General features: G+C 71.5%; 48 protein-coding genes (1 of these 48 cut by a window edge). 28 read left to right on the forward strand and 20 right to left on the reverse strand.

Going from position 1 to position 52,970, the window contains the following annotated elements:
* The 3 genes in view from ACFYY8_RS39595 to ACFYY8_RS39605 are tightly spaced (at most 8 nt apart) and all read right to left on the reverse strand, a layout consistent with a single transcriptional unit that may run on beyond the window.
* Positions 1–178, reverse strand: the start of a protein-coding gene (locus tag ACFYY8_RS39595; protein WP_390050250.1) for a hemerythrin domain-containing protein. 290 nt of this gene lie to the left of the window's left edge; the window shows 178 of its 468 coding nt (coding positions 1–178); the start codon lies at positions 176–178; the stop codon falls past the left edge of the window.
* A gap of 8 nt (positions 179–186) precedes the next feature.
* Positions 187–405, reverse strand: coding sequence for a hypothetical protein (locus ACFYY8_RS39600; RefSeq protein ID WP_390050251.1), 219 nt, complete (start codon positions 403–405; stop codon positions 187–189).
* Positions 406–410: 5 nt separating this feature from the next.
* Complete coding sequence (locus ACFYY8_RS39605; protein ID WP_390050252.1) at positions 411–989, reverse strand: PadR family transcriptional regulator; 579 nt, start codon at positions 987–989, stop codon at positions 411–413.
* 338 nt (positions 990–1,327) lie between these two features.
* Between ACFYY8_RS39605 and ACFYY8_RS39610 the strand changes: the two genes are divergently transcribed.
* From ACFYY8_RS39610 to ACFYY8_RS39620, 3 genes are all read left to right on the forward strand, one after another.
* Positions 1,328–2,446: a serine hydrolase domain-containing protein gene (locus tag ACFYY8_RS39610; protein WP_390050253.1), complete on the forward strand. Its 1,119-nt coding sequence runs from the start codon at positions 1,328–1,330 to the stop codon at positions 2,444–2,446.
* 209 nt (positions 2,447–2,655) lie between these two features.
* A complete protein-coding gene (locus ACFYY8_RS39615; protein WP_390050254.1) occupies positions 2,656–4,443 on the forward strand; it encodes an ABC transporter ATP-binding protein in 1,788 nt (595 codons plus the stop codon).
* Positions 4,440–6,155, forward strand: a complete 1,716-nt coding sequence (locus ACFYY8_RS39620; RefSeq protein ID WP_390050255.1) for an ABC transporter ATP-binding protein — start codon at positions 4,440–4,442, stop codon at positions 6,153–6,155. The genes ACFYY8_RS39615 and ACFYY8_RS39620 overlap by 4 nt, the downstream gene beginning before the upstream one ends.
* A gap of 56 nt (positions 6,156–6,211) precedes the next feature.
* Here the strand turns inward: ACFYY8_RS39620 and ACFYY8_RS39625 are convergent, their stop codons facing one another.
* Entirely contained in the window at positions 6,212–7,681 is a 1,470-nt protein-coding gene (locus ACFYY8_RS39625; RefSeq protein ID WP_390050256.1) for a hypothetical protein, read from the reverse strand.
* 208 nt (positions 7,682–7,889) lie between these two features.
* Here ACFYY8_RS39625 and ACFYY8_RS39630 point away from each other — a divergent pair, with 208 nt between their 5' ends.
* Together ACFYY8_RS39630 and ACFYY8_RS39635 are read left to right on the forward strand one after the other, a co-directional pair.
* Positions 7,890–8,552 (forward strand): response regulator transcription factor, encoded by a 663-nt coding sequence (locus ACFYY8_RS39630; RefSeq protein ID WP_390050257.1) that lies wholly within the window; start codon positions 7,890–7,892, stop codon positions 8,550–8,552.
* Positions 8,549–9,664 carry a sensor histidine kinase gene (locus ACFYY8_RS39635; RefSeq protein ID WP_390050258.1) on the forward strand — a complete coding sequence of 372 codons (1,116 nt, stop codon included), beginning with the start codon at positions 8,549–8,551 and terminating at the stop codon, positions 9,662–9,664. The genes ACFYY8_RS39630 and ACFYY8_RS39635 overlap by 4 nt, the downstream gene beginning before the upstream one ends.
* A 30-nt stretch (positions 9,665–9,694) precedes the next feature.
* Here the strand turns inward: ACFYY8_RS39635 and ACFYY8_RS39640 are convergent, their stop codons facing one another.
* The gene (locus ACFYY8_RS39640) at positions 9,695–10,528 is read right to left on the reverse strand and encodes an alpha/beta fold hydrolase (protein ID WP_390050259.1); all 834 of its coding nucleotides are present in this window, start codon (positions 10,526–10,528) and stop codon (positions 9,695–9,697) included.
* A gap of 86 nt (positions 10,529–10,614) precedes the next feature.
* Here ACFYY8_RS39640 and ACFYY8_RS39645 point away from each other — a divergent pair, with 86 nt between their 5' ends.
* The 4 genes from ACFYY8_RS39645 to ACFYY8_RS39660 all read left to right on the forward strand — a co-directional run bounded on the left by ACFYY8_RS39645 (position 10,615) and on the right by ACFYY8_RS39660 (position 16,296).
* A complete protein-coding gene (locus ACFYY8_RS39645; RefSeq protein ID WP_390050260.1) occupies positions 10,615–11,343 on the forward strand; it encodes a TetR/AcrR family transcriptional regulator C-terminal domain-containing protein in 729 nt (242 codons plus the stop codon).
* A 183-nt stretch (positions 11,344–11,526) separates the two neighbouring features.
* Positions 11,527–14,157 carry a BTAD domain-containing putative transcriptional regulator gene (locus ACFYY8_RS39650; protein WP_390050261.1) on the forward strand — a complete coding sequence of 877 codons (2,631 nt, stop codon included), beginning with the start codon at positions 11,527–11,529 and terminating at the stop codon, positions 14,155–14,157.
* Between the two features lie 65 nt (positions 14,158–14,222).
* The gene (locus tag ACFYY8_RS39655; protein ID WP_390050262.1) at positions 14,223–14,390 is read left to right on the forward strand and encodes a hypothetical protein; all 168 of its coding nucleotides are present in this window, start codon (positions 14,223–14,225) and stop codon (positions 14,388–14,390) included.
* A gap of 22 nt (positions 14,391–14,412) precedes the next feature.
* Positions 14,413–16,296: a protein kinase gene (locus ACFYY8_RS39660; protein ID WP_390050263.1), complete on the forward strand. Its 1,884-nt coding sequence runs from the start codon at positions 14,413–14,415 to the stop codon at positions 16,294–16,296.
* A 209-nt stretch (positions 16,297–16,505) separates the two neighbouring features.
* On the opposite strand, the gene ACFYY8_RS39665 is transcribed toward ACFYY8_RS39660, so the two are convergent.
* The gene (locus ACFYY8_RS39665; RefSeq protein WP_390050264.1) at positions 16,506–17,234 is read right to left on the reverse strand and encodes a TetR/AcrR family transcriptional regulator; all 729 of its coding nucleotides are present in this window, start codon (positions 17,232–17,234) and stop codon (positions 16,506–16,508) included.
* 156 nt (positions 17,235–17,390) lie between these two features.
* Here ACFYY8_RS39665 and ACFYY8_RS39670 point away from each other — a divergent pair, with 156 nt between their 5' ends.
* The 4 genes from ACFYY8_RS39670 (at position 17,391) to ACFYY8_RS39685 (ending at position 20,516) form a co-directional block, all read left to right on the forward strand.
* A complete protein-coding gene (locus ACFYY8_RS39670; protein ID WP_390050265.1) occupies positions 17,391–18,902 on the forward strand; it encodes an FAD-dependent oxidoreductase in 1,512 nt (503 codons plus the stop codon).
* A gap of 140 nt (positions 18,903–19,042) precedes the next feature.
* On the forward strand, positions 19,043–19,393 hold the full coding sequence (locus tag ACFYY8_RS39675) for an ArsR/SmtB family transcription factor (RefSeq protein ID WP_390050266.1): 351 nt from the start codon (positions 19,043–19,045) through the stop codon (positions 19,391–19,393).
* A complete protein-coding gene (locus ACFYY8_RS39680; protein ID WP_390050267.1) occupies positions 19,390–19,896 on the forward strand; it encodes an SRPBCC family protein in 507 nt (168 codons plus the stop codon). Before ACFYY8_RS39675 ends, ACFYY8_RS39680 begins: the two co-directional genes overlap by 4 nt.
* Positions 19,896–20,516, forward strand: coding sequence for a dihydrofolate reductase family protein (locus ACFYY8_RS39685; protein ID WP_390050268.1), 621 nt, complete (start codon positions 19,896–19,898; stop codon positions 20,514–20,516). Before ACFYY8_RS39680 ends, ACFYY8_RS39685 begins: the two co-directional genes overlap by 1 nt.
* Positions 20,517–20,551: 35 nt before the next feature.
* Here the strand turns inward: ACFYY8_RS39685 and ACFYY8_RS39690 are convergent, their stop codons facing one another.
* A complete protein-coding gene (locus ACFYY8_RS39690) occupies positions 20,552–21,364 on the reverse strand; it encodes a hypothetical protein (RefSeq protein WP_390050269.1) in 813 nt (270 codons plus the stop codon).
* 240 nt (positions 21,365–21,604) lie between these two features.
* Between ACFYY8_RS39690 and ACFYY8_RS39695 the strand changes: the two genes are divergently transcribed.
* A complete protein-coding gene (locus ACFYY8_RS39695) occupies positions 21,605–22,192 on the forward strand; it encodes a MarR family winged helix-turn-helix transcriptional regulator (protein ID WP_390050270.1) in 588 nt (195 codons plus the stop codon).
* Positions 22,193–22,294: 102 nt separating this feature from the next.
* On the opposite strand, the gene ACFYY8_RS39700 is transcribed toward ACFYY8_RS39695, so the two are convergent.
* Positions 22,295–23,110 (reverse strand): alpha/beta fold hydrolase, encoded by an 816-nt coding sequence (locus ACFYY8_RS39700; protein ID WP_390050271.1) that lies wholly within the window; start codon positions 23,108–23,110, stop codon positions 22,295–22,297.
* A gap of 112 nt (positions 23,111–23,222) precedes the next feature.
* On the opposite strand from ACFYY8_RS39700, the gene ACFYY8_RS39705 reads away from it, so the two are divergent.
* Complete coding sequence (locus ACFYY8_RS39705; protein WP_390050272.1) at positions 23,223–23,651, forward strand: MarR family transcriptional regulator; 429 nt, start codon at positions 23,223–23,225, stop codon at positions 23,649–23,651.
* Positions 23,652–23,810: 159 nt separating this feature from the next.
* On the opposite strand, the gene ACFYY8_RS39710 is transcribed toward ACFYY8_RS39705, so the two are convergent.
* Positions 23,811–24,905, reverse strand: a complete 1,095-nt coding sequence (locus ACFYY8_RS39710) for a hypothetical protein (protein ID WP_390050273.1) — start codon at positions 24,903–24,905, stop codon at positions 23,811–23,813.
* Positions 24,906–25,563: 658 nt separating this feature from the next.
* On the opposite strand from ACFYY8_RS39710, the gene ACFYY8_RS39715 reads away from it, so the two are divergent.
* From ACFYY8_RS39715 to ACFYY8_RS39725, 3 genes are all read left to right on the forward strand, one after another.
* Positions 25,564–27,513, forward strand: a complete 1,950-nt coding sequence (locus ACFYY8_RS39715; RefSeq protein ID WP_390050274.1) for a Xaa-Pro dipeptidyl-peptidase — start codon at positions 25,564–25,566, stop codon at positions 27,511–27,513.
* Between the two features lie 73 nt (positions 27,514–27,586).
* Positions 27,587–28,180 carry a TetR/AcrR family transcriptional regulator gene (locus tag ACFYY8_RS39720; RefSeq protein ID WP_390050275.1) on the forward strand — a complete coding sequence of 198 codons (594 nt, stop codon included), beginning with the start codon at positions 27,587–27,589 and terminating at the stop codon, positions 28,178–28,180.
* Positions 28,181–28,235: 55 nt separating this feature from the next.
* Complete coding sequence (locus tag ACFYY8_RS39725; protein WP_390050276.1) at positions 28,236–29,426, forward strand: MFS transporter; 1,191 nt, start codon at positions 28,236–28,238, stop codon at positions 29,424–29,426.
* A 145-nt stretch (positions 29,427–29,571) separates the two neighbouring features.
* Here the strand turns inward: ACFYY8_RS39725 and ACFYY8_RS39730 are convergent, their stop codons facing one another.
* The 3 genes from ACFYY8_RS39730 to ACFYY8_RS39740 all read right to left on the reverse strand — a co-directional run bounded on the left by ACFYY8_RS39730 (position 29,572) and on the right by ACFYY8_RS39740 (position 32,185).
* Positions 29,572–30,402, reverse strand: coding sequence for a polysaccharide deacetylase family protein (locus tag ACFYY8_RS39730; RefSeq protein ID WP_390050277.1), 831 nt, complete (start codon positions 30,400–30,402; stop codon positions 29,572–29,574).
* Between the two features lie 114 nt (positions 30,403–30,516).
* On the reverse strand, positions 30,517–31,665 hold the full coding sequence (locus tag ACFYY8_RS39735; protein WP_390050278.1) for an NAD(P)/FAD-dependent oxidoreductase: 1,149 nt from the start codon (positions 31,663–31,665) through the stop codon (positions 30,517–30,519).
* Between the two features lie 145 nt (positions 31,666–31,810).
* Positions 31,811–32,185, reverse strand: a complete 375-nt coding sequence (locus ACFYY8_RS39740) for a hypothetical protein (protein ID WP_390050279.1) — start codon at positions 32,183–32,185, stop codon at positions 31,811–31,813.
* Positions 32,186–32,761: 576 nt separating this feature from the next.
* Between ACFYY8_RS39740 and ACFYY8_RS39745 the strand changes: the two genes are divergently transcribed.
* From ACFYY8_RS39745 to ACFYY8_RS39765, 5 genes are all read left to right on the forward strand, one after another.
* A complete protein-coding gene (locus tag ACFYY8_RS39745) occupies positions 32,762–33,043 on the forward strand; it encodes a metal-sensitive transcriptional regulator (protein WP_352013316.1) in 282 nt (93 codons plus the stop codon).
* Between the two features lie 35 nt (positions 33,044–33,078).
* Positions 33,079–33,291 (forward strand): heavy-metal-associated domain-containing protein, encoded by a 213-nt coding sequence (locus tag ACFYY8_RS39750; protein ID WP_390050280.1) that lies wholly within the window; start codon positions 33,079–33,081, stop codon positions 33,289–33,291.
* Positions 33,288–34,220 carry a hypothetical protein gene (locus tag ACFYY8_RS39755; protein ID WP_390050281.1) on the forward strand — a complete coding sequence of 311 codons (933 nt, stop codon included), beginning with the start codon at positions 33,288–33,290 and terminating at the stop codon, positions 34,218–34,220. The genes ACFYY8_RS39750 and ACFYY8_RS39755 overlap by 4 nt, the downstream gene beginning before the upstream one ends.
* 36 nt (positions 34,221–34,256) lie before the next feature.
* Positions 34,257–36,521: a heavy metal translocating P-type ATPase gene (locus ACFYY8_RS39760; protein WP_390050282.1), complete on the forward strand. Its 2,265-nt coding sequence runs from the start codon at positions 34,257–34,259 to the stop codon at positions 36,519–36,521.
* A 72-nt stretch (positions 36,522–36,593) separates the two neighbouring features.
* Positions 36,594–37,433 carry an LLM class F420-dependent oxidoreductase gene (locus ACFYY8_RS39765; protein ID WP_390050283.1) on the forward strand — a complete coding sequence of 280 codons (840 nt, stop codon included), beginning with the start codon at positions 36,594–36,596 and terminating at the stop codon, positions 37,431–37,433.
* A gap of 96 nt (positions 37,434–37,529) precedes the next feature.
* Here ACFYY8_RS39765 and ACFYY8_RS39770 read toward each other — a convergent pair whose 3' ends face one another.
* Complete coding sequence (locus ACFYY8_RS39770; RefSeq protein WP_352013311.1) at positions 37,530–37,802, reverse strand: GlsB/YeaQ/YmgE family stress response membrane protein; 273 nt, start codon at positions 37,800–37,802, stop codon at positions 37,530–37,532.
* A 191-nt stretch (positions 37,803–37,993) separates the two neighbouring features.
* On the opposite strand from ACFYY8_RS39770, the gene ACFYY8_RS39775 reads away from it, so the two are divergent.
* Entirely contained in the window at positions 37,994–38,461 is a 468-nt protein-coding gene (locus ACFYY8_RS39775) for a MarR family winged helix-turn-helix transcriptional regulator (RefSeq protein WP_390050284.1), read from the forward strand.
* A 28-nt stretch (positions 38,462–38,489) separates the two neighbouring features.
* Here the strand turns inward: ACFYY8_RS39775 and ACFYY8_RS39780 are convergent, their stop codons facing one another.
* The 5 genes from ACFYY8_RS39780 to ACFYY8_RS39800 all read right to left on the reverse strand — a co-directional run bounded on the left by ACFYY8_RS39780 (position 38,490) and on the right by ACFYY8_RS39800 (position 45,481).
* Positions 38,490–39,119 (reverse strand): LysE family translocator, encoded by a 630-nt coding sequence (locus ACFYY8_RS39780; RefSeq protein WP_390050285.1) that lies wholly within the window; start codon positions 39,117–39,119, stop codon positions 38,490–38,492.
* 43 nt (positions 39,120–39,162) lie between these two features.
* A complete protein-coding gene (locus ACFYY8_RS39785; RefSeq protein WP_390050286.1) occupies positions 39,163–39,819 on the reverse strand; it encodes a LysE family translocator in 657 nt (218 codons plus the stop codon).
* Positions 39,820–39,885: 66 nt separating this feature from the next.
* Positions 39,886–40,626: a GNAT family N-acetyltransferase gene (locus ACFYY8_RS39790; protein WP_390050287.1), complete on the reverse strand. Its 741-nt coding sequence runs from the start codon at positions 40,624–40,626 to the stop codon at positions 39,886–39,888.
* A gap of 44 nt (positions 40,627–40,670) precedes the next feature.
* On the reverse strand, positions 40,671–42,101 hold the full coding sequence (purB, locus tag ACFYY8_RS39795) for an adenylosuccinate lyase (RefSeq protein WP_390050288.1): 1,431 nt from the start codon (positions 42,099–42,101) through the stop codon (positions 40,671–40,673).
* A 110-nt stretch (positions 42,102–42,211) separates the two neighbouring features.
* Positions 42,212–45,481: an efflux RND transporter permease subunit gene (locus tag ACFYY8_RS39800; RefSeq protein ID WP_390050289.1), complete on the reverse strand. Its 3,270-nt coding sequence runs from the start codon at positions 45,479–45,481 to the stop codon at positions 42,212–42,214.
* Positions 45,482–45,605: 124 nt separating this feature from the next.
* On the opposite strand from ACFYY8_RS39800, the gene ACFYY8_RS39805 reads away from it, so the two are divergent.
* From ACFYY8_RS39805 to ACFYY8_RS39815, 3 genes are all read left to right on the forward strand, one after another.
* Positions 45,606–46,073, forward strand: a complete 468-nt coding sequence (locus tag ACFYY8_RS39805; RefSeq protein WP_390050290.1) for a MarR family winged helix-turn-helix transcriptional regulator — start codon at positions 45,606–45,608, stop codon at positions 46,071–46,073.
* A 41-nt stretch (positions 46,074–46,114) separates the two neighbouring features.
* Positions 46,115–47,230 (forward strand): MFS transporter, encoded by a 1,116-nt coding sequence (locus ACFYY8_RS39810; RefSeq protein WP_390050291.1) that lies wholly within the window; start codon positions 46,115–46,117, stop codon positions 47,228–47,230.
* Between the two features lie 423 nt (positions 47,231–47,653).
* Entirely contained in the window at positions 47,654–50,323 is a 2,670-nt protein-coding gene (locus tag ACFYY8_RS39815) for a S8 family serine peptidase (RefSeq protein WP_390050292.1), read from the forward strand.
* 81 nt (positions 50,324–50,404) lie between these two features.
* Here the strand turns inward: ACFYY8_RS39815 and ACFYY8_RS39820 are convergent, their stop codons facing one another.
* The gene (locus tag ACFYY8_RS39820; RefSeq protein ID WP_390050293.1) at positions 50,405–50,812 is read right to left on the reverse strand and encodes a VOC family protein; all 408 of its coding nucleotides are present in this window, start codon (positions 50,810–50,812) and stop codon (positions 50,405–50,407) included.
* Entirely contained in the window at positions 50,809–51,663 is an 855-nt protein-coding gene (locus ACFYY8_RS39825; protein ID WP_390050294.1) for a helix-turn-helix domain-containing protein, read from the reverse strand. Before ACFYY8_RS39825 ends, ACFYY8_RS39820 begins: the two co-directional genes overlap by 4 nt.
* Positions 51,664–51,769: 106 nt before the next feature.
* On the opposite strand from ACFYY8_RS39825, the gene ACFYY8_RS39830 reads away from it, so the two are divergent.
* Positions 51,770–52,807, forward strand: a complete 1,038-nt coding sequence (locus ACFYY8_RS39830) for a hypothetical protein (RefSeq protein WP_390050295.1) — start codon at positions 51,770–51,772, stop codon at positions 52,805–52,807.
* Positions 52,808–52,970 lie beyond the last annotated feature (163 nt).

A 52,970-nucleotide genomic window follows, 5' to 3' on the forward strand; every position in this document is an offset into this window, starting at 1 on the left:
GGTGATGACTGCCCAGGGCGGAGCAGAAGGTGTAGCAGAAGTCGCGGAGCTCGGGTTTGAGGCTCTGGGCGCGTTCGCCGGAACGGATGGCCCTGCGGGCGTCCTCCAGCGCCTTTTCCAGGCGGTGGTGGACGTCCTGCAACTCCCGATGCCAGGCGAAGATGCGTTTGCGCAGCATGACGGCGCTCAGCGGAAGTCGTCGGTGCGCTCGTCGGCCCACCGCGCGAAGCTCCGGACGGACGGCCCGGTGAGCGAACATCGCCGGACCGCGTGTCCGCCCCTGAACGCGATCGCGGCGAGGCCGGCCTCGTGGACGGGAGCGGTCGCCGCGCCCGGGTACGGGGCACGGACCGCGCCCTGGTGCCGGATGAGGTGCCGCCCCACCGGACCGGTCGCTCCGGTCACCGGAGTCATTCTGGCCGTCCTTCCGTTGTCGGCGCCTGGCCGCAGTCGTTCGCGGCGAGCAGTTTCGGCAGTTGCTCCAGCAGGCTCTCGTGCCAGGCGATCTCGGCCCGCAGGCGTGCCGTGGTGTGGTCGAAGGTCATCGGCTCCAGCCCGCGCAGGTACGGCTCGGCCTGTTCGCGCTGGTGCCGCCAGGCCGTCAGCCGGGCGACCAGCGCGTCACGCCGGTCGCCGATCAGTGCCCGCAGTTTCTCCTCGGTGAGGTCGTCGGCGTAGTGCAGCGCGAGATCCACCGGGTCGGGCCGCAGCCGTACCTCGCGCAGTGTCCGGTCGCGCAACGCGATGAACTCTTCGCGCCCGGCCGCGGTGAGCGCGTACACCGTCCGCGCCGGGCCCGCCGCCTGCTCGGTGCGGACCACCTCGATCGCGCCCTCGGCGACCAGCCGGTGCAGCGCCCCGTACAGGGACCCCGCCTTGATGTCGGTCCACAGTTCGGTGCGGTCCAGTTGCGCCTGCCTGCGGATCTGATGCCCGTGCATCGGACCGCGCAGCAGGGCGCCGAGCACGAACATGCGTGTGTCGCTCACCCGGCTACTCAAACACGAGTAGTCTCAGCTAGTCAAACGCGAGTAGTCGTGCCCGCTCAGGTCCCCGGAGTCAGCCGCGAAGCCGGGCCACCACGGCCACATCCGCGACAGGAGCCGACCGGCCGCCACATCGTCGGCGCCGCCGACTCCTCCGGCCTGCCATTTCGCCCCTCCCACCAGCCTCGGCCCAACCCATGCACTTGATGTTGCACGCACCGCGTGCATAATGAGTGCACGAGTGTGCCGACCGGCCGGGCGGCGGTCGGCCGACGTGCCGTGTTCCGCGAGCCGCCAGGCCGGTGCGGAGCTCATCCGAGGAAGACGAAAGGGCGAATGTCGTGAGGAACCTGCTGGATCCCGCAAAGCTGAACACCGCCATCGAGAACATCCACCGAGCCGGGGTTCCGGGCTTGTTCGCCGAGGTACGCGCCGAGGACCAGGTCTGGCGCGGCGCCGCCGGGGTCGCCGACCTCGCCACCGGCCGCCCTGTCACCGCCGACATGCGGCACCGCGTCGGCAGCATCACCAAGACCTTCGTCGCCGCCGCGGTCCTGCAGCAGGTCGAGAGCGGTCGGATAGGACTCGACGCACCGATCGGGCGCTACCTGCCGAACCTGGTCCCGGGCGAACGAGGTGATGCGATCACGGTCCGGATGCTGATCAACCACACCAGCGGCCTCGCCGAATACCTCCCCTACGCCTACCCCTCCCTCAGGCCGTTCCCCGCCCTCGCGGACACCAGGCCCCAAAGCTTGGACGACCACCGGTTCACCCGGTTCGATCCCGCCGAACTGATCGAGATGGGGGTCACCGCACCCGCGTTCAGCGCCCCGGGCGGCACGCCGGGGCTGTACTCCAACACCAACTACCTGCTCCTCGGTCAACTCCTGGAACGGGTGACCGGCATCACGGCCGAGAAGTACATCACCCAGAACGTCATCGAGCGCGCCGGGCTCCAGGACACCGGGTTTCCCGACGGGCCGCACCTCAGCGGGCCGCACTCGCAGATGTACGAGGCATGGTTCGGCATGATCGACCCGCCGCGGGACTTCAGCGTCTTTGACATGTCATATGCGGGTGTGGCGGGTTCGCTGGTGTCGACCGTGGCGGATCTCAACCGCTTCTTCGGTCTGCTGTTCGACGGCAAGATCGTCAGCCGGTCGTCGCTGGCACAGATGCAACGCACCGTCACGGTCATTTCCCAGGAGGGCAGGACGATCGAGTACGGCCTCGGGATGTATCCGATGGAAGCGCCCGGCGGCGCCACCTTCTGGGGCAACGGCGGCACGGTCTGGGGCGCCGGAACGATCTCCATGACCAGCGCCGACTCCAGGCGGCAGATGTCCGTCGCGATCAACCTGCAGAGGTGGAGCAGGCTCGACTCCTCGGGCAAACCGCAGCCCCACGCCATCGACGACGCGCTCGCCGCCCTGTACGGCCTGGCGCTGGACGGCTGACCGGGCCGGAGAAACCGCAGCACGTTCCGCACCGTGAGACGCGGGTTCCCGGCGGCGATGCCAGGCGTGCCACTACCTCGCCCGCCCCGGCCTGTGCCAAGCCGTGGAGACGGCGGCCGGCGCGCCCGCCTTGCCCCGCGAGACGAACGCCGCGCAGACAGGAGGCCCTCGTCGGCTGACAGAGGGCCCGCGAAGAAGACGGGAGAACGATGACCACGACCGACCTCGCGCCGACGAGGGAGCAGCCCCCACCCTCACCGGACGCCGATGCCGCGGGGGAACAGTCCGTGGCAGGGTTGCTGCGCCCTTACCGCTGGAGCTTCGCCGCCGTTGTCATCCTGCAGGTGATCGGCGCCGTCGCGGGCCTGGCACCGCTGCTGGCGGTCGTCGAACTGGGGCGCGGCCTGCTGGCGCCTGGCCCGATCGATCACGATCGTGTCTGGTTCGCCGTGACCGCCGGTGCGGCCGGCTTGCTTGTCCGGCTGCTGTTCACGGCCGCGTCGTCCGGGATCGGGCACCTGCTCGACGGCCGGGTGCAACTGGCCCTCCGCCGGCACCTGGCCGCACGGCTGGGACGCGTGCCGATCGGCTGGTTCTCCCGGCGCCGGACCGGCGAGCTGACCAAGGTGGTGGGCCAGGACGTCAGTGCCGTACACCCGTTCATCGCCCACGCCCCCGGCGAGCTCATCTCCGCGTTCGTGGTGCCGCTGCTCTCGCTGGTCTACCTGTTCACCGTCGACTGGCGGCTCACGTTGATCACGCTGATCCCGGTGGTGCTGGCCATGGCGCACGTCCCGCTGATGATGACCCCGGCCCGGCTGCGCGAGGAGAAGCGGTTCGACGCGGCCATGGGGCGGATCTCCGATTCCGTCGTCGAGTTCGTCCAGGGCATCTCAGTGGTCAAGGCGTTCGGCGGTTCCGGACGCGCCCACCGCAGGTTCCGCACGGCCACCGACGATTTCGTCGACATCTACCACCGCTTCGTGCGCGGCATCTCGGTGATCGCCGCCGGAATGCAACTGGTGCTGTCGCCGCCGTTCGTACTGTTGGTCGTCCTGATCGGCGGCACCGTCCTGATCACGACCGGCGGCCTGCCCCCGGCCGACCTGCTGCCTTTCCTGCTGCTGGGACTGGGCCTGACCGCTCCGGTGGCGGCCCTCATCGCCCATGGCTTCGACGACCTGCAGGCCGCCAGGCGCGCGGTCGGCCGGATCCGGGACGTGCTCGAGGTGGCGCCGCTGCCGGAGCCCGCGCGCCCGATCGCACCGCGGGGCCACCGGGTGGAACTGCGTGACGTCCGCTTCGGCTACGAAGACGATCGCGAGGTGCTGCACGGGATCGACCTGGTCCTCGAACCGGGCACGGTCACCGCGATCGTCGGGCCCTCGGGCAGCGGCAAGTCCACGCTGGTTCAGCTGCTGCCGCGCTTCTTCGACCCGACCCACGGTTCGATCACCCTGGGCGGCGTCGATCTGCGCGAGCTCAGCGGCCATGACCTCTACCGGACGGTCTCCTTCGTCTTCCAGGACGTGCGCCTGCTGCGCGCGTCGGTCACCGACAACATCATGCTCGCCGTACCGCACGCCGACCTCGATGAGGTGGTGCGCGCCGCCCGGACGGCGAACATCCATGATCGAATCCTTGAGCTGCCACGCGGCTACGACACGGTGCTCGGGCAGAAGGCCGGGCTGTCGGGTGGCGAGGCGCAGCGGATCGCGCTCGCCCGCGCGCTGCTCGCCGACACGCCCGTCCTGGTACTGGACGAGGCGACCGCGTTCGCCGACCCGCAGACCGAGCAGGCGGTACGGCGGGCGCTGGCGGCGCTGGAGGGCGATCGCACGATCCTGGTCATCGCCCACCGCCTTGAGACGGTCGCCGGCGCCGACACCGTCGTGATGCTGGACAACGGGTCGATCGTCGAGCAGGGCAGGCCCGCCGACCTCCTGGCGGCGGACGGAGAGTTCGCCGCCTTCTGGCGATCCGAGGAGTACCGATGATTCGCATGCTGCTGCGTGTCCTGGGCCGTGATCACGCCCGGCCGGTGCGTCGCACCGTGGCCTTGATGACGACGACCGCGATCGTCGAGGGTCTGTCCTACGCCCTGCTGGTTCCCGTGCTGCGAACCCTGTTCGTCGGCGACCCCGCGGACGCGCCGCCCTGGCTGATCGCGTTCGGCGGCGCGGTCGCGATCTACGCGGTGCTGCGCTATGTCAGCGATCTGTTGGGTTTCCGCGCCGGAATCACGCTGTTGCGGGGGATGTATCACCGCCTCGGCGATCATCTGGCCCGGCTGCCCCTCGGCTGGTACGGCACCGGCCGGGTCGGAGAGGTGTCCGTCCTGGCCGGCCAGGGCGTGCTGGAGACGATGGGCGCGATCGCGCATCTGCTGGCGCCCTACATCTCCGCCTTCGTCACCCCTGTGACGATCGTCGGCGTGATGCTCGTCTTCAACTGGCAGCTGGGGCTGGCCGCGCTGGTCGCTGTGCCGTTCGTGGCGGCGATCCAGATCTGGACCGGCCGTTCGACGGCCGCAGGCGATGCCGGCCGCCACGAACGCGACACCGAGGCCGCCGGGCGTGTCATCGAGTTCCTCCAGGCTCAACCGGTGCTGCGCGCCGGTGGCCGGAGCGTCCAACGCTTCGCGTTGCTCGACGACGCGCTGCGGGAACTTCAGCGCGCTTCCCGCCGTACCGTGTTGTCGGTGCTGCCCGGCATGATCGGCTTGACGCTCGTGGTGCAGGCGATGTTCACCGTGTTGCTTGTTCTGGGCGCCTTCCTGGCGCTCGGCGGGAGCATCGGTGCCGCGGAGGTGCTGACGATCCTGGTGCTGGCCGCCCGCTGCGCCGATCCGGTCCTGTCGCTGGCCGACATCGGCGGCAAGCTCCGCGCCGCACGCTCCGAACTGGCCAGACTCGACGCGGTCCTGCGCACCGAGCCGCTGCCGGAAGCACCGGAACCGCTCCAGCCGGTGGGCCACGGCTTGGATGTGGAGTCCGTCGCCTTCCATCACGGCGACCGCACGGTGTTCGACGACCTGTCGTTGTCCGTGCCCGAGGGGCAGCGACTCGCGGTGGTCGGCCCCTCGGGCGCGGGCAAGAGCACGCTGCTGCGGTTGCTCGCGCGGTTCCACGACGTGGACGCGGGTGCGGTGCGCGTAGGAGGGGTGGACGTGCGCGCCATCGGCACCGAGGTGTTGATGGCGCGGATCGCCATCGTCTTCCAGGACGTCTACCTCTTCGACGGCACGATTGAGGACAACGTACGGCTGGGCCGCCCCGAGGCCACCGAGGCCGAACTGCGGACGGCGGCGAGCGCCGCGCGGCTGGACGAGGTGATCAACCGGCTGCCCGGCGGATGGGCGGCGAATGTCGGCGAAGGCGGCGCCCTGCTGTCGGGAGGCGAACGCCAGCGTGTCTCGATCGCTCGCGCGCTGCTGAAGGACGCGCCCATCGTGCTCCTCGACGAGGTGACCTCCGCCCTGGACCCGGTGAACGAGGCAGCCGTCCACGAGGGCATCGAACGCCTGATGGCCGGCCGGACGGTCGTGATGGTGGCTCATCGGATGCGGACCGTCCAACGCGCCGACCGCATCGCCTTCCTCGAAGGAGGCCGGATCGTGGAAGAGGGACGCCACGACGAGCTGCTCCGGCGAGGCGGCCGCTACGCCGACTTCTGGGGTGCTTCCCTGACACCGGCGGACCGTGACTGAGCCGGTCCCGGTCCAGGCGATCGGCTGGACCGAGACCGCACGGAACCGCCCACGTATCAGAACCGAGCCGCGCGTGAGGGCCGGCATGCGGCAATCGCCAGCCCAAGGGCGAAGGCGGCATATCCACAGGTCACGGCCAGACCTGCCCATGGCGGGAGCGGGTAATAGCCTCCCAACGGTGACGGGTCCACGTCCACATGCGCGAACGTGGGAACGCTCTGTGTGATCGCGAACCCGGCGGCGGGAGTGATCGTCAGCAGCCATGGCGCCACACCCGCGGTCGCCAGCAGGTAGGGCACGACGACCAGGGCGACGGCCAGCCCGACGGCGACGACGGCCCGCCTGACCAGCGCGGCCAGGCCCAGGGCCAGCACGCCGGCGGCCGCGGCCAGCGCCGCGTAGCCGACGATCACCCGCAGTTCGGTGCCCAGGGTGATCGGCTGGACCGGGTTCCGGTTGGCACGCAACATCGCCAGGCCGACAGGGACCACGACTCCCGAGGCCGTCAGCCCCGCCACGAACGAGACCACGCCGACCACCGCGGCCTTGGCCGCCAGCGGCAGCGCCGGACGCGGCTCGGCCGGTAGGCCGTTCCTGATCGGTCCGCGCCGGTGCTCCGTTGTGAAGAACACGACCGCCGCCACGAGCATCGGGATCAGTCCCACGGCCCCGCCGATCAGCGTGAGGTCTGCGCGTAGACCGCCCTCCACCGTGGCGGGCCCGATGTCACCGCCCCCGGTCACGATGAGCCTGTCGCCGGACTCGACGACCCCGCCCGGGTGGTGGGGGGTCTTGCCGTCGGACTCCATGACGACGCCGACATCGTCGCGGCGCCACGAACCGTTCGCGCCCCGCAGCGTGATCTGGTCGAAGGTCGCGGTGGCCTGGGCGAAGGCTCGCGCCATGTCCCACAAGGCGCCTGGCGAGGTGGCGAACAGGCCGATCTCGACCGTCTCCGGCAGCCCGGTCAACGTGACCGCGCCGACCTCGCTCCACGTCCTGCCGTCGTCCGACTCGTAGCCGGTGACGGTGTCGCCCGACCTGGTCAGCCGTAGCCACTGCGGGCCGTTGTGAGGACCGCCGGGCACGTCGTGGACGTAGTTGTACTGCATCCGCACGCCGTGATCCCCGGTGAGCATGACGGCGGCGTACGGCGTGCCCTGTTCAAGACTCTGCCTGACCAGGAGGCCGGCCTTCGCCCACGGCACCACCCCCTCCTTGACGTTGCGCACCCCGGGTACGGCGTCCGGCAGCCGGATCAGCCCGGTCATGTCCGATACGCGGGCGGTGACGCCGCCGTTCCCCTTGAGCGGCTGGTGCACGAAGTAGTACTTGTCCATCACCGCCGTGCCGTCGGGTCCCACCAGGGGCGCGGGGCAGGGGCCCTCGCCCTTCCCGGTCACGCAGGTGCTGCGGGCGCCCCCGGCGATCAGCAGCCCGAGCGAAACGGTGACCAGCACGGAGGCCACCATGGCGAGCACCCGGCCCCGCGCGGAACGGAACCTGGTCCACTCCGCGCGCAGCATCCGAGGGAAACCGTCCCGCCCGGCCCGCCGGCCGGATCGGTGAGGCGTGAATGAACTCATGCCGACGGTTGTACGCGGCACCCGGTTCCAGCCGGGTCGCAGCCGCTGCGACCCGGCTGCGACCGGGGATCTGGCATCGTTGCCCCATGCCTTCCCGACCCGGCGGCCGGCCCGTCCGCCCTGCCCGCGCGACGAGCGGCGGTGAACGGTGAGAGTCCTCGTCGTCGAGGACTTCGAGGTCCTCGCCCGCTCCATCGGAACCGGGCTGCGCCGCGAGGGCATGGCCGTCGACGTCGTCCTGGACGGAACCACCGCCCTTGAGCGTCTGGCCGCCACCCGCTACGACGTGGTGATCCTCGACCGCGATCTGCCCGGCGTCCACGGGGACGAGATCTGCCGGCGGCTCGCCCACGGCCGCTGTGCGACCCGCGTACTCATGCTCACCGCCTCCGGCACGATCGAGGACCGTGTCGACGGGCTGAGTCTCGGCGCCGACGACTACCTGCCCAAGCCGTTCGCGTTCACCGAACTGGTCGCCCGCGTCCGCGCCCTGGCCCGCCGTGCCACCCCGCCGCTACCGCCGACCCTGACATGTGGGGACATCACCCTCGATCCGGCCCGCCGTGTCGTGTTCCGAGCCGGTCGGCGCCTTGAGCTGAGTCCCAGGGAGTTCGCCCTGCTCGAATGCCTGCTCGCCGTACCCAGCCTGGTCATCTCCGCCGAGGAACTCCTTGAGCGCGTCTGGGACGAGGCCGCCGACCCCTTCAGCAGCGCCGTCAAGCACACCGTGCACCGGCTACGGGCCAAGCTCGGCGACCCGCCCGTGATCGAGACCGTCCGCGAAGGCGGCTACCGCATCGGATCGTCATGACCGGCCCGCGGCTCGCCGGAAGGTCCTTACAGACACGGCTCGCGCTCGCCTACGCGGCGGGCTTCTACGCCGCAGGAGTCCTCGTGCTCCTGTTCGTCGCCGTCCCGCTCACCAGCGTCAACGCGGCCACATCCGTGGGCCGTCCTTCGCCGGGTGCGATCACCGGAACCGGGCCCGGGATCGGCCTGCCCCAACTTCTCACGGGATCCGTTGTAGCCCTGATCCTTCTGATTCCCGTCTCCCTGGCCCTCGGCTGGTTCGTCTCCGGCCGGTTCCTGCGTCCGCTGCGCGCCATCACCGCCACCGCGAAGAGCATCTCCGCCGGAGATCTCCACCGGCGCCTCGACCTCGGCGAGCCCGTGGACGAGCTGACCGAGCTCGGCCATACCCTCGACGACCTGTTCGCCCGCCTTCAGGCCTCCTTCGACGCTCAGCGCCACTTCGTCGCCAACGCCTCCCACGAGCTGCGCACCCCTCTCGCCGGCCTGCGCACCCTCCTTGAAGTCACCCTCGCCGACCCCGATGCCGACGCCGACACCCTGCGCTCGGCCTGCCGGGAGGCCCTCGCTCTCGGCGGACACCAGGAGCGGCTCGTCCAAGCGCTGCTCGCCCTGGCCACCGGCGAGCGCGGCGTCACCCGCTGGGACGCCCTCGACCTCGCCCGCATCGTCGAAGGAGTGCTCGTCTCCCGCCGCCGCCAGGCCGCGGAGAAAGGCGTTGACCTCGCCGAACACCTGACGCCCGCGGTGACGGCCGGGGATCCGGGGCTGATCGAAAGCCTCGTCGCCAACCTCATCGACAACGCCGTCCGCCACAACCACCCGGACGGGTACGTGAAGGTCACCACTCAGACCTCCGGCACTCAGGTGGCCCTTACGGTCACCAACAGCGGGCCGGTCATCCCCGGCGACCAGATCCAGCGCCTCTTCCAACCCTTCCAGAGACCGGCGCCCGATCGCCACGGCCACCACGACGGCCACGGCCTCGGCCTCGCCATCGTCAACGCCGTCGCCCAAGCTCACCGCGCCACCCTCGCCACCAGCGCACGCCCCGAAGGCGGCTTGTCCATCACCGTCTGGTTCGCGTCCGAGGCCCATCCGAACCGTTCCTGACCTCAGGGAACGACGACGCGAGGGCGGCGTTCAGGCGCCGGACCAGAAGGCGGTGAGCAGCGCGTTGAACCGCTCCGGCGCCTCGACGTGCGGGTAGTGGGCGCTGCCCGGCACCTGCTCGTGCCGTGCTCCGATCCGCTCGGCCGTGACGCGTGCGCAGGCCATGAGAGGGACGCCGCCGCGTTCCCGGTACGGCCCGGGGGCTTTCTCCCAGGTACCCGAGACGACCAGCTTGGGGAAGGCCGCCGCCCGCAGCGCCGGCAGCGGGAGGCCGGCCTCCCAGCAAACGCGTTCGCGCAGCGCCGTGGCGGCCGCGCGCAACCGCCGATCTCCCGTCTCCGGCTCCGGCGTGCCGACCGATTCGGCTGCGGTCCGCAGCCACTCCTCGGGCGTCAGGTCGGGAAGGTCGGCGTAGGCGGCGCGGTTGGCGCGCAGCGCCTCGGCCACGGCGGGGTGGTCGGCGGCCGCCTGGTAGCAGCCTGGCTCGACCAAGGTGAGCGAGCGCACCGCCTCCGGCCTGCGCGCCGCCGCGATCATGGCTCCGACGGCGCCGTAGGAGTGGCCGACCAGGTGCGCGCCCGCGCCGAGGAGTTCGGCGACGTCGTCTGCGTCGGCCAGGTAGTCGCCGGGGAACCTGTCCCCGGCGTCCGGGCTGCCGCCGCAGCCCCGGCGGTCCATCAGGAGCAGCCGGAACCGGCCGGCCAGCGGGCGTTGCGCCGCGAAACCGTACGCCGGGTCGTCGCCCCAGCTCGTGGAGCCGTGCACGAAGACCACCGGCGGCCCGGACTCAGGGCCGAGCGCGGTCACGTGCACGCCCCCTGTCAGCGGGCCGTTCGCACGGAACAGCGGGGTGGGAGCAGGCATCCGACTCCTCCTTAAACATCGTTCAATAGTATTAAACGTTGTATAAGGAAATCGGAAGGCGACGTCAAGGCGGGTAGGGTGATCGCGTGCCGTCGTCAGAGTCCTCCGGCGGGTCCGTGTGGCTGCGTCCCGAGCGGCCGCCGCGCGACCGCCAGCTCACCCGCGAGCGGATCGTCGACGTGGCGGTCACCGTCCTCGACGGCGAAGGCCACCGCGGCCTGTCGATGCGTCGCGTCGCCGCCGCCCTGGGGGTGACCGCCGGGTCGCTGTACTGGTACGTCCACACCAAGGACGACCTGCTGGAGCTGGCCCTCGACCGCGTGCTGGCCGAGGTGAGCGCAGGCCCCGGCGCATCCGACTGGCGGGACGGCCTGGCGGCGCTGGCCCACAGCAACCGCGCCATGCTGCTGCGCCACCGGTGGGCACTGTCCGAGCTGACCGTCAGGCCCAACCTCGGCCCGAACGCCCTCGCCCTGGCCGAGACCGGGCTGGGCCTGCTGGAGCACGCCGGGTTCACCGGCTCCGACCTCGACGCCGCCATGGCCGCCGTCAACGACCACGTGGTGGGCGCGGTCATCGCGGAGGTCGCCTGGCGCGACACGCTGGCCCGTATGAGCGGGACCGGGTCCGACTGGGACGAGCGGGCGGCCGAGTACCTACGCCAGGTCGCCGAACGCCACCCGACGCTGGCCGGCCGGATGGCCGCCACGGGCGAGATCGACGTCGAGCATGAGAGCGAGCGACGCTTCGCGTTCGGCCTCGGCTGCCTCCTGGACGGCCTCGCCGCCCGGTGCGCGACCCCGTCCCCGTCATAGCGCCGGCGACGGGAGCGTCAGGACCAGGCCCCAGCCCTCGCTGTCCTGCGGCGCCCGGCTTCGGAAACCGGCACCTGCCCGCCGGTCGGGAACGGTGTGGAATCCCGGCACGAGACGCGGTGGAGCTGTGGGATCGTGGAGGCTTTGACGCCACATCCTGCCCGCCGTACCCGGGGATTTGTCATGGAATTTCGGATTATGGGGGCGTTGTCGATACGTGACGGCGCCGAGGATCGCACTCCCACCGCTCCGAAGCACCGTGACCTGCTGGCGATGTTCGCGCTCAACGCCCGCCGCCCGCTCACCGTCGAGCGGCTGCGACAGCTGCTGTGGCCGCTGGAGGAGGGCGACCGGTCGGACTCGCTGATCCGCGGCTACGTCGGCCGGCTCCGGCAGCTGATCGGCCAGGACGTCATCACCACCGTGTCCGGCACGTACACGCTGGCCATCGACGACGACCAGCTCGACGTCGGTCGCTTCCGCCGGCTCATACAGGAAGGGCTGTCCGAGCGTGACAGCGGGAGGCTGCGGGAGGCGCTGGACCTGTGGCGTGGCCCGGTTCTGGCGGACGTGGACCCTGACGCGAGGCGCTGGGCCGAGACCGGGCGGCTGCGCGAGGAGCTCGAAGAGCTTCGCCTGCTCGCCCTGGAGCGCCGGATCGAGCTCGACCTGGACGCGGGCCGGCACCGCGAGCTGCTGTCCGAGGTGCGGGGGCTGGTCGCGCGGCACCCACTCTGGCAGCGTTTCCGCGGCCAGTTCATGCTGGCGCTCTATCGCAGCGGGCGGCGCGTGGAGGCGCTGGCCGCGTACACGGCGCTGCGCGACGAGCTCGACGGCGGACACGCCATCGAGCCCGACCCCGAGCTGCAGCTGCTCTATCACCGCATGCTGCACGACGATGTCATGCTGCACGTCTCCGCGGGCCCGCCGGTGCTGTTGCCGCGGGACGTCGCCCACTTCACCGGCCGCGCCGACCTGCTCGACCGGGTGTTCTCCGGCCTGGTCGTCGTGCACGGCCCGGCCGGGGTGGGCAAGTCGGCGCTCGCCGTACACGCCGCCTGGCGGCACAGGGAGCGTTTCCCCGACGGGATCCTGTACGCGGACCTGCGCGAGTCCACCCGGCCCGGCGCGATCCTGGAGGACTTCCTGCGCTGGCTCGGCTGCCCGGCCCAGGCGGTACCGGCATCGGAGGGCCAGCGGCAGCGGCTGCTGCGCACCTACACCGCCAACCGCCGCATGCTCGTCGTGCTGGACGACGCCACCGACGAGTCCCAGGTGCGGCCGCTGCTCACCTCATGTCCCACCGTGATCACCAGCCGGTCGGCGCTCGGCGGGCTGACCGGCGCGGTACGGCTGCCGCTGGGCGTCCTGGACGACGACGAGGCCCGTGACCTGCTCGTCAAGCTCATCGGCGAGGAACGGGCGGACGACGGCGGGGTGCGGGAGCTGATGCGGTTCTGCGGCGGGCTGCCCATCGCGTTGCGTATCGCCGGATCCCGCCTGGCCACCAGACCGGGCTGGACCCCGGGCTACCTCGCGGGCCTGCTGGAGGACGAGCGCGGGCGGCTGGACCGCCTTCACTCGGGCGACCAGACGATCCGCAGCGTGTACGCGGTCGGCTACGAGGGCCTGCCCCTGCCGGCGCGCCGCATGACGCGGCTGTTGGGCGCGCTGTCGGCCCCCGACGTCGCCGACTGGGCCGTCCAGGTCTTCGGCGACCAGGCCGACGCGCTCGTGGACGCCGGCCTGCTGGAGGCGCACACCGTGGACGTGGCGGGCCAGGTCCGCTATCGCATGCACGACCTGACCCGGCTCTACGCCCGCGAGCGGCTGGTTGAGGAGGAGGGCGTGCATGCGGTACGGGAGGCGCTCACGCGGCTTCAGGTCGTCGTGATCGCCAGGGTGCAGGCGTCCCGGTTCCCGCTGGTCTCCGGTGAGCCGACCATGCGCGGCTTCGTGACCAGGGACATCAAGGAGTCGGTCGAGTGGCTCGTCGCCGAGCGCGCGTTCCTCGCCGCCCTGGTCGGCGATCTGTACGGGGCCGGCCTCGACGAGGGCGCGTGGCGGCTCGCGCATCTGCTGGGCCCGTTCCTGGAACGGCGGCGCTTCCTGGACGACTGGCGGCCGGTCGCCGAGACCGGCCTCGCGGCGGCTCGGCGCACGGGTGACGCCCGTGCCGAGGCCCTGCTCCTGCGGGACCAGGGCGACCTGTTCCGGGCCGAGGGTCGGTGGGCGGAGGCGCTGGATCTGCTCACCCGGGCGCTCGAGGTGTTCACGAGCCTCGGTACGTCCAGCGGCAAGGAAGCCGGGCAGGTCCGGCGCAGGATCGGCCAGGTTCACCTGGAACAGGGCCGCCTGGACGAGGCGGAACGCCAGCTGACCTCCTCTCTGCACGCCTTCGGCGGCGGGAGGGCCGGCGCCGAGGCGCGGCAGGCGCTTGGCGAGGTGCTGCGGCGGGCCGGCCGCCCCGACGAGGCAGCCGACCGGCTCACCGCCGCCGCGGACCTCTTCGACGCTCTGGGCGACCGGCACCGGCACGCCGACACCCTGCTGGAGCTGGCCGCGGCACGGCTGGCGCAGCGGCGGGTGCCCGACGCCAGGGACTGCGCGCAGCGGGCCAGGTCCATCGCCGTACGGCTCGGCGACCGGCTGCTGGACGCGCACGCGCTGCTGGCGCTGGCCCGGGTCAACCGGGCTGAGGGCGACCGCGACGCGGCGCGCAAACTGGCCGAGGACGCGTTCAAGTTCTTCGACGGCATCGCCGACGAACCCGGTAGGGCGACCGCGCTGGACCTGCTCGCCGCCCTGGCGTGACGACCTGCCCTGACGGCTCGACACCGCCTCGACATCACCCGCGTCAGCTTCCTCTCGTCAGTCCGATGGACACAACCGCCTCCGGCTCCCGCAGTGGGGGCGGCGCGTACATCGACGCGCGGGGACGTACGACCTCACGGTTCGGCGGGGTGGTGGCCGCCGCGTTCGCGGGGAGGGGCGAGCTCATCACATCGGACGCGGGAACACGGCCTGAACGCCTCGAACTTGGCTGAGCGGATCAGTACCGTATGGAGCATGGTTGCCCCTCTTGCCCCCGAGGATCCTCCGCGTCTGGGTGAGTTCGAGCTGCTGGGCCGGCTCGGGGAGGGCGGCCAGGGAATCGTCTACCTGGCCCGCGATCCCGTCGGGCAGCGGGTGGCGGTGAAGGTGCTGATCAGGGCCGACGCCGAGGCCCGCGCCCGTCTGGCCCGCGAGCTGGCAGCGGTGGAGAGCGTGGCGCCCTTCTGCACCGCCCGCGTGCTCACGGCCGTGCCGGACGGGCCGCGGCCGTACGTGGTGAGCGAGTTCGTGGACGGGCCGACGCTGGCGGAACGGGTGCACGAGCACGGCCCCCTGCGCGGCGGCGAGCTGGAACGGCTGGCCGTCGGCACCACGACGGCCCTGGCCGCCATCCACGCGGCCGGCGTCGTGCACCGCGACTTCAAACCGAGCAACGTGCTGCTCGGCCCGGACGGTCCCCGGGTGGTCGACTTCGGCATCGCCCGCGCGGACGGTGTCACCACCATGACCAGCGGGCTCATCGGCACCCCTGCCTACCTCGCGCCCGAACAGCTGGGCGGCGCCCCCGCCTCCCCCGCCTCGGACGTCTTCGCCTGGGCGGGCACCATGATCTTCGCCGCCACCGGCGCCTCCCCGTTCGCCGCCGCGAGCATCGCGGACGTGCTGAGCCGCATCGTCACCCACGAACCGGATCTGTCAGCGGTCCCGCCGCCGTTGCGCGACTCGATCGCGGCCGCCCTGGAGAAGGACCCTTCGCGCCGGCCGGCGGCGGGCGAGCTGCTGTCCCGCCTGATCGACCCGGTCTCCGGGGGCCGCGGCCGGTCGATCGGGGAGCTCACCAGCCTGGGCAGCCGCCTCGCCGCAGAACCGGCCGGCGACCGGCGAACGTCGGATCCTGCCGGGGCGGCCGGTCGTGCGGGCACCGAGGAACCCACCGGTCATGGGGAAACCGCGGGACCGGCCGGGGAGCCCACGGCCCCGCCCTCCTCACGGGCCCCGGTGCTCGCCGGGCGGGGCCGCCGTACCGCGCTCGCCGTGGCGGCGGCGCTGGTCGTGGTCGTGGTGGGGGCGCTCACCTGGTTACGGCCGTTCGGCGGGACCGGATCCCAGGCGTCTTCGGGCACCGGCGAGCCGGGTTCCCCGTCCGCCTCACGTCCCGGCGCTTCCGCTCCCACCTCCGAACCCCCGCCGGCCTCACCGCAGGGCTCACCCAGCGGGTCGGCGAGTCCGGGTACGTCGGCGGTCCAGGGCGGGGGGCTGCGGGTGTCCGACACGTTCGGGCGCACGGTCAGCACCGGATTCGGTACGACGGACGACGGAAGACATCACTGGTCGGTCGTTCCGGCGAGCGGCTACTCGGTGGACGGCGAGAAGGGCCGGATCACGACGTCCTCCGGAGCCCTCTCCAGCGCGTACCTGGACGGGGTGAAGGAGACCGGGACCGACCTCGGCTTCACCTTCTCCGGAGACAAGCCCCCCACCGGCGGCGGGATCTACGTGACCGCCGTGGGACGCAGGGTCCCGACCGTGGGGAGCTACCGGGCGCACGTGAGCCTGCGGCCCGACGGCAAGGTCCTGCTCCAGCTGATCCGCTACGAGTCGGGCCGCAGTGAGATCGACCTCGCGCAGCCACTGTGGGTCTCCAAGCTGACAGCGGGCCCGGGCATCGCCATGCGAGTACGCGTCCAGGTCACCGGCACATCGCCGACCACGATCCGCGGCAAGGTCTGGGCCGTCGGCGCCACCGAGCCGGACTGGCAGCTCTCCGCCACGGACGCGACCTCCGGACTCCAGGTCCCGGGTGGGGCCGGCATGCTGACCTTCTTGTCTCGTAAGGCCACCGACACCCCCGTCACGGTGACCGTGGACGACCTCACCCTGACCGCGACACCGGGGTGACCTCCTGGAACGTGACCGGCCGAACAGGACGTTGAGGGCTTCGACGTCCACGACGGCGACGACGCCCGCCTGTCCCCGTTCGCGTTGTCCACGACGCCCGGCGGGCCGCGACCGCCGCGCGACCCGGAAGCCGGGGGATGAACGTCGCCGACCGGCCGGGCCTGCGGATGGGAAGGGCCGGGTCGGCCGGCTTTCCGGTGGGCGCGGGTTCAGGAAGGGCGGCCGACGGCGGTGATGCCGGCGAGAATGAGGTCGATGCCCGTGAGGAACTGCTCCCGGTCATCGTGCCCGCGCATCTGGTCGGCGATGTCGTGGAGGAACGGGTAGTCGTCGGCGTCGAGGCTCTTCCACGCCTGGGACGCGGAGTCGAGGAATTCGGCGCGCTGCGCGCCGTCCCGCAGGACCGCGGTGTCGGAGGGTTGGGCGTTCTGGCTGGTGGCGCCGAGGATGTAGTGCACCAGCGTCGATGTCGTGGCGAACCAGCCGCTCCGTGGAACGCCCAGCGTGCGCACGCACTCCCCGATGCTCTCGAAGATCCGGGGTGTCACCGTTCCCCAGGGGCTGCGGGTGACCTGCACGGCGAGCTGGACGGCGAGCCAGGGGTGTTCGGCGACCGCGTCGTACAGGCCGAGGGCGGCTGCGCGGATCCGCTCGCGGCCGGTGTCCTCGGCTCCGGGATCCGTTGCGGACTCCCGCGGGGCGGGGAAGGCGGGAAGGGCGGCGGCGACGACGCTCTCGGTCGCGGCCTGTAGCAGCTCGCCCATGTTTCCGACGTGGTGGTAGATGGCCCCGGACCCGGTGGACAGGCGGTCCGACAGGGCGCGGACCGTCAGAGCCCCCGCCCCCGCCGTGTCCAGCAGCTCGACCGCCGCCTCGACGATGCGCTCGCGCGAGAGCACCTGCCTGCGCCTTCGTGACCGGGGTGTCGGTGTGGTCATGCTCTCATCCTGTCAGCTTTGGTGCGCCGCTCCAAAGTGGAGTACGGTTCCAATGTTGGAGCAACGCTCCAACATTGTGGCTTTGAGCTTACGGAGCACGGTCCCGGCCCGACGAGCCCCGGCCGGCCCGGGACTCGCGACTGGAGGAGAACCGACATGCGTGACGTGGTGATCGTGGGGGCCGGGCCGGTGGGCCTGTTCCTCGCCGGTGAACTCGCCCTGGCCGGCTGCTCAGTCCTGGTACTGGAGAAGAACCCGCAGGCCGCCTCACCGTTCTGGGCGCTCCCGCTGGGGATGCGGGGCCTGAACGCCGGGTCCGTCGAGGCGTTCTACCGCCGCGGGATGCTCACCGCCCTCCTGGACGCCTCACGCGTCGACGCGCGTCAGGTCGGCGCGCGCGAGGTGTCCGCCCCGCGCGACGTGAGCCATTTCGCGGGCCTGCGCCTGGACGCCGCCGACATCGACACCGGCGCCCTCCCGCCCCGGCTGCCCGGCCCCGCGATGGAAGGGATCATGACCAGTCTCGAGGCGGTCACCGGCGTCCTGGAGGAGCGGGCGGTCGCACTCGGCGCGCTGATCGTGCGCGACGCCCCGCTCGAGACCCTCGACCAGGACGGCGACGGCGTCCTGGTCCGGGCCGGCGGGCGTGAGTACCGGGCGCGCCGGCTCGTGGGATGCGACGGCGGACGCAGCACGGTGCGCCGCCTGGCGGGCTTCGACTTCGTCGGCACCGAGCCGCTGTTCACCGGCTACGTCGCCCACGTCACCTTCGAGGATCCGGACAGGCTGCACCCGGGTTTCAACTCGACGCCGACCGGCATGTACCTGCGCACGCCCTTCGAAGGGTATCTGGGCATGATGGACTTCGACGGCGGCGCCTTCGACCGCTCCCAGCCGCTGACCCGCGACCACCTCCAGACGGTCCTGCGCCGCGTCTCCGGCACCGACGTGACGATCGACGAGGTCCACCTCGCCTCCAGCTTCACCGACCGCGCCATGCAGGCCGGCGACTACCGCAACGGCCGCGTCCTGCTCGCCGGCGACGCCGCCCACATCCACTCCCCGCTCGGCGGTCAAGGGCTCAACCTCGGCATCGGCGACGCCATGAACCTCGGCTGGAAGCTCGCCGCCACCCTCCACGGCACCGCCCCCGAGGACCTGCTCGACACCTACACCGCCGAACGTCACCCCGTCGGCGCCGCCGCCCTCGACTGGTCGCGCGCCCAGGTCGCCACGATGAACCCCGGCCCCAACACCCCGGCCCTGCGCCGGCTCGTCCACGACCTGCTGCGCACCGTCGACGGAACCACCCACGTCTTCCGCACCACCTCCGGGCTCGCCCACCGCTACGACCTGGGCGGTGACCATCCGGCCGTCGGCTTCGCCGCTCCGGACTTCCGCTTCGGCGACGGCACCCGCCTTGGAGACCTGCTGCATGAAGGACAGGGCGTCGCCCTCGACCTCACCGCCGCACAGAGCCTGCGGGAGACCGCGGCCCGCTGGCGGGACCGCGTCCGCTACGCCCCCGGCCCGGTCGCCGACGACCTCGGGCTCGGCGCCCTGCTGATCAGGCCCGACGGCGTCGTGGCCTGGGCCGAGGGCCCCGACCCCGACCCCGAGGCGTTCCGGCGCGCCGCCACCCGCTGGTTCGGCGCCCCCGCCGCCTGAGCGGGCACGCACAGACACCCGTACACGACAAGGACGTCCACGACGCCCGCCCCGGCCAGGAACGACGAGACCTGGTGTCCCGTTTCCCCGACCTCCTCCCCCGGATTGACGCATGCCCATATAGGCATATGATGGTGGCCATGGCACGAGCAGCGACGACGTCGGACGTCTTCAACGCGATCGCCGAGCCGCAGCGCCGGGAGATCCTGGCGCTGCTGCGGGCGGGTGAGCGGCCGGTGACCGAGCTGGCCCAGGAGCTGGGGATGACCCAGCCGCAGGCGTCCAAACACCTGCGGGTGCTCCGGGAGGTCGGGCTGGTGCGGGACCGCAAGGCGGGCAAACAGCGCCTGTACGGCCTCGACGCCCGCGGGCTGCGACCGGTCCACGAGTGGACCGGCGGGTTCGAACGGTTCTGGAACGAGAGCTTCGACCGGCTGGACGCCTACGTGCAGGACCTCAAGCAGGCAAGTCAGGAAGGAAGTGACCGATGAGCGAGACGGGACAGGGAGCGCCGGGGCGGACCGCGACGGCCGACCGCGAGATTGTGATCTCCCGGGTCATCGACGCCCCGCGGGAGCTGGTGTTCGAGGCGTTCACCGAGGTGCGGCACCTGTCGCGGTGGTGGGGGCCGGAGGGGTTCACCACCACCACCCGGTCCTTCGAGTTTCGCGTCGGCGGAGCGTGGGACTTCGTGATGCACGGGCCGGACGGAACGGACTACCAGGAGTGGATCACCTGGACCGAGATCGTCCCGCCGGAGGAGATCTCGCTGCTGCACGGCCAATACCGCGGCGACCCGGACGCCTTCGAGTCGGTCCTCTCGTTCGCGCCCGACGGGGCCGCGACCCGGATCGAGATGCGCACGGTGTTCCCCACCAAGGAACTGCGCGACGAAGCGGTCGAGAAATACCACGCGATCGAGGGTGGCGGGCAGACCCTGAACAACCTGGCCGCCTACGTCACCGAGACCCTTCTGAAGGGAGCCGAGGGCTGATGGCCGGGAAGGTGTTCTTCAGCGTGTCGATGTCGCTGGACGGTTTCATCGCACCCGGTTCCCTCGGGGATCTGATGGGGCGGCAGTGGATGGAACTGCAGCGGTGGGTCTTCCCGCAACGGTTCTTCCGGGAGAACCTGAAGCTCGGCGAGGGCGGCGAGGAAGGGCGCGACAACGACATCGTGCGGGAGACGTTCGAGCGCACCGGCGCGAGCGTGATGGGCAAGCGCATGTTCGACGCCGGCGAGCGGATGTGGCCGGAGGAGGCGCCGTTCCACACGCCGGTCTTCGTCGTGACGCACGAGAGGCGTGACCCCTGGGAACGGCCGGGTGGAACCACCTTCCACTTCGTCAACGACGGCGTCGAGGCCGCGCTCGACCAGGCCCGCGAGGCCGCCGGCGACCGCGACGTCCGCATCGCGGGCGGTGGAGCGACGATCCTGGAGTACGTGAACGCCGGCCTGGTGGACGAGTTCTCGATCGCGCTCTCACCGGTGCTGTTCGGCTCCGGAGTCCGCCTGTTCGAAGGCGTGGACGCGGGCCGCGTGGCGCTGGAGCAGATCCGCGCGGAGCCGACGCAGCGGGTGACCCACCTGACCTACACGGTCCGGGAACGGTGACCGTCCCGGCCTCGGCGCGCCGAGCGTCAGGGCCCTCACTGCGGCCTGGTGGCGATCGATTCGGCGGAGATCGTGACCTCGACGGTGATGTGTGGGTTGTCCGGCTGTGGGAGTTGAAGCCCACGCTTGAACTCCTCGGCGTCGGCCGGCATCGCCTTCGGCTGAACGGTGACCTTGACCTGGCCGGTCTCGTCGTCTGAGCGCGCCGTCATCGTGGCCACCTCAGAGCGGGACCGGAGCCAGGCGACGATCGTGTCCCGGGCCCGCCGGAGCTCCGCGGACGAGAATCCCTTGCGGCCGATCAGGGTGACCTCCATGGGGAGGGTCCTGGCCAGCTCGATCGCGCGAGCCGGGACGGGACCCTTGAATCCGACGCGCAGCCCCCGCTGGTCGTCGACGTATCCGACGCCGGAGATCTCGTCGGGGAACTCCGCATTGAGCTTGTCGATCACCCGGCTGTTGGACGACTGTGAGCCGAAGCGGTCGATGGCCTCCTCGTAGGAGATGCCCTCCGATTCGGCGATGGCCCCGAGGTCGACCAGTTCGGCGTAGGGAATGCCGTCGATCACCACGTCCGGTCCGGTCACCGCAGGGTCATAACCCTCGAAGTCCGTCGGCTTGGGCGACGAGGTGGCAGCCACCCGGGCCGCGTACCGTTTGACGACCTCCTCCAGGGGCCGGCCCGACGACGCCGCCTCTCGCTTGAGCCGCTCCAGGGTGGGCCGATGCGCTCTGGGCTGCTCGGCCCGCGGCAGCACGATCGTCTCGGTCCCGGCCACGATGGTCACCGAACCGGTACCGGGCCGGCCGCAGGCGCACAACGACGCGAGCACCGCGATGACGATCAAACGCGATCCCTTCATACCTGAGGGACGCGCCAACGTCCTGAAGGGTTCATCCAGGCACCTCACCTCCGTGATCGCCGAGCGGAGCCGCTCTGCGCCTGCTCCCTCCGGCCCGAGCGGCGGGCCGCCACCGGACGCACACGGATCCGGGGCGGATGTTCGAGGTGGAGCAACCAGGGCAGCCGGTTCACCGCAGGTCAAACAATCTGACATCCAATGTAACGGGCCGAATATGATTCCCCCATGAGCCAAGGCAGCGCACGCAGGGACGACGGCGGTCGCGGAGACGCCGTGGACGCCGCCCTCGCCCAGTGGCGGCACGAGCGCCCCGACCTGGACCTGGCCGCGATGGGCATCTTCGGCAGGCTCACCCGGCTTTCCCGCCTCATCGTCCCCGCGGTCGAGGAGGCCTCCGCCCGGTACGGCATGCGCCGCGGGGAGTTCGACGTGCTCGCCTCGCTGAGACGCTCCGGCCCGCCGTACACACTGACTCCCTCCGAGCTCTCCTCTGCGCTGATGATGTCGCGGGCCGGCATGACCAACCGGCTCGACCGGCTCGAACAGGCGGGGCTGGTCGAGCGCACCCTCGCCCCCGACGACCGCAGGAGCGTGCGGGTCACCCTCACCCAGAAGGGCCGTGAGACCGCGGACGCCGCGCTCACCGAGCACGTGGCCAGCCTCACCCTGCTGCTGTCCGGGCTCACCGCCGAGGAGCGCAGGGTCCTCGACCGGACCATGCGCGTCCTGCTGCGCAGCGTCGGCAGGTCCGCCGCACGGGGCCGGGCCGCCAGAAGCCGTCAGACCGGTCCCGGGCCCCGTCCCCGCACGTGAGACCGTGAACCCGTTCCAGGACTGACGGTCGCACCCGGTGGCGCGGGCGGTCGTGCCGTCCCGAACCCGCGATGCCGGGCCGGCGCCGTGCGGAGAAGGGCGTCAGGGCTGGAGGATCCGCCGGAGCAGGGTGGCGTAGCCGCGGGGGTGCGCGGTGTTGCCGTTGTGCCCGCCGGGGAAGCGGACGACCTGGGTGCCGAGGAGGGCGGCCAGCGCCTCGGCGCACCGGTAGTCGAAGACGTGGTGCGGGGTGGTGGTTCCGACGGCCGGGACGATCCGGGTCCGGGTGTGGGCGATGCGGGAGACCGGGAGGGTGTCGGCGATGACGGCCGAGAAGTCGTGCCGGATGAAGTAGTCGAAGTTGGCGATCCGGTTCGGTGTCATCGGCTGCGGGGTGAGGCCGGGCTCGGCGTCGGGGTTGGCCGGGTCGATGCCGAGGACGTCGGCGATGGCCTTGAACGCGGCGGTCAGGCCCTCGCGCTCGTAGAGCGCCTGGACCTCGGCCAGCTCGTGCTCGTGCCGGACCCGCCGGTCGTCTGGGAGCAGACGGGGTGCGACCGGCTCGTGGGCGACGAGTGTGCCGATCTGGTCCGGGTGCCCGACCGCCACGTGCAGGCCGATGACCGCGCCCAGACTACAGCCGAGCATCCGGACGGGCTGGTCGGTGAGCTCGGCGAGCAGCCGGTGCACGTCGTCGGCGTGCTCGGCCATCGTCGCGCCGCGCGCCGGTTCGTCGAGCGCGCTACGGGACAGACCACGCCGATCGTAGGTCACCACGGTGAAATCGCCGGCGAGGTGTTCCACCAGGTCGACGGTGCGGTCGGCGTCGCCCTCGCCGCTTTGCGAGATCAGCAGCATCGGGCCGGTTCCACGCACCTGGTAGTGCAGGGTGGCGCCGGGAACACGCAACTCGCTCATGTGAGGGGGTCCTTTCGGATGGTTCGTACGGCTTGTTCGCCGGAGTCGACCATAAAGCATCAACCTTGATGCATCAATATTGATGCATCAAGTTGGATGTATTGTCTACCGGGTGAATGGAATCGAGCTGTTCGTGCTGGGCCGTACCTTGATGAAGCTCGGTGAGCGGGCGCTTCCGGCCGAGGGGGCCGGCGACGCGGCGAGCACCCGTACGGTCTTGATCGTGGTCAACGACCTGCGGGACCATCCGGGTAGCGCGGTGGGTGAGATCGCCGTCCGCACCGGTCTGCCGCAGAGCGCCGTCTCGGCGGCGGTCGCCCGGCTGCGCGAGGCGGGAGCGGTCGCCACCGAGCCCGACCCGCGCGACCGCCGCCGCTCCCTGGTCCACCCACGTGTGTCGGAGCGCGTCCAGGAGGTGCGGGCCGTCTCCGTCGACGCCACCCTCGCCGAGGTCCTTTCCGACGACACCGCCCTGGCCGAAGTGCGCTCAGCCCTGGAGACCCTGGCCCGCCATCTCACCCCCCGGAGCCCTGACAGGTGAACCCTGGCCGGGGAGCCGCATTCGCCCGTACGGCCGAGCGAGCCGCGCCGTTCCAGCGGACCGGCCCGCTGTTCCTCGTGCCGGACGTCGGGCGTTCACCGAGCCGGGAGAACCCTTCGGCCGCTCCTGGTCCCTCACCGGCCGCGTCAGCGGTGGGGCTCAGAACCGGTTTCCGAGGCGGCCGAGGACGTTCGGCCTCCGGAGGCCGTGCTGACCCGGCGGGCGCTTCGGAGAGAGCGGCCGCAGCGTGGGCCAGCGGTCGAGCATGCGGTCGCGCATCATCGCCGTGAGATCGCCGACACCCGCGAGGGCGGTGTCCGCGGTGACCTCACCGACGACGCCGAGGCGGTGGAGCAGCCGTTGCCTGGCGGTGGCCGTACCCCAGGTCCAGTCGTCCTTGACGAGCGCGGCCAGGTGGTCGGTTCCGTCACGGCGGGCCCGTTCGACGAGTGCGTCTCCCCGCAGCAGCCACCCGACGCACGCGTCGGCCAGGTCTCCCCGGGGCCGGGTGCCCGTGGCGGTGCTCCAGGCGGCGTGATAGGCCTCCTCGGCGCGGCGCAGCAGCGGCCCGGGCAGGGCGGTGGCGCACCAGCAGGTCGGGAAGGCGATGCGCAGATAGGCCAGTTCGACCAGGCCGTTCCCCAGGGCGGCCTGCTCGAAGTCGACGAAACGCGTTCCGCCGCCGGTGTACAGGTCGTTGCCCGGACAGGGGTCTCCGTGCAGCAGGGCGCCGCCCGTCTCCCGTCCCAGCCGGTCGAGCACTCCGTCGAGCTCCGCCCTGACCGTCGGCGCGACCGTGACGCCGAGCCGACCGGCCAGCCGGAAGAAGGCGTCCAGGACGTCGGGGCCAGGCGGGGACCAGCGTGGCAGCGCCCCGATGTCACCGGCGTCCGTCGTCGCGTGCAACCGGGCCAGCGCGGTCGCGTAGCCGACCGCCCAGTCGGTGGGCGGCTCACCGGAGTCGAGCCACTCCATGACCATGATCCGGTGGCCGGGGTCGGCGCCGAACAGTACGGGCACCAGGGGCGGATCGGCCCGCGCGGCCAGCCGCAGCGCGGTCACCTCGCGGCGGAAGCGCTCGTCGGCGTCCGCACCGCCGACGATCTGCTTGATCACCACCGCGGTCCCGCCCATGTCGGCGCGCCACACCCGTGAGCGCGGGCTGCTGGTCAGGCGGCGCGGCCGGGTCACGGGGCCGTGGTGGGAGACCGCGTCACCGGCCAGGGAGGCGATCGTGCCGCGTACGATCTTCATTCCGCGAGGATACGTTCCTTCGAGGCGTGCCGCCCGGCCCGTCTCGACGGGTTCGACGGCGCCCTCCGGCGGGTTCCCGGGAGAGCCCCCGCGACGAGGGCCGTCCGCCGCGGCGGAGCGCTCACGCCTGCGGATTTCCTCTCCGGCAAGCGAGAAAGCGGCTCGCTTTCCGAGCGTCGCGGAAAAGCAGGCGGCGCCCTTCGGACGTTACCCGGAGTGCCGAAGGACTTGTGTAATCGTGACCCAGGACGGGCCTCTCCGTGCCGCGCCGCTCGGAAACTCTTCGACCCGAAGGATTCGGCGTCCGTCCCGTACCTGGACCACAAGGTGAGCTTCCGGCCCTTCTACGAGATGCACCTGCTGGGCTACGCCCGCGAGTACACCCTTCGGGGCAGCTCCGACATGCACCAGAGGTGGCACCGGTAGCGGGCACCCGTGGCGGCCGGCGTCGCCCCCGGTCGGACGTGCCGGGGGCGACGGGTGCCGGGGGGCCCGCGGGGCGGGCCGGTGCCACCCGGTGTGCACGGCCGTACAGCCGGTGGACACGACATGTCACGCACCAGAACCAGGGTGATGTCAAAGCCGTAAAGGAATCTTGTTAACCGTCCCGGCGCCACCGATATTGCGGATGTCTCTCTCGACCCCCCGGAGGCTCCGCGTGTCACAGGCAGTGCCACAGTTACGAGCAGTCCTCATCGCCCTGGCGGTGGTCGCGGCGGGCGTCACGCCCGCCAACGCGGCCCCGACCGCCCCCGCCGGCCCCTCTCCCGCCATCACCGTCGAGCGGGGGCGGAGCCAGCCGGTCTTCTCCTACGCCGACGCCGTCCGCGAGCACGTCTACGTCGAGTCGGGTGCCGACAGTGACGCCGACGGCCGCCCCGACCGTATCCGCGTCGACATCATCAGGCCGAAGGAGTCGGGCCCGAGGCTCAAGGTCCCGGTGATCATCGACGAGAGCCCGTACTACGACAGCGTGGGCCGGGGCAACGAGGGCGAGCGGAAGGTCTACGACGCCGCCGGAAATATCACGAAATTCCCCCTCTTCTATGACAACTACTTCGTCCCGCGTGGCTACGCCGTCCTCAACGTCGACATGAACGGCACCACCAGGTCCGACGGCTGCCCCGACGGCGGCGGCCGGGCCGACGTGCTGGGCGGCAAGGCCGTGGTGGACTGGCTGAACGGCCGCGCCGTCGCCCGCCGGGAGGACGGCACCCCCGTCGTCGCCGACTGGACCACCGGCAAGTCCGGGATGATCGGCAAGTCCTACGACGGCACGCTGGCCAACGCCGTCGCGGCGACCGGGGTCCGGGGTCTGGAGACCATCGTCCCGATCTCGGCGATCAGCTCCTGGTACAGGTACCAGCGATCCAACGGGGTGGTCTACAACTACGACTACATGTCCTGGCTGGCCTCCTACGTCGACACCGACCCGGCCGCCAAGTGCGCCGCGACGCGGGCGCGGATGGACGCGGAGGACGGCGACGCGACCGGCGACTACAACCCCTTCTGGGCCGAGCGCGACTATCTCGCGGGTTCCCTCGCCGACGTCTCCAAGGTGCGCGCCAGCGTCTTCGCCGTGCACACCGTCAACGACCTCAACGTCAGGCCGGACAACTTCTCCACCTGGTGGCGGGCCCTCGCGGCGCGGAACGTGCCCCGCAAGATCTGGGTCGGGCAGTACCAGCACGTCGATCCCTTCGACTTCGCCGGGCGCCGTGACATCTGGGTCGACACCCTGCACCAGTGGTTCGACCACTGGCTGCTCGGCGTGGACAACGGCGTCATGCGCCGTCCCCGCGCCGACGTGCAGGTCGGCGTCGATCGCTGGGTCACCCAGCGTGACTGGCCGGAGCCGCTGTCCCTCAAGGTCCCCTTCCATCCGGCGGCCGACGGCTCGCTCGGCCTCGTCCCCGCGCGCAGGGGACAGACGGCCTCCTTCACCGACCTGCGCCAGTCCGAGGAGACGATGGTCGCCGACGTCGGCACCGGGGCACCGGGCAGGGTGGCCTTCACCACCGGGAGCCTGCCCCTGGACCTGCGCCTGTCCGGGACGCCCGTCGTCGACCTGCGGGTCGCGCTCGACCGGCCGACCTCGAACCTGACCGCGCTCCTGGTCGACTTCGGAGAGGACACCCGGGTCGACTGGCGCCGCGGCCAGGGCATCTCCACTCTCCCCGAGGAGAGCTGCCACGGGGAGAGCACGGCCGCCGACGACGCCTGTTACCGGAAGGTCGCCACCAACCTGGCCACCCGCCCGCTGGAGATCGTCGCCCGCGGCTGGATCGACGTGCAGAACCGTGACTCCCTCAGCGCGCCCACTCCCCTGCCGCCCGGCACGTACGGCAGGGTCCGCTGGGAGACCCTGCCGCAGGAGTACACCTTCAAGAAGGGCCACCGGCTGGGCTTCGTGATCGCGGGCACGGACGCCACCTACAGCTCGGAGAGCCCGACCGGGGCGGGTGTCACCGTCGACCTGGCCAGGAGCAAGGTGGTGCTCCCGCTGGCGATCGGCGCGCTGCACATCGGTGACGTGCCCAAGGAACTGGGCCCCTGGCACGGCCCCGGCAGGGTGACCCTGCCGGTTCCCGAGCCGAACTTCTCCTGACCTTCCCGGGGAGGGGCGCTCACCGCCCCTCCCCATATTGCACCGACCGATGCAAAACGGGTAGCGTGCTCGTATGGCGAGGCCGAGATCATTCGACGAGGACCGGGTCCTGGACACCGCGATGCGCACGTTCTGGGCGAACGGCTACGAGTCGACCTCGACCAGAGACCTGTGCGAAGCGCTCGGCCTGGACCGCAGCAGCGTGTACAACGCCTTCACCAACAAGCGTGAACTGTTCAAACGCGCGCTGACCCGCTACATGGACGCCACCACCGCCGACCAGCTGCGGATCCTCGACGATCACGAACTGCCGGCGATCGAGCGGATCCGCGCGCTGTTCGCCGGGATCCTCAGGACGGAGGCAGAGAACCGGCGCGACGGCCACGGCCTCGGCTGCCTGACCGTCAACACCACGATGGAGCTCGCAGGCCGCGACCCGGAGATCGCCCTGATGCTCGGCCGCGACACCGAACGGCGGATCGCCGACCTGAGCGCCGCCATCGAGAGCGGGCAGCGCGCGGGTGACATCGGCTCCACCCGCGACCCCGCCGAGCTCGCCAGGTTCGTCAACGCCGTGATCGCCGGGATCCGGGTGGCCGCCCAGGGCGGCGCCGACGACGCCGCCATCGCGGCCATCGCGGCCACGGCCATGGACGCCCTGGCCTGACCCTCGCTTTTTCACGCCCAAGTTCTACACCGATCGGTGCAAAAAGGAGCTCCCCTTGCCCAGAGCCGTCTACGTCCTGGCCATAGGCATCTTCGCCATGGTGACCAGCGAGTTCGCCGTCGGAGGCCTGATGCCCGAGATGGCGGGCGGGCTCGGCGTGACCATCTCCCAGATCGGCTATCTGATCACCGCCTTCGCGGTGGCCATGTCGGTGGGCGGACCGCTGATGACCGTCGCACTGGCACGGATACGCCCGAAACCCACGCTCATGCTGCTGTTCGCCGTCTTTCTGGCGGGCAACGTGCTCGCGGCTCTCGCGCCCTCCTACCCGGTCATGATCGTCGCGCGCGTCGTCACCGGTGTCGCCTCCCAGGCGTTCTTCGGAGTCGCCATCTCGGTGGCGGTCCGGCTGAGCCGCCCGGAGGTGCGCGGCCGTGCCCTCGCCGTCGTCCTGAACGGGTTGATGCTCGGCACCCTGCTCGGGCTGCCGCTGTCCACGCTGATCGGCGGGCGGCTCGGCTGGCGCGCCGCCTTCTGGGCCGTCGGCGCCCTGACCGTCGTCGCCGCGCTCGCCACGACGGCGGGCGTTCCCAGGCTCGGGCGTGCCGACGGCGGCGGCTTCAGGCGGGAGATGGCGGTCTTCAGGAACGGCCGGCTGTGGCTGGCACTGTCGACCAGCACCCTCATCATCGGCGCGACCTTCGCCGCCTTCAGCTATCTCAGCCCGATCCTCACCCAGGTCACCGGGTTCGCCTCGGAGACCGTTCCCCTCCTGCTCGTCGCGTACGGCGCGGCCACCGTGGCCGGCAACCACGTCGTCGGGCGCCTGGCCGACAGGCACACCATCGGCGTCCTGCTGTCCGGGCTGGCCCTCAACGCGATCTTCCTGGCCGGGTTCGCGGCGTTCGCCCACCTCAGTGTTCCCGCGGTGATCGCCATGCTCGGCGTCGGGCTGGTCGGAGTGACCATGAACCCGGCGATGGCCGTACGCGTCCAGCGCGTCGGCAACCCGGGACCGCTGGTCAACACCGTCCACGCCTCCTTCATCACCCTCGGGGTGATCATCGGATCCTCGGCCGGCGGGCTGGTCATCGACGGCTTCGGTCTGCGCGCCCCTCTCTGGCTGGGCGCCGGGCTGGCCGTGCTCGGGGTGGTGTCCCTCCTGCCCGAGCTCGGCCGTACCAGGGGGCGGTCGCCGGCGGAGAGCCTCGCACAGGAGCGCGCCGGAGCCGCCGCCACCTGCTGACACGCCGCTTGGGCCGGACCGGGGGAACGGCCCCCTTCGGGCTCGGGCGCCGCGGGCGTCACAGGTGGTCGCCGCGGACGTTCCCCGCGCGACGAAGTGTGCCGACGCCGTACGGTTCGCCCGGCCCTCCGGGGGCCGTCCGGGATCAGCAGGCGCCGAGGTCGGCCCACACCCACCAGGCGTTGGCCGGGTCCTCAAGCTGGGTCCACCACCGGGCCTGGTAGATGTGCCCCTTGCGGGAGACCCTGTCGCCCTGGCTGTAGCTGTCACGGCCCCGCCAGACGGGCGAAGTGCACGCGGGCGGGTACGGCCCGCCGGTGGTCGCGGGCAGCTCGAACCCCCAGCCCGCCTGCTGCCACTGCGGGATCAGCTGCCCGTAGGCGGCCACGGTCGCCGAGCGGTCGCCACCGCCGTCGTGGGAGAGCGAGACGGCCGTCGGGTAGATCTGCGAGCTCAGCCGCTGGACGAGCACGTCCGCCGGCGAGCCGTCCCAGTCGGAGGGGTCCATCGTCCAGGCCAGGGCCGACATGCCGAGGGAGGCCGCGACCTGCGGCGAGGCGCCCCAGGCGGCGTAGGGGGCCCTGAAGTACCTGATGGGCAGGTTGGGGTCGCCCGCCGCCGTACGGATCGCGTCGTTGGTCGCGGTCAGGTCGGCGCGGATCGCCTCGGGGGTCCAGCCGGCGAGCGAGTCGTGGTTGACGGTGTGGTTGCAGACGGCGTGGCCGTCGGCGACGATGCGGCGCACCAGCTCGGGGTGCGCCTTGACCTGGTTGCCGAGCAGGCAGAAGGTGGCGCGGATCTGCCTGCTCCGCAGCAGGTCGAGGACCTTGGGGGTCCAGTCGGGCGAGGGGCCGTCGTCGAAGGTGAGGGCGACGACCTTGCCGCCGTTACGGGTGGCGTAGACGATGTCGCCGGTCGGCCCGTCCGCCAGGGCGGGGGTGGCGGTGGCCATCGCCGCCGTTAACGCCACGATCATGCTCAGGACACGCGAACGCAGTCGCATAGGGGGCCTTTCGATGGGGGGAGGTCGAGGCGCCTTACTGGAAACCTTCTTTACCATAAGAGTGATCAAGGCAACAGTCCCGGAAAGTCAGGCTCCGCGTACGGCTTCACCGAGCCAGCGGCGGGCCACGGCGAAGAGCAGGGAGGGCGGTACGGTCCCCGCCCCGAGCCCCACCTCGACCAGCAGGTCGAACACCTCCCGGCGCCGGGCGGCGACACCGATCGCGGCGTCGATGAACCGGGGGGAACGGGCGGCCAGAGCGAGCGCGTCGGTGGTCCTCAGGTGCCGCCCGAGCGCCCTGCCCAGTTCCCCCCGGTACCGGGGCAGCGGGTCGTCCGGCGCCTCCACCGCGGCCTCGCCCGCGAGCCTTCCCGACAGCAGGGCGTAGTAGATGCCCTCCCCGGTCAGCGGGTTGATCAGCCCGGCCGCGTCACCGGCGAGCATCACCCTGCCCGCCCCGGCCCCCGGCCTGCCCGGGGACAGGGGGAGGTGGTGCGCCCGCAGGTCGCGGGCGGGCAGGTGGGGCAGCAGCTCGGCGAGCCTGTCGTGCAGGACCCGGCGCCCGGGCAGGCCGGTCGCCCGCAACCGGGGAAGCAGCATCCCGAAGCCGACGTTGGCGCTGCCGTCCCCGACGGGGAACGACCAGGCGTAGGCGGGCCACCCCTCCCCCTGCATGACGATGCGCTGGACGTCGTCGTCCAGGGGTACGTCCGCGTAACCGCGCACGGCGATCGCGGTGTGCCTGCCCGGGGAGGCCGGCATGCCGATGAGGCGCCGTACGACGGAGTTGGCACCGTCCGCGCCGACGACGGCACGGGCCGTCACCGTGCCGTCGAGGACGACGTGCCCGTGCCGCACGGCCAGCGCGCGGACCCGGTGGCGCCGGACCTCCACGCCCCGTTCCCTGGCGGCCTCCACCAGGCGGGCGTCGAAGACGGCGCGGGGAACGACGTGGTTCGGCCGGGCGACCGTGGCGCTGACCTGCGCTCCCCCGGGCGAGACGATCGACAGGCGCCGTGTCGGCCGATGGTCGGCGATCAGGTCCGGCAGGCCCAGCAGGGCGAGTTCGTCATGCCCGTGGGCGGCGATGCCGTCACCGCACGCCTTGTCGCGGGGGAAGTCGGCCTTGTCGAGCAGCAGCACCCGGGCGTCAGGACGGAGTTGCCTGGCCCGCAGGGCGGCGGCGGATCCGGCGGGACCACCGCCGACGACCACAAGATCCCATATGTCGTCCACGCCGATGAGCCTCCCACCGTACGGCCCGGCGAAAACCCTCGGCGCCTCCCTCCCGGCCGGAAACCGCCCGCAGGGAACCTCCGCGCGGCCGGTCATCGGAATTCAATTGTTTCGGCTGGAATCAGTTTTTCGCCTCACCGGCGTCTCACGGCACAGGAAAGGCGGCGAAGACCGCCCCCGGCATCGGGAGGGAATCCTCCTTGACGCCGGAGACGGCCTCGGAGAACGGATGGCGCGCGGCCTGGAGGCCGTGTTCCCTCCTGACCGGCCGACGGTCGTGTGGCCTCGACCGGCCGGAAGGACATCCGGGACGCGCGGAGGTTCGGGCGGGATCAGCCGCCTCCGCCGCCACCTCCGCCACCGCCACCTCCGCCACCGCCACCGCCACCTCCTCCGCCGCCTCCGCCACCACCGCCGCCTCCGCCTCCGCCACCACCGCCGCCTCCGCCGCTGTGGTTACCGCCTCCGCCACCGCCGCCTCCGCCACCACCGCCGCCGCCGCCTCCGCCACCACCGCCACCGCGGTGGCATCGGCCGTGACGGCAGGGCCGCAGGACGAGACTGCTCTGGGTGAGGTGCACGGAACCGGCCGACAGGGCCTGAGGCGCCGTCGAGGCGTTGGCGATCTCAGTCGGCATCGTCACGGGGGCGGCGAGAGCGGAAGCCACCATCGCACCGGCCGCGAGAATCTGCTTGACCATGAGTGATCACTCCATGTCGTGATGGATGCGCCCTGGTGGTCCCAGGTCGCTGGGAACACCGGTCAGGCATCTCAAAAAGACGCCGACACGGCGTGGACTTAAAGACCACGCTAATGAGAAAGACCTTGAAAGGGTCACCCCAGAGAGGCAAAGGCATCGATTCCGTGCCATTACTCCAAACAATGCAATAACCAGGAGTAATGGATTGGCAACTCTACGAAGTCATCACGGCGGGTCGCACAGCCTTGAGGGATACAACCCCACGGGGGTATGTTATGGTCATTCCAGTACCCCCCCAGGGTATCAACCGGGAACCGGAATCCCGGGCACATCGGAATACGGTAGGGGGGTACCGTGTTGTGAAGGGTGAAGCGACCACCGGAGAGGAGAGGAAGATGAGCGGCTACACCGCGAACAGGGAGGACCACCTCCGGCGGCTGCGCAGGATCGAGGGCCAGGTCCGCGGCCTGCAGCGGATGGTCGACGAGGACAAGTACTGCATCGACATCCTCACCCAGGTGTCCGCGGCCGACCACGCGCTGAGATCCTTCGCCCTGTCCCTGCTCGAGGAGCACATGGCCCACTGCGTGGCCGACGCGGCCGCCAAGGGCGGGGCCGAGGCCGACAGCAAGGTCAAGGAAGCCACCGACGCCATCGCGCGCCTGGTCCGGTCCTGACCGGGCACCCGAGAGAAGAACGGAAAGAGACGACGATGAGCACCACCACATACACCGTCAAGGGCATGACCTGCGGCCACTGCGTCAGCTCCGTCAAGGAGGAGGTCGGCGAGGTCCCCGGCGTCACCGGCGTCGAGGTGGACCTGGCGACCGGTCTGGTGACGGTGAGCGGACAGGGCCCGGTCAGCGACGACGCGGTCAGAGCCGCCGTGAGGACCGCCGGATACGAAGTGGCCGATCCGGCATGAACACCCCCGCCAGGCTGGGGGCCTACCTTCTCGGCCTCGCCGTTCTCTTCGGCGGAGCCCTCGGCGCGGGCAGGGCGGCGGACGCCGCCGGCCTCACCCCCCAGGCCACACCCCACACGACCGCCTCACCCGCCCCCGGCGAGACGTCCGTACCGGAAGGACTTCAAGTGTCGAACAACGGCTACACGCTGACCCCGCGGACCACCACCGTCGAACCCGGCCGGGAGACGGACTTCCGTTTCACCGTCACCGGCCCCGACGGCAGGCCCGTCACCGGATACCGGGTACAGCACGAGAAGAAGCTGCACTTCATCGTCGTCTCACGCGACCTCGGCGGTTTCCAACACCTGCACCCCCGGGAGGCCGGAGGCGGCGAGTGGTCGGTGCCGCTGACGCTGCCCGCCGCGGGCGCCTACCGGGCCTTCGCCGACTTCGCCCCCGAGGGAGGCGACGCGCTGACCCTGGGCGCCGACCTGCTGGCCCCCGGCGACTACAAGCCCGCGGCGCTACCCGCGGCGAGCCGTACGGCCACCGTGGACGGCTACACCGTCACCCTCGACGGCGACCTGACCCCCGGCGCGTCGAGCAAGATCACTCTGAGCGTCGCCAAGGACGGCAGGCCCGTCACCGACCTGCAGCCCTACCTGGGCGCCTACGGCCACCTGGTCGCGCTGCGCGACGGGGACCTGGCCTACCTGCACGTGCACCCCGACGGGGAGCCCGGCGACGGCAGGACCGCCGCGGGCCCCGGGATCACCTTCTACACCGAGGTGCCCAGCCGTGGCGCCTACCGGCTCTTCCTAGACTTCCAGCATGGAGGGGTCGTGCGCACCGCGAGCTTCACCGTGCGCACCGGCCAGGCCGCCGCCCCGGCCTCGGGGACCGGCGAGCAGGCAGGACACGGCGGCCACGGAGGACACGCCCACTGACGAGGGCGTGAACCGAGAACCGAGAAAGGAGAGACGATGTCCCCCCTCACCGATGACAGGGCCCCGGCTTCCGGCGGCGCGGTCGAACTCTCGATCGGCGGCATGACGTGCGCTTCCTGCGCCAACCGCATCGAACGCAAGCTGAACAAGCTCGACGGCGTGACCGCGACGGTCAACTACGCGACCGAGAAGGCCAAGGTGACCTACTCCGGGGACATCGGTCCCGAGGACCTGGTCGCCGAAGTGGCCAAGGCGGGCTACACCGCCAAGCTGCCCGACCCGCCCGCCGCGCCGTCGGCGGGCGAGAGCCGGGACGAGGAGGCGGAGGCGGCCGAGGAGCTTCGGCCGCTGCGTGACCGCCTGATCACCTCCGTGGCGCTCGCCGTACCGGTGATCGCGATGGCGATGGTCCCCGCGCTGCAGTTCCCGAACTGGCAGTGGCTCTCGCTCACGCTGACCGCGCCGGTCGTGGTCTACGCGGGCTGGCCCTTCCACCGGGCCGCCTGGACCAACCTGCGCCACGGCACGGCGACCATGGACACCCTGGTCTCCATCGGCACCCTGGCGGCCTTCGGCTGGTCGCTGTGGGCGCTGTTCTTCGGCAGCGCGGGCACCCCTGGCATGACCCACCCGTTCGCGTTCACCATCGAGCGCACCGACGGGTCGGGCAACATCTACCTGGAGGCCGCGGCGGGGGTGACGGCGTTCATCCTCGCGGGCCGCTACTTCGAGGCCCGTTCCAAGCGCCGCGCCGGCGCCGCGCTCCGGGCCCTGCTCGAACTCGGCGCCAAGGACGTGGCCGTCCTGCGTGAGGGACGCGAGGTCCGCGTCCCCGCCGACCAGCTCGCCGTCGGCGACCTGTTCGTCGTACGGCCCGGCGAGAAGATCGCCACCGACGGCGTGGTCGAGGACGGCTCCTCCGCGGTCGACGCCTCGATGCTGACCGGCGAGTCCGTCCCGGTCGAGGTTCGGCCCGGCGACGCGGTGACCGGCGCGACCGTCAACGCGGGCGGCCGGCTGCTGGTCCGCGCCACCCGTGTCGGCGCCGACACCCAGCTGGCCCGGATGGCCAAGCTCGTCGAGGAGGCCCAGACCGGCAAGGCACAGGTCCAGCGCCTGGCCGACCGCGTCTCCGGGATCTTCGTGCCGATCGTGATCGCACTGGCCGTGGCCACGCTCGGCTTCTGGCTCGGCACCGGGGGCGGCGCCTCGGCCGCCTTCACCGCGGCGGTCGCGGTGCTGATCATCGCCTGCCCCTGCGCGCTCGGCCTGGCGACCCCGACCGCGCTGCTGGTCGGCACGGGACGCGGCGCCCAGCTCGGCATCCTGATCAGGGGCCCCGAGGTCCTGGAGTCGACCCGTACGGTCGACACCGTGGTGCTCGACAAGACCGGCACCGTCACCGAGGGCCGGATGACCCTCACCGATGTGCACCCGGCCGAGGGTGAGGACCGTGACGAGGTGCTGCGCCTGGCCGGAGCCCTCGAACACGCCTCCGAGCACCCCATCGCCAGGGCCGTCGCCCGCGCCGCCGCCGAACGGGTGGGCGAGCTGCCCACGCCCGAGGACTTCGCCAACGTCGAGGGACTCGGTGTCCAGGGCGTCGTGGACGGCCACGCCGTGGTCGTCGGCAGGCCCAGGCTGCTGGCGGACTGGGCTCAGCACCTGCCCGCCGAGCTGGAGCGGGCGGTGGAGGCGGCGCAGGCCGCGGGCCGTACGGCCGTCGCGGTCGGCTGGGACGGCAGGGCCCGCGCGGTCCTCGTCGTGGCCGACACCGTCAAGCCGACCAGCGCCGAGGCGATCGAGCGGCTGCGCGGCCTCGGCCTGACCCCGGTGCTGCTGACCGGCGACAACGAGGCCGCGGCCCGCGCGGTCGCCGCCGAGGTCGGCATCGACGAGGTGATCGCCGAGGTGCTGCCCGAGGGCAAGGTCGAGGTGGTCAGGAGACTGCAGGCCGAGGGCCGCTCGGTGGCCATGGTCGGCGACGGGGTCAACGACGCCGCCGCGCTCGCCCAGGCCGACCTGGGCCTGGCGATGGGCACCGGGACCGACGCGGCGATCGAGGCCGCCGACCTGACCCTGGTCAGGGGGGATCTCCGGGCGGCGGCCGAGGCGATCCGGCTGTCGCGCCGTACACTGGCGACGATCAAGGGGAATCTGTTCTGGGCGTTCGCCTACAACGTGGCCGCGCTGCCGCTGGCCGCGCTCGGACTGCTCAACCCGATGATCGCCGGAGCCGCGATGGCGTTCTCCTCGGTGTTCGTGGTGAGCAACAGCCTCCGGCTCCGCCGCTTCAGATGACAGTTCCGATGACATCGGGGCGGGTGCGGCACATCGGTGCCGCACCCGCCCTCCGTGGGAGACGGGGACACCATGGAATCTGGTTTCGGATATTTCGCTACACATGACGCGGTCCGTCCGGGCGTGCTGGCCCAGCTGGTCGAGCAACGGGGTCACGACGCCCTTTTCTTCACCGAGCACACCCACATCCAGGCCTGGGGGGAGCCTCCCGTGCCGCCGGAGGGCGGGATACTGCCGCGCAAGTACGCGCACACCTACGACGCCCTGACCGCCTGTACGGCCGCGGGCGTGGTCACGACCCGGCTGCGGGTCGGGACGGGCGTCTGCCTGGTCCCGCAGCACCACCCGATCAGTCTGGCGAAGACCGTGGCGAGCGTGGACCACCTCACCGGCGGCCGGTTCGAGCTCGGCGTGGGGGCGGGCTGGAACGAGCCCGAGATCCGCAACCACGGGGTCGACCCGGCGCGGCGCTTCGCGGTGATGAAGGAGAACATCGAGGCGATGCGCCGCATCTGGACCCAGGACGAGGCCGAGTACCACGGGAAGTTCGTCTCCTTCGACCCGATCCTCTCCTGGCCGAAGCCCGCGCAGCGCCCTCATCCCCCCGTGCTGGTCGGCGGCACCGGCCCCCGGGTGCTCGACCGGGTGCTCTCCTACGGCGACGGCTGGCTGCCGAACTACGCGCCGGACGTCCTCGACCGGGTGGGTGAGCTCCGGCGCAGGGCCGAGGACGCGGGAAGGAGGGTCGTGACGGTGGTCATGGCCGCACCGGCCGACCCCGCCGTGCTGGAGGCGTGCGAGCGTGCGGGGGTCGCCCGGGTGATGGCCTGGCTGCCGTCCGCGGGCCTTGACCGCCTCCAGCGGGAGATGGACGCCTTCGAGGCGGCGCTGGCCGAGGCGCGCGGAGAGTGACGCGCCGGGCCCCCTGAACACGCGGAACGGCCCCGGCCGGGTTCTCCCCGGCCGGGGCCGTTCCGCGTTCGCTCGCAGGTCCGCGAGCCGGACCGGTCACCGCACTCCGCGCCTGCCGTACAGGCCCGCGGCCGCGATGACACCGACGGCCGCCAGGGCGATCTGGATGAGCAGCTCGATCCAGTCGACCCCGCGGGTGCTCGCCACTCCCAGCGCACCGGCGATCGCGGTGCCGATGAGGGCCGCGACGATGCCGATCACGATGGTCAGCCAGATGGGGATGCCCTGCCGCCCCGGGACGACCAGCCGGCCCAGCGCGCCGATGATCGCTCCGATGACGATGGCGGTGATGATGCCGGTGACTGTCATGGTCCACACTCCCTCTTGCTTGGCTGCCATCCGTATGCCCTTGAAAGTGAGGACAACACATGAAAAATCACGACCTACCGGTGGTGGTCGTCCTGCCTGACGGAATGGGCCTCGGGTGACAGGACCGGGGGGAGATCCTAAGGTGGACAACGTAAACGTAGTTGTCGAATCGGCGAACCAGGTTACCGACCGTGCCCAGTGATCCTCCCGGCTTCGAGCTTCCGCTCAGGCTCCTGATCGGCTTCCGGATGCTCATCGACGACCTCCACGCCGAACTGGCCCGCCGGGGGCACCCGGGCATGCGGCCGATGCACGGCTTCGTCATGCAGGCGATCGGCGTCGAGGGCACCACCGCCGTCGAGCTCGGCAGACGCCTGGGGATCACCAAGCAGGCCGCGGGCAAGACCGTCGCCACCCTGGAACGGCTGGGCTACGTCGAGCGCGCCTGCGACCCCGGCGACGCCAGGCGCAAGATCGTACGGCTCACGCCACACGGCCTGGAGAGCCTGGCGCTCTCGGCCCGCATCTTCGACGACCTGCGCGAACGCTGGGCGCGAACGCTGGGACGGGAGCGCATGGGGGCGTTCGAGGCGGATCTGCGCGCGCTCACGGCGGGCGAGGTGTTCCGGCTCGACGTGCCCGGCTGGTTCGGCGACTGACCCCTGGCCCCTCCCCGGCGGGCGGTCCTCAGCGCGCCTCGGCGGCCAGGCGGATGCCGAAACCGATGAACACCAGGCCGGTCAGCCGCTCCGTGAGGCGGCGCACCGACGGCCGGGTGAGCCCGCCGCGCAGGGCGTGCGCGGCCCAGACCACGAGCACGAACCACGCCGCGCCCAGCAGGCCGTGCACCGTGACCAGCAGCAGGGTCGTCGGGAGCACGGCCGCGTCGTGGGGGACGAACTGCGGCAGCAGCGTCATGTAGATGACCCCGACCTTGGGGTTGAGGAGGTTGGTCACGAACCCGGTTCGCATGACCTTCCACGCGCCGGTCACGGGTTCCCCCTCGGGCTGTTCCCCGCGCGTCGCGGAGCCGCAACGGCTCTGCCACAGCGCCCGCGCGCCGAGCCAGGTCAGGTAGACGGCGCCCGCGATCCTGACGGCGGTGTAGGCGAGGTCCGAGGCGGCCAGCAGCGCCGTCAGGCCGAGCGCGGTCGCGATCCCCCACACGTAGCAGCCGAGGATCACCCCCGCCCCGGCGAGCAGTCCGGCCCCGCGGCCCGAGGCGATCGTCGTGCGCAGCACGATCACGGTGTCCGGGCCCGGGGAGATGGTGAGAACCAATGCGACGGCGGTGAAGGCGAGCACGGTGGTGAGCACGGCAGCAGTGTCCCATGTCTCCCATGTCGCCAGAGATCATCCGCTATGGCGCGGCGACCAGGGCACGCGAGCGGTCGGTCGCGACGCGCAGCGCGATCCCCGCCAGCACGGTGGCCGTCAGGTAGCGCCGTACCCGCGCCCACAACGGCCGGCGGGCCAGGAAGGAGGCGACGGATCCGGCGCCCAGCACGATCAGGGTGTTGACCGACAGGGAGACGACGACCTGCACGAGACCGAGGACCAAGCCCTGCGCGGCGACGTCGCCACGCGCCGGATCGACGAACTGGGGAAGCAGCGACACGTACATCACCGCGATCTTGGGGTTGAGCAGGCTGGTGAGCAGTCCCATCGAGAACAGCCTGCCCGGCGGGTCGAAACGCGTCTCCCCCGGCTCGAAGACGTCGCCGTCGGGACGCAGCGCCTTCCAGGCCAGCCACAGCAGGTAGGCCGCGCCCGCGAGTTTGATCGCGGTGTAGACGGCGGGCACGACCGCGAACACCACCGCGATCCCCGCCGCGGTGGCGGCCAGGTAGACCAGGAAGCCCGCGGCGACGCCCGCCAGGGAGACCATGCCCGCCCCCCGGCCCTGCGTCACCGACCGTGAGATCAGGTAGAGCATGTTGGGGCCGGGGGTGAGGACCATCCCGAGGGAGATCACCGCGACGGCGGCGAGGGAGCTGAGCGATACCGTCAATGCCATGGCCGCATCCTGTCCTGTGCCCCTCCCCGCGGAGAACGGCCAATTCCACGAAGTGGCCCGGTCGCCTCAGCCCGCGGCGTGCGGCGCCAGGGCCGCGACCGGGCGCAGGCGCATGCCGAGACGCTCGTAGACGGCGATCGCGGCACGGTTTTCGGTGTCCACGACCAGCGCGACCCTGCCGTGCGTGGCGATCAGCGACCGGAAGACGAAGGCGCACACCCGCCGCCCATACCCCCTGCCGCGCAGCGCGGAGACGGTCGCCACCCCGGCGACGAACCCCACCTCCGGGCAGGACCAGGCGTCTGCGGCCGTGGCGACCAGGCTCCCGTCCGCCGCGCGCACCCCCGCCCAGCGGCGGATCCCCGGCAGCCCCGGTACGGCCCACGCCGCGGGGGCCGCCTCGGCCAGCAGGGCGGCGACCTCCGCGTCGTTCTCCTCAAGCCATCCGGTCTCCTCGTCCCCGGAGTCCCGCGGTGAGGGCGGGGTCGCCGTCTCCATCCACTCGAACGGCCGGACCGGGCCCGAGCCGGGCAGCAGGTCCGCCAGCTCCCCGGCCAGATCCCGTTCCGCCATGACCCGGTAGGAGGGGGCCAGTTCCGGCAGCACCCGCCGTACGAGAACGGCGACCTGGCCGGCGGGGCCCCGGACGGTGAGGCGGTCGCGGCGGTTGAGGTCGGGGCTGGCGACCGCGACCGCCTCACCGTGCGCCCACGCCCGGATCCCGGGACGCATTCCCTGCGCCGCCCACATGACGATCGTGTCGTCCTGGCAGGCGGCGGCGACGTCCTCGGCGGAGGTCAACTCCATGGGGGGCTCCAGAAGAATCCAGAAAAATCCGGAAAAGGGTAGAGCTACAGGATCGCGCCCGGGGCGTAGGCGGCCGCGGCCGGGTGGCGGGCGACGACCTCCTCGATCCCGGCCACGACCGTGGCGACCTGGTCGGCGGCGGCGCCGGTGAAGGACAGCCGCTCCTGGAGCAGCTCCCGCAGCTCGGTCTGGCCGAGCGGGAAGCGCTCGTCGGCGGCCAGGCGCTCGAGCAGCTCGTTGCCCACACCGCGCTCGCGCATCGCCAGCGCGGAGGCGACCGCGTGCTCCTTGATCACCTCATGGGCGCTCTCCCTGCCCATCCCGGCGCGCACCGCGGCCATCAGCATCTTGGTCGTGGCCAGGAACGGCAGGTAGCGGTCCAGCTCGGCGGCGATGACCGCGGGGAAGGCCCCGAACTCCCCGAGCACGGTCAGCATCGTCTCGACCAGCCCGTCGAAGGCGAAGAACGCGTCGGGCAGGGCGACCCGCCGCACCACCGAGCAGGAGACGTCGCCCTCGTTCCACTGGTCGCCTGCCAGCTCACCCGTCATGGAGGCGTAGCCCCGCAGGATCACCGTCAGCCCGTTGACACGCTCGCAGGAACGGGTGTTCATCTTGTGCGGCATGGCCGAGGAGCCGACCTGTCCCTCGGCGAAGCCCTCGGTGACGAGCTCGTGACCGGCCATCAGCCGGATGGTCTTGGCCAGCGAGGAGGGGGCGGCGGCCAGCTGCACCAGCGCCGTGACGACCTCGTAGTCCAGCGACCGGGGGTAGACCTGCCCGACGCTGGTCAGCCGGTTCGCGAAGCCCAGGTGCCCGGCGACGTGGTCCTCGAGGGCGGTCAGCTTCGCCCGGTCGCCGCCGAGCAGGTCGAGCATGTCCTGCGCGGTGCCGACCGGCCCCTTGACGCCGCGCAGCGGGTAACGGGCGATGAGCTCCTCAAGCCGGGCCAGGGCGACCAGCAGCTCGTCGGCGGCCGAGGCGAACCGCTTGCCCAGGGTGGTGGACTGCGCGGCCACGTTGTGCGAGCGCCCGGCCATCACGGTGCCGGAGTGCTCGGCGGCCAGCGTGCCCAGGCGGGCCAGCAGCGCCACGCACCGGTCGCGCACCAGCAGGAGGCTGTCGCGGATCTGCAGCTGCTCGACGTTCTCGGTGAGGTCGCGCGACGTCATGCCCTTGTGCACGTGCTCGTGCCCGGCCAGCGCGTTGAACTCCTCGATGCGGGCCTTGACGTCGTGGCGGGTGACCCGTTCGCGCTCCGCGATGGAGGCCAGGTCGACCTGCTCGACGACCTTCTCGTAGTCGGCGACGGCCTCCTCGGGCACCGCGATCCCCAGCCGGGCCTGCGCGGCGAGCACCGCCAGCCACAGGCGGCGCTCGGCCACCACCTTGTACTCGGGGGACCACAGGCGGGCCAGCTCCGCCGAGGCGTAGCGGGCGGCCAGAACGTTGGGGATGCGAGGCTTGGCAGTCACGTTGCCTCAGTCTATTGCCGCCCGCGTTCCGGACCCGCCGGGGGGTACGCGCGCCGCCGCCCGCCGCACCCCTCCTGCGGGGTACGGCGGGCGGCGGGTGGTGGCCGGGATCAGCCGACAGGGGCCAGCCTGTCGTCCTCGGCCTTGGCGTCGGCCTCGTGCCTGCCCGCCTTGGACCCGCGGCTCAGCCGCTCCTTGGTCCGCTCGAGGATCACGTACAGCGTCGGCACCAGCACCAGCGTCAGCAGCGTCGAGGACACCAGGCCGCCGATGACCACGATGGCCAGCGGCTGGGAGATGAACCCGCCGGAGCCGGTCAGGCCGAGCGCCATCGGGATCAGCGCGAAGATCGTGGCGACCGCGGTCATCAGGATCGGCCGCAGCCTCCTGCGTCCGCCCTCGATCACCGCCTCGACCACGCCCAGGCCGCGCTCACGGTACTGGTTGATCAGGTCGATGAGCACGATGGCGTTGGTCACGACGATGCCGATCAGCATCAGCATGCCGATCAGGGCCGGCACGCCGAGCGGGGTGCCGGTGGCCAGCAGCAGGCCGATGGCGCCGGTGGCGGCGAACGGCACGGAGACCAGCAGCACCAGCGGCTGGGCGAGACTGCGGAACGTCGCCACCATGATCATGAAGACGATCGCGATGGCGGCCAGCATCGCCAGGCCGAGCTGTCCGAACGCCTCGCTCTGGTCGGCGCTCACTCCGCCGATGGTGTAGCGCGCGCCGTCGGGCAGCTTCAGGTCCTTCAGCTTGGCGGTCAGCGTCGTGGTCAGGGCGCCCAGGTCACTGGCGGTCGAGGTGCCCGAGACCGTCGCGCTGCGCTCCCCGTCGACCCGGGTCACCTGGGTGGGGCCGTCGACCCTGGACACCCTGGCGACCTCGGACAGCTTGACCGTGCCGGTCGCGGTCGGCAGCTTCAGCCTGCCGATCTCGGCCATGTCCTCGGGGGCGTCGCCGCTGCGCAGGATCAGATCGCTCGCCCGGCCGTCCAGGGTGACCTGGCCCAGCGTCGCGCCCCGGAAGGACTGCGCGACGAACTGCCCGATCTGGCCCTCGGTCAGGCCCTTCTCCGCGGCCTTCCTCCTGTCGACCCGGACCTCGATGCGCTTGGCGCTGGCCTCCAGGTTGGAGGAGACGTCCCGCAGGCCGCCCATGTCCGCCATCGCGCCGCGCACCGTCTCGGCCGCGCCGCGCAGCGTGTCGATGTCCGGCGCCTGCACGAGCACCTGGAGCTGGTTGGTCGAGCCGCCGCCCGGACCGCCCTGGGAGCCGCCGACGGTGATCTCACCGGCGTCCGTGAGCCCCTTGAACCGGTCGCGCAGCGTGTTCTCCAGCGCCGCGGTGTCGGTGCCGTCGGCCACCGTGATCGAGTAGGAGGCGCGGTCCCCGCCGCCGCCTCCGGAGGCGGCGCCCATGAAGCCGCCACCGCCACCCACGTTGACCTGGTAGGTCTCCACCTCCTTGACGGAGGAGAGCACCTGCTCGACCTTCTTGGCCGCCGCGTCGGTGGTGGCCAGGTCGGTGCCGGGAGGCATCTTCTGGGTCAGGGAGACGGTGTTCTGGCCGGAGGAGTCCAGGAAGTTGGTCTGCAGCTGCCCCGCCAGGCCCATCGTGCCCACGAAGATCACGACGCCGACCAGGACGGTGATCAGCCTGCGCTTGGTGGCGAAACGCAGAACCGGCAGGTAGATCCGCTGCAGCGGGCTGCGCAGTTCCTTGGCCTCGGCCTCCTCGCGCATCGCGCGCGCCTGCTCGGGGGTGAGCACGGGGGCCTTGAGGAACCAGTACGCCAGGACCGGGATGACCGTCAGCGACACCAGCAGCGAGGCCAGCAGCGCGACCGTCACGGTGACGGCGAACGGGGCGAACAGCTGCCCGACCATGCCGCCGACCACCGCGATCGGCAGGAAGACCGCGACGGTCGTCAGGGTCGAGGCGGTGACCGCGCCGCTCACCTCGCGCACACCCGCCAGCACGGCGTCCCGCTTGGCCTCGCCGTACCCCAGGTGACGCTTGATGTTCTCCAGGACCACGATCGAGTCGTCGACCACGCGGCCGACGGCGATGGTCAGGGCGCCCAGGGTCAGCATGTTCAGCGAGTAGTCGCCGAGCCACAGCGCGATCAGGGCGATGACGACCGACAGCGGGATGGACATCGCCGTCACCAGCGTCGAGCGCACCGACAGCAGGAAGATCAGGATGACCAGCACCGCGAAGGCCAGGCCGAGCAGGCCCTCGGTGGTGAGGTCCTCGATCGAACGCTCCACGTACGGCGCCTGGTCGAAGATCACGCTCACCTTGGCGGAGTCGCCGATCTCCTTCTTCAGCTCCGGCAGCTTCTCACTCACCGCGTGGGAGATGGCCACCGCGTTGCCGTCCGGCTTCATGGTGACCGAGACGCCCAGGCTCGGCTCGCCGTCGGTGCGGGTCAGCGAGGTGCCGTCGGCCTGCGAGCGCTCGATCGTGGCCACGTCGCCGAGCTTGACGGGCTTGGGCGGCTTGGGGGCCGCCACGGCGACCGGCGGCCGCTGCGCCGCCGTGCCACGGGCGCCCTGAGCCTGCGCGGCCTGCGCCGCCTGGGCCTGTGCCGTACGGCTCTGCGGAGCGCCCTGCTGGAGCTGCGCCGGGGCGGCGGGCTGCAGGTAGAGGTTCTCCAGGTCCTCGATGGAGGTGATCCGGTCGCCGACCTGGACGGTCAGGGACAGGTTGTCCTCGGTGAGGCTGCCCGCGGGGATCGGCTGGCCGTTGGCGCGCAGCACGTCGGCGACCGCGGTCGGCGCCAGGCCGTGCTTGGCGAGCTTCTTGGTGTCGGGGGTGATCACCACGGTCTCGTCCCGGGTGCCGGTGACCGTGGCCTCGCGCACACCGTCGACGCCCTGCAGGGCGGGCACCATGATGCGCCTGAGCCTGTCCGCCGTCGCCCGCTGGTCACCGCCCGCGGACACCGCCAGCACCAGCACCGGGATGTCGTCGGTACCACCGGCCAGGACCTGAGGGTCGACGCCGTCGGGCAGCTGGGAGCCGATCCGGGAGATCGCCTGCTGCATCTTGCTCACCGAGTCGTCGATGTCGGTGCCGTACTCGAACGACACCTGGACCTGCGCCATCCCCTCACGGGAGGTCGAGGTCACCTCGGTGACCCCCTCAAGGCCCTGGAAGCTGTCCTCGATGGGCTTGGTGACCTGCTCCTCGACGATCTCGGGGGAGGCTCCCAGGTAGGGGGCGACCACGAAGGCGCCGGGAAACGAAAGCGAGGGCAGCAACTGTTGTTTGAGCGAGGGGATCGCGAAGGCGCCGAACGCGCTCAACACGACCGCGATCATTATGACAAGGCTGCGGTTGGCAAGACTCAACCTGGCCAGGGCGGTCATGGGGGCGGACTCCTAAGGGCCTGAGGGGTACGACATAGTAAGTTCTCTCCAGCCTAACACTTCGTATTACGCGAATATTTAACGCTGCCTAGCTTTCCTGATAACCTTCTCAGGAAGCGAGAGGGTGAGTGTGGACGACGAACGCGACCGACTGATCAGCCGCATCGGTGAGCTGCAGCGCAACCTGGGACGATTCCTCGCCCAGCGCAGGGCGCCCTCCCCGCTCTTCGACACCAACCTCACGATGCGCCAGCTCAAGGTGGTCATGCTTCTCGCCTACCGGGACTCCGCCTCGGGCCAGGACCTCGCGCACCACCTCGACGTCGGCCTCGGCACCGTCACCGGCATCGTCGACCGCCTCGTCGGCCACGGCCTGGTGACCCGCCGGGAGGACCCCAACGACCGCCGCGTCCGGCGGGTCGAGCTGACCTCCGCGGGCCGCACCCTCGTCGAGCGGATCGCCGACGCGGGCCTGGCCGACTTCCGCCACCTCCTCGACTCCCTCGACACCCAGACCCTCCGCGACGCGCTCAGCGTCATGACCAGGATCGAGGCCGCCACCGTCGCCCTCGACCGTCAGGACGCCCCCTGAACCGCGAACGGGGAGCCGCCCTCACCGCTCCCCGCCTGGCCGTGTCCTTCTTCTTCCTCGCGCTGGGCACCGTCTCCGGCGCCTGGGCCGCCCGCATCCCCGCCGTCAAGAGCGACCTCGGCCTCAGCAACGGGCAGCTCGCCTACGGCCTGTTCGCCCTCACCACCGGCCTCATCGTCGGAATGCGCTTCGCCGGACGCCTCACCGACCGCTTCGGCAGCGCCCGCGTCATCACCCCCGCCGCCGTCGTCACGGCCCTGGCCGTCATCCCGCCCGGCTACGCCCCGACCCTGCCCCTGCTCATCGCCGCCCTCTTCCTGTACGGCGTCGTCAACGCCTCCCTCGACGTCTCCATGAACGCCCACGGCGTCGAGGTCGAGCGCGCCTGCGGCCGCCCCCTCATGTCCGGCTTCCACGGCATGTACAGCGTCGGCGGCCTCCTCGGCGCGGGGGTCGGCGGCCTGTTCGCCTGGCTCGGCGCCGGAGCGGGCCCCACCCTGGCCACGACCGGCGTCACCCTCGCCCTGGCGTCGCTCCTGGCCGGACGCCACCTGCTGCCCCCCTCCCCGCCCGCCGCCCCGTCACAGGACCAGGCCGCCGCCGGGACACGCAGAACCGGCTGGATCGTCCTCATCGGCGTGGTCGCCTTCGCCGGGCTCGTCGGAGAGGGAGCCGCCGTCGACTGGACCGCCGTCTACCTCTTCGAGGACCTGCACTCCTCGCAGGGCGTCGCCGCCCTCGGCTTCGCCGCCTTCTCGACCGCCATGACGATCGGCCGCCTCGCCGGTGACCGGCTTGCCCTGCGCTTCGGCCCGGTCCCCCTGGTCCGCGTCTCCGGCCTGCTGGCCGCCGCGGGCCTGGGCACCGCGCTGCTCGTCGGCCAGGTCCCCGTCGCCGTCGCGGGCTTCACCCTGTTCGGCCTCGGCCTGGCCACGATCGTGCCCCAGGTCTTCTCCGCGGCGGGCAACCACGACCCGCAGCGGGCCGGAGCCTCCATCGCCCAGGTCGCCACCATCGGCTACGCGGGCCTGGTCGCCGGGCCCGCCCTCATCGGCGGGGCGGCGGAGATCGTCGGCCTGCCCGTCGCGCTGGGCATCCCCGTACTGCTCGCCGTGTTCATGTCCGCCTCGGCCGGCGCCCTGCGCCCGCCCCGCTGACCTCCTCCGGAAAACTCTCCATATGGCGAGAAATGCCGCCAGAGTGATTCCCGCAGGACGGAACGCATCGGGAAACTCCGAATTCCTCTTCCTTCACAGAAACGCGTCACCCTCAGTGAATCAACAGATTCAATATGGTGCGCAATCTGATTTGTCAAGCCGGTGGACAGCCAATCTTCCACAACAATGGCCAGCACAATGACGCTGCGCATCCACCTGGAAGCCAACCGTGTAAATCAAATTCACAGTTGATTTTCACACACATGATCGGCCTATGCTGACCCGTCGGCTCCCTTGGTTTCACAACAAACACCCATCGCGTGGGAAACGCGCCATTCGGCGTGCCCGCATGCCCAAAGTCACGAACACCGGGCGGCGCCCACGCATCGCAGAGGACGACGAGCAAGAAAAGAGGAGAATTCGGTGCCAGATCACTCCGCCACCCGGGGTCACGCGGGATCTCCCCCACAACGGCGAACCGGACGACGACTCGCCGCCGCTCTACTCGCCGTAACCGTCGGCGCACTGTCCGGCGTGGTCACCGCAGGCCCCGCCTCGGCCGAACCCACCCCGGCCTACGACCACAGCAAGGACAAGGGCACCGCCCCCGGAACCCACGCCCCCCTGCCCAAGGGCTTCTCCACCACCCAGCTCACGGTGAAGTTCAAGCCCGACCTCACCGTACGGCTGCGCGGACAGGGCCTGGTCGCCAAGGACTCAGGAAACACCGCGGACATCCAGAAGGTACTGGCCAAGTACAAGGACGCCTCCATCAGGCCCCTGTCCTCGACCTCCGAGACGAAGACCACCGAACGACGCCTCCAGCTGGAGAAGAAGACCGGCAGGCAACTGCCCGACCTCAACTCCTGGTTCGTCGTCACCGCCCCCAAGAGCGGCGTCGAAGGCCTGCTGAAGGACCTCAACGCCCTGCCCTCGGTCGAAATCGCCCAGGCCAGGCCCAACCTCGTCTCCCCCACCGAACCCCTGGCCGCACACCAGAAGTACCGCAACGCCACCGGCTCCCCAGCGGGCGGCGGCGTCGACGCCGACTACGCCAACGCCCAGACCGGCGGCAAGGGCGACGGCATCACCGTCACCGACATCGAGGTCCAGTCCTCGGTCACCCCCTCCTACGGCGCGCAGACGATCGCCGCGGGCGAGGACCACTCCCTGATGGTCTCGTGGTCACCGACACTCGGACAGGTGTGGGCCTGGGGTGACAACAGCCAGGGCCAGCTCGGCCTGGGCAACACCACGGCCAAGAGGGTCCCCTCCCAGGTCCCCGGCCTGACCGACATCTCCTCCGTCTCCGCGGGCGCCGCCTACTCGCTGGCGCTCAAGACCGACGGCACCGTCTGGGCCTGGGGCGACAACAGCCAGGGCCAGCTCGGCAACGGCACCCTGACCGACAGCACCGTCCCGGTCCAGGTCGCCGGAATCTACAACGCCGTGGGCATCAGCGCCGGCATCGGCCACTCCCTCGCCGTCCTGTCCGACGGCACCGTACGCGCCTGGGGCGACAACAGCCAGGGACAGCTCGGCTACGCCGGCTCCGACTCCCCCGTCGCCATCGCCGTCCCCGGCCTCACCGGCGTGGCCGCCGGACCGGGCACGATCGCCGCGGGCGGCGTCCACTCCCTGGCCCTGATGGCCAACGGCACCGTCAAGGCCTGGGGCGCCAACAGCTTCGGCCAGCTCGGCGACGGAACCACCACCAACCACACCACCCCCGCCGTCGTCACCGGCCTGACCAACGTCGGCCAGGTCAGCAGCCGAGGCGACCACAACCTGGCCCTCATCACCGGCGGCACCGTCAAGGCCTGGGGCGACAACAGCGAAGGCCAGCTCGGCGACGGAACCACCACCTACCGCACGACCCCGGTCGCCGTCACCGGCCTGACCAACGTCAACGGCGTCTCCGCCGGAACCAAGCACAGCGTCGCCACCACCTCCTCGGTCTCCTCGACCACCTACACCTGGGGCGACAACAACCAGGGCCAGCTCGGCGACGGAACCACCACCGACAGACACTCCCCCACCGCCACCACCGCCAACAGCGAGGCCGCCGTGGCGGGCCTGGCCCACACCATCACCAAACTCGGCCAGTGGTTCTACGTCTGGGGCATGAACAGCAGCGGCCAGCTCGGCGACGGAACCACCACCAACCGGCACAGCCCCGTCGAACTGAACGGGCTGACCAACCAGTGGAACCTCTGCCACGAGGACCTCGCCGGACGCGTCGCGACCGGCGAGATCGTCCAGGAGCCGTCCCTGTTCGGCGACCCCTGCTCGCATGACTCCTCGGTCGCCCACGGCACCGCCGTCGCCGGAGTGATCGCCGCCCAGGACGACAACGGCCTCGGCATGGCCGGCATCGCCCCGAACGCCACCCTCCACGTGTCCGGCACCGCCGTACCCGACAGCGTCGCCTACGCCACCGCCCACTCCTCACCGGGCGACGTCATCCTGTACGAGGTCGCGGTGACCCCGTCCGGCGGCGGCGGCCCCTGGTACCCGTGGGAGGTCGACGGCAGCGTCTACGACCAGACCGTCCTGGCCGTCGCCGCCGGAGTGACCGTGGTCGAGGCCGCGGGCAACGGCGGCAACAACCTCGACGACCCCACCGACACCTACGCCACCACCATCATGGGCCGCCCCGACTCCGGCGCCGTCATGGTCGGCGCCGGAGCGCCCCCCAGCCCCGGCGGAACCAACTGCACCGGCTCAAGCCCGGCCGCCGAGCGGACCGCCCTGTCCTTCTCCACCTACGGCTCCCGCCTGGACGTCCAGGCCTACGGCGCCTGCGTGGCGACGCTGGGCGTCCCCGGCTGGCAGGAGCTGACCCCCTCGGAGACCAACCCCAACAAGCTCTACAACGGCTCCTTCAACGGCACCTCCAGCGCCAGCGCCGTCATCGCCGGAACCGTCGCGGCCCTCCAGGGCGTCGCCAAGGCCAACAGCGGCGTGCTCACCCCCGCCCAGGTCCGCGACACCCTCAAGCTCACCGGTACGGCCCAGCCCACCGGCGACCCCCACCACATCGGCCCGCAGCCCAACCTGCACGCCGCCATCGACGACATCCTGACCCCCTGACCCCCTGACCGGGCCGACCTTCTGACCGGAACCGAAGACCGGTGAACGCGCGGGCCACGGGACGACCCCGTGGCCCGCGCCTCACTCCGCCACATGCCCCCCATAGGTACCGAACGACCACCGGTTGCCCTCAGGATCGGCGACGACGAAGTCACGGGAACCGTAGTCGGTGTCCGTGAGCCCACGAACCGGACGCGCCCCCGCGGCGACCGCCCTGGCGAACAGCTCATCGGGCGCGTCCGTCACGACATAGGCGCCGAACGTACCCGGCACCAGCCCACACGGATCGTCCGCGACGTCACGCGTCCCGCCGAGCATGACACCGCCCCCGAGCGGCCAGGAGAGCTCGGCGTGGTCGACCCGCTCGCCGTCGCCGTACACCACGCTCTCCTCGAAACCGAACGCCTCGGTGAGGAAACGGATGAGATCACGAGGATTCCGGGCGCGCAACATGGGCCACACCCGGGGCTGTGAAGTGTTGTTGCTCATGAACCCGAGTCTTCCGCCAGCGCGGCACCCCAGGCTTGGACGTTTCGGAACTCCTCCGCCAGCCAGCGACTCGGCGGGCACCCCGCGAGCGCGCCGAACTCCCTTGCCAGATGAGCCTGGTCGCAGTAACCGCACCCGGCCGCCAGATCCGCCAGCGTCAGCCTCTCCCCCAGCGCCGCCGCCCGCCGCAACCTCCGCCGCGCCCGGTCGAAACGCACGACCCGCGCCGCCTCCTTCGGCCGGAGACCGATCTCCTCGGCGAACCTCCGGCTCAGGTACCGGCCGCTCCAGCCCGCCGCGCGGGCCAGCTCGGCCGCGCTCGCCGTGCCACCGGAGGCCGTCAGCAACCCCCAGGCCCGCGCCACCTCGGCCGGCATCATCCGCTCCACACTCACCCGGGCCAGCAGCTCCGCGTCGAGAGCCGCGAAACGCCCGGCCCAGCCGTCGGCCCCGCCTTCGAGCACCCGCTCACGCAACCGCCCCGCCCAGCCTCCCGCGACCTCCGACAGATGCAGGTCGGCGCCCGCCATCTCCCCCGCGGGAAGGCCGAGCAGCGCCCGCGCACCCCGCGGGGTCAACGCCAGCTGGATGCCCGACTGACGCCCGTCATGGGTGATCAGCGCCGAGCTGGTGTGCAGACCGCCGACGAACGCGTCGTACCGCTCCGGCCCCGCCCTCCCGTCGGAACGCACCGCGATCACGAGCGGCTCGTCGAGGGTGATGATCAACGTGAGGTACGGCGACGGCAGGCCACGGTGAACCCTCGGCTCCGGCCCCGCCTCCCGATAGCCGGTGTAGCCCGCGACAAAGGGCCGCAAAACAGGCGGTGGAGCCTGCACGACGAACTCCATCCCGCCTCCAGCTTCCCGGTCTCAAAGCCAGTTTATTTGTGGTTTCCGTTGTGACAGATCTACCCCAACCCGACGCCTTTACAAAGTAAATCAATAAGATGAACCGGTGAAGGCCAGAGAGGCACGAGCGGTGGCGGAGCGGTGGATCACCGAACACTCCCCGGACATCCCTGACTTCGCGGGCGCCTTCCTCAGCGGGTCGACGGCCTGGCTGCCCGCGGAGGCCGAGCTCTCCCCCTCCTCCGACGTCGACGTCATGGTCGTCCTCTCGGCCAGGCGGGCCCCCCGGAAGCCCGGCAAGTTCCGCTACGGCGGGATCCTGCTCGAAGTCACCTATCTGGGCTGGGAACCGATGCCCTCAAGTGAGGAGATCCTGGCCTCCTACCACCTCGCGGGCGCGTTGCGGGGAGAGACGGTCCTGGCCGACCCCACGGGCGCCCTGACCGCGCTGCGGGCCACGACCGCCAGGGACTACGCCAGGCGGAGGTGGGTCGTCAGGCGGTGCGAGGAGGCAGAACGCAGGGTGACCGACGGGCTCGCGGCACTCGACGTCTCCGCTCCGCCGTACGACCGGGTGACGGGCTGGCTGTTCCCGACCGGTGTGACCACGCATGTCCTGCTCACCGCGGGGCTGCGCAATCCCACCGTACGGCTGCGCTACCTGGCGGCACGGGCGCTGCTGATCGAGTACGGCAGGCCGGAGGCCCACGAGGAGTTGCTCGCGCTGCTCGGCTGCGCGCATCTGACCCCGGAACGCGTGGCGCACCACCTGGGGACGATGACACGGGCCTTCGACGCCGCTTCCGCCGGGCCCGCCACGCCGTACCCCTTCGCCTCGGACGTCACGGCGGCGGCGCGGCCGATCGCGGTCGGCGGCGGTCACGACCTTCTGGCTCGCGGGCACCATCGGGAGGCGGTCTTCTGCATCGCCGCGACCTACGCCCGCTGCCTGAAGATCCTGGCCCACGGCGGCCCCGGGGCGGCCGAGGCGTTCATGCCCGGCTTCCTCGACCTGACCGAGGACCTGGGCGTCGGCTCCGCCGCCGGGCTGCGCGAACGGGCGCTGCGGGTCCGTGACTTCCTGCCGCGCCTCAGACGGCTCAGGGACCATGTCCTCGCGGCGAACCCGGGCATCGAGGACTGAGCCGGGTCAGCGGACGGGGCAAGGTCTTCGGCCCCGCCACCGCAGGCGTCCGTCTCGCTTGACCTCTCGCGCGTCAGTCCGGCAGCCAGTGCAGCTCGTGCGCCAGGGCTTTGGCGACGGCACGGACGCGGCGGTGCAGCGGCGACGGCTCACGTGGGAGGAC

The organism is Streptosporangium sp. NPDC001559 (assembly GCF_042893955.1).
GTDB lineage: Bacteria > Actinomycetota > Actinomycetes > Streptosporangiales > Streptosporangiaceae > Streptosporangium.

Bases quoted from the DNA above. Each gene is read 5' to 3' on its own strand.
- ACFYY8_RS39615 (WP_390050254.1), top strand. From the start codon at position 2,656: ATGACCACGACCGACCTCGCGCCGACGAGGGAGCAGCCCCCACCCTCA.
- ACFYY8_RS39620 (WP_390050255.1), top strand. From the start codon at position 4,440: ATGATTCGCATGCTGCTGCGTGTCCTGGGCCGTGATCACGCCCGGCCG.
- ACFYY8_RS39625 (WP_390050256.1), bottom strand. From the start codon at position 7,681: ATGCTGCGCGCGGAGTGGACCAGGTTCCGTTCCGCGCGGGGCCGGGTG.
- ACFYY8_RS39635 (WP_390050258.1), top strand. From the start codon at position 8,549: ATGACCGGCCCGCGGCTCGCCGGAAGGTCCTTACAGACACGGCTCGCG.
- ACFYY8_RS39640 (WP_390050259.1), bottom strand. From the start codon at position 10,528: ATGCCTGCTCCCACCCCGCTGTTCCGTGCGAACGGCCCGCTGACAGGG.
- ACFYY8_RS39650 (WP_390050261.1), top strand. From the start codon at position 11,527: ATGGAATTTCGGATTATGGGGGCGTTGTCGATACGTGACGGCGCCGAG.
- ACFYY8_RS39655 (WP_390050262.1), top strand. From the start codon at position 14,223: ATGGACACAACCGCCTCCGGCTCCCGCAGTGGGGGCGGCGCGTACATC.
- ACFYY8_RS39660 (WP_390050263.1), top strand. From the start codon at position 14,413: ATGGTTGCCCCTCTTGCCCCCGAGGATCCTCCGCGTCTGGGTGAGTTC.
- ACFYY8_RS39665 (WP_390050264.1), bottom strand. From the start codon at position 17,234: ATGACCACACCGACACCCCGGTCACGAAGGCGCAGGCAGGTGCTCTCG.
- ACFYY8_RS39670 (WP_390050265.1), top strand. From the start codon at position 17,391: ATGCGTGACGTGGTGATCGTGGGGGCCGGGCCGGTGGGCCTGTTCCTC.
- ACFYY8_RS39675 (WP_390050266.1), top strand. From the start codon at position 19,043: ATGGCACGAGCAGCGACGACGTCGGACGTCTTCAACGCGATCGCCGAG.
- ACFYY8_RS39680 (WP_390050267.1), top strand. From the start codon at position 19,390: ATGAGCGAGACGGGACAGGGAGCGCCGGGGCGGACCGCGACGGCCGAC.
- ACFYY8_RS39685 (WP_390050268.1), top strand. From the start codon at position 19,896: ATGGCCGGGAAGGTGTTCTTCAGCGTGTCGATGTCGCTGGACGGTTTC.
- ACFYY8_RS39695 (WP_390050270.1), top strand. From the start codon at position 21,605: ATGAGCCAAGGCAGCGCACGCAGGGACGACGGCGGTCGCGGAGACGCC.
- ACFYY8_RS39700 (WP_390050271.1), bottom strand. From the start codon at position 23,110: ATGAGCGAGTTGCGTGTTCCCGGCGCCACCCTGCACTACCAGGTGCGT.
- ACFYY8_RS39710 (WP_390050273.1), bottom strand. From the start codon at position 24,905: ATGAAGATCGTACGCGGCACGATCGCCTCCCTGGCCGGTGACGCGGTC.
- ACFYY8_RS39720 (WP_390050275.1), top strand. From the start codon at position 27,587: ATGGCGAGGCCGAGATCATTCGACGAGGACCGGGTCCTGGACACCGCG.
- ACFYY8_RS39730 (WP_390050277.1), bottom strand. From the start codon at position 30,402: ATGATCGTGGCGTTAACGGCGGCGATGGCCACCGCCACCCCCGCCCTG.
- ACFYY8_RS39745 (WP_352013316.1), top strand. From the start codon at position 32,762: ATGAGCGGCTACACCGCGAACAGGGAGGACCACCTCCGGCGGCTGCGC.
- ACFYY8_RS39750 (WP_390050280.1), top strand. From the start codon at position 33,079: ATGAGCACCACCACATACACCGTCAAGGGCATGACCTGCGGCCACTGC.
- ACFYY8_RS39755 (WP_390050281.1), top strand. From the start codon at position 33,288: ATGAACACCCCCGCCAGGCTGGGGGCCTACCTTCTCGGCCTCGCCGTT.
- ACFYY8_RS39760 (WP_390050282.1), top strand. From the start codon at position 34,257: ATGTCCCCCCTCACCGATGACAGGGCCCCGGCTTCCGGCGGCGCGGTC.
- ACFYY8_RS39765 (WP_390050283.1), top strand. From the start codon at position 36,594: ATGGAATCTGGTTTCGGATATTTCGCTACACATGACGCGGTCCGTCCG.
- ACFYY8_RS39770 (WP_352013311.1), bottom strand. From the start codon at position 37,802: ATGACAGTCACCGGCATCATCACCGCCATCGTCATCGGAGCGATCATC.
- ACFYY8_RS39785 (WP_390050286.1), bottom strand. From the start codon at position 39,819: ATGGCATTGACGGTATCGCTCAGCTCCCTCGCCGCCGTCGCGGTGATC.
- ACFYY8_RS39790 (WP_390050287.1), bottom strand. From the start codon at position 40,626: ATGGAGTTGACCTCCGCCGAGGACGTCGCCGCCGCCTGCCAGGACGAC.
- ACFYY8_RS39800 (WP_390050289.1), bottom strand. From the start codon at position 45,481: ATGACCGCCCTGGCCAGGTTGAGTCTTGCCAACCGCAGCCTTGTCATA.
- ACFYY8_RS39820 (WP_390050293.1), bottom strand. From the start codon at position 50,812: ATGAGCAACAACACTTCACAGCCCCGGGTGTGGCCCATGTTGCGCGCC.
- ACFYY8_RS39825 (WP_390050294.1), bottom strand. From the start codon at position 51,663: ATGGAGTTCGTCGTGCAGGCTCCACCGCCTGTTTTGCGGCCCTTTGTC.